Annotated in this window: 53 protein-coding genes, 2 tRNA genes and 2 pseudogenes (2 of these 57 running past the window's edge); 18 read left to right on the top strand and 39 right to left on the bottom strand. The window is 32.2% G+C overall.

Annotated features, from left to right (window positions below; all coding sequences use genetic code 11):
* The 3 genes and pseudogenes from AACL09_RS04200 to AACL09_RS04190 form a co-directional block, all read right to left on the bottom strand.
* Positions 1-68 carry the beginning of a hypothetical protein gene (locus AACL09_RS04200; RefSeq protein WP_339047210.1) on the bottom strand. It extends 76 nt beyond the left edge of the window, so only the first 68 of its 144 coding nucleotides appear in the window; the start codon lies at positions 66-68; its stop codon lies off the left edge, out of view.
* A gap of 471 nt (positions 69-539) precedes the next feature.
* Positions 540-674, bottom strand: a pseudogene (locus AACL09_RS06435) (transposase family protein); the annotation flags it as partial.
* A gap of 311 nt (positions 675-985) precedes the next feature.
* Positions 986-2,707, bottom strand: coding sequence for a hypothetical protein (locus AACL09_RS04190; protein ID WP_339047208.1), 1,722 nt, complete (start codon positions 2,705-2,707; stop codon positions 986-988).
* A 171-nt stretch (positions 2,708-2,878) separates the two neighbouring features.
* On the opposite strand from AACL09_RS04190, the gene polA reads away from it, so the two are divergent.
* Positions 2,879-5,398 (top strand): DNA polymerase I, encoded by a 2,520-nt coding sequence (polA, locus tag AACL09_RS04185; protein WP_339049017.1) that lies wholly within the window; start codon positions 2,879-2,881, stop codon positions 5,396-5,398.
* Between the two features lie 62 nt (positions 5,399-5,460).
* On the opposite strand, the gene AACL09_RS04180 is transcribed toward polA, so the two are convergent.
* The 3 genes from AACL09_RS04180 to AACL09_RS04170 form a co-directional block, all read right to left on the bottom strand.
* Entirely contained in the window at positions 5,461-6,474 is a 1,014-nt protein-coding gene (locus AACL09_RS04180; RefSeq protein ID WP_339047206.1) for a hypothetical protein, read from the bottom strand.
* 175 nt (positions 6,475-6,649) lie between these two features.
* Positions 6,650-7,381 (bottom strand): hypothetical protein, encoded by a 732-nt coding sequence (locus tag AACL09_RS04175; protein WP_339047204.1) that lies wholly within the window; start codon positions 7,379-7,381, stop codon positions 6,650-6,652.
* Between the two features lie 58 nt (positions 7,382-7,439).
* On the bottom strand, positions 7,440-7,940 hold the full coding sequence (locus tag AACL09_RS04170) for a hypothetical protein (RefSeq protein ID WP_339047202.1): 501 nt from the start codon (positions 7,938-7,940) through the stop codon (positions 7,440-7,442).
* 244 nt (positions 7,941-8,184) lie between these two features.
* Here AACL09_RS04170 and tldD point away from each other — a divergent pair, with 244 nt between their 5' ends.
* On the top strand, positions 8,185-9,615 hold the full coding sequence (gene tldD, locus AACL09_RS04165) for a metalloprotease TldD (protein ID WP_339047200.1): 1,431 nt from the start codon (positions 8,185-8,187) through the stop codon (positions 9,613-9,615).
* Positions 9,616-9,621: 6 nt separating this feature from the next.
* Here tldD and AACL09_RS04160 read toward each other — a convergent pair.
* A tRNA-Asn gene (locus AACL09_RS04160) sits at positions 9,622-9,693 on the bottom strand.
* A 152-nt stretch (positions 9,694-9,845) separates the two neighbouring features.
* Here AACL09_RS04160 and rpsU point away from each other — a divergent pair.
* The 3 genes from rpsU to sucD are packed head-to-tail and all read left to right on the top strand — an operon-like array spanning position 9,846 to position 12,129.
* Positions 9,846-10,037 (top strand): 30S ribosomal protein S21, encoded by a 192-nt coding sequence (rpsU, locus tag AACL09_RS04155; protein ID WP_339047198.1) that lies wholly within the window; start codon positions 9,846-9,848, stop codon positions 10,035-10,037.
* Positions 10,038-10,085: 48 nt separating this feature from the next.
* Positions 10,086-11,249: an ADP-forming succinate--CoA ligase subunit beta gene (gene sucC, locus AACL09_RS04150; RefSeq protein ID WP_339047193.1), complete on the top strand. Its 1,164-nt coding sequence runs from the start codon at positions 10,086-10,088 to the stop codon at positions 11,247-11,249.
* A gap of 4 nt (positions 11,250-11,253) precedes the next feature.
* Entirely contained in the window at positions 11,254-12,129 is an 876-nt protein-coding gene (gene sucD / locus AACL09_RS04145) for a succinate--CoA ligase subunit alpha (protein ID WP_339047191.1), read from the top strand.
* Between the two features lie 175 nt (positions 12,130-12,304).
* On the opposite strand, the gene AACL09_RS04140 is transcribed toward sucD, so the two are convergent.
* From AACL09_RS04140 to AACL09_RS04125, 4 genes are all read right to left on the bottom strand, one after another.
* Positions 12,305-13,237: an ankyrin repeat domain-containing protein gene (locus AACL09_RS04140; RefSeq protein WP_339047189.1), complete on the bottom strand. Its 933-nt coding sequence runs from the start codon at positions 13,235-13,237 to the stop codon at positions 12,305-12,307.
* A gap of 94 nt (positions 13,238-13,331) precedes the next feature.
* On the bottom strand, positions 13,332-13,796 hold the full coding sequence (gene ruvX, locus AACL09_RS04135) for a Holliday junction resolvase RuvX (RefSeq protein WP_339047187.1): 465 nt from the start codon (positions 13,794-13,796) through the stop codon (positions 13,332-13,334).
* Positions 13,797-15,587, bottom strand: a complete 1,791-nt coding sequence (locus AACL09_RS04130) for a ribonucleoside-diphosphate reductase subunit alpha (protein ID WP_339047185.1) — start codon at positions 15,585-15,587, stop codon at positions 13,797-13,799.
* A gap of 91 nt (positions 15,588-15,678) precedes the next feature.
* The gene (locus AACL09_RS04125; protein WP_339047183.1) at positions 15,679-16,728 is read right to left on the bottom strand and encodes a methyltransferase domain-containing protein; all 1,050 of its coding nucleotides are present in this window, start codon (positions 16,726-16,728) and stop codon (positions 15,679-15,681) included.
* Positions 16,729-17,012: 284 nt separating this feature from the next.
* On the opposite strand from AACL09_RS04125, the gene AACL09_RS04120 reads away from it, so the two are divergent.
* Positions 17,013-18,020: an ATPase, T2SS/T4P/T4SS family gene (locus AACL09_RS04120; RefSeq protein WP_339047181.1), complete on the top strand. Its 1,008-nt coding sequence runs from the start codon at positions 17,013-17,015 to the stop codon at positions 18,018-18,020.
* Between the two features lie 94 nt (positions 18,021-18,114).
* On the opposite strand, the gene AACL09_RS04115 is transcribed toward AACL09_RS04120, so the two are convergent.
* From AACL09_RS04115 to AACL09_RS04100, 4 genes are all read right to left on the bottom strand, one after another.
* Positions 18,115-18,717, bottom strand: coding sequence for a hypothetical protein (locus AACL09_RS04115; RefSeq protein WP_339047179.1), 603 nt, complete (start codon positions 18,715-18,717; stop codon positions 18,115-18,117).
* Complete coding sequence (locus AACL09_RS04110; RefSeq protein WP_339047177.1) at positions 18,714-20,141, bottom strand: hypothetical protein; 1,428 nt, start codon at positions 20,139-20,141, stop codon at positions 18,714-18,716. Before AACL09_RS04110 ends, AACL09_RS04115 begins: the two co-directional genes overlap by 4 nt.
* A 154-nt stretch (positions 20,142-20,295) precedes the next feature.
* The gene (locus AACL09_RS04105) at positions 20,296-21,789 is read right to left on the bottom strand and encodes a hypothetical protein (protein ID WP_339047175.1); all 1,494 of its coding nucleotides are present in this window, start codon (positions 21,787-21,789) and stop codon (positions 20,296-20,298) included.
* 75 nt (positions 21,790-21,864) lie between these two features.
* Positions 21,865-22,752 (bottom strand): hypothetical protein, encoded by an 888-nt coding sequence (locus AACL09_RS04100; RefSeq protein ID WP_339047173.1) that lies wholly within the window; start codon positions 22,750-22,752, stop codon positions 21,865-21,867.
* A gap of 240 nt (positions 22,753-22,992) precedes the next feature.
* Here AACL09_RS04100 and atpG point away from each other — a divergent pair, with 240 nt between their 5' ends.
* Genes atpG through AACL09_RS04085 form a run of 3 tightly spaced genes read left to right on the top strand, consistent with a single transcriptional unit; the run spans position 22,993 to position 25,746 of the window.
* A complete protein-coding gene (atpG, locus tag AACL09_RS04095; protein WP_339047171.1) occupies positions 22,993-23,841 on the top strand; it encodes an ATP synthase F1 subunit gamma in 849 nt (282 codons plus the stop codon).
* The gene (gene folE, locus AACL09_RS04090) at positions 23,841-24,410 is read left to right on the top strand and encodes a GTP cyclohydrolase I (protein WP_339047169.1); all 570 of its coding nucleotides are present in this window, start codon (positions 23,841-23,843) and stop codon (positions 24,408-24,410) included. The genes atpG and folE overlap by 1 nt, the downstream gene beginning before the upstream one ends.
* A gap of 1 nt (position 24,411) precedes the next feature.
* Complete coding sequence (locus tag AACL09_RS04085) at positions 24,412-25,746, top strand: TldD/PmbA family protein (RefSeq protein ID WP_339047167.1); 1,335 nt, start codon at positions 24,412-24,414, stop codon at positions 25,744-25,746.
* A 1,953-nt stretch (positions 25,747-27,699) separates the two neighbouring features.
* On the opposite strand, the pseudogene AACL09_RS04080 reads toward AACL09_RS04085, so the two are convergent.
* From AACL09_RS04080 to AACL09_RS04030, 11 genes and pseudogenes are all read right to left on the bottom strand, one after another.
* Positions 27,700-27,833 (bottom strand): annotated as a pseudogene (locus tag AACL09_RS04080) (helix-turn-helix domain-containing protein); the annotation flags it as partial.
* 126 nt (positions 27,834-27,959) lie between these two features.
* Positions 27,960-28,718: a cytochrome c1 gene (locus tag AACL09_RS04075; RefSeq protein ID WP_339047165.1), complete on the bottom strand. Its 759-nt coding sequence runs from the start codon at positions 28,716-28,718 to the stop codon at positions 27,960-27,962.
* On the bottom strand, positions 28,718-29,941 hold the full coding sequence (locus AACL09_RS04070; protein WP_339047163.1) for a cytochrome b/b6: 1,224 nt from the start codon (positions 29,939-29,941) through the stop codon (positions 28,718-28,720). The genes AACL09_RS04075 and AACL09_RS04070 overlap by 1 nt, the downstream gene beginning before the upstream one ends.
* The gene (petA, locus tag AACL09_RS04065; RefSeq protein WP_339047161.1) at positions 29,934-30,503 is read right to left on the bottom strand and encodes a ubiquinol-cytochrome c reductase iron-sulfur subunit; all 570 of its coding nucleotides are present in this window, start codon (positions 30,501-30,503) and stop codon (positions 29,934-29,936) included. The genes AACL09_RS04070 and petA overlap by 8 nt, the downstream gene beginning before the upstream one ends.
* A gap of 141 nt (positions 30,504-30,644) precedes the next feature.
* Positions 30,645-31,622: a quinone oxidoreductase gene (locus AACL09_RS04060; protein WP_339049015.1), complete on the bottom strand. Its 978-nt coding sequence runs from the start codon at positions 31,620-31,622 to the stop codon at positions 30,645-30,647.
* Between the two features lie 45 nt (positions 31,623-31,667).
* Positions 31,668-33,290: a ribonuclease J gene (locus tag AACL09_RS04055; RefSeq protein WP_339047159.1), complete on the bottom strand. Its 1,623-nt coding sequence runs from the start codon at positions 33,288-33,290 to the stop codon at positions 31,668-31,670.
* 168 nt (positions 33,291-33,458) lie between these two features.
* Positions 33,459-33,911, bottom strand: coding sequence for a nucleoside deaminase (locus AACL09_RS04050; protein ID WP_339047157.1), 453 nt, complete (start codon positions 33,909-33,911; stop codon positions 33,459-33,461).
* A 32-nt stretch (positions 33,912-33,943) separates the two neighbouring features.
* Positions 33,944-35,482: a lysine--tRNA ligase gene (locus tag AACL09_RS04045; protein WP_339047155.1), complete on the bottom strand. Its 1,539-nt coding sequence runs from the start codon at positions 35,480-35,482 to the stop codon at positions 33,944-33,946.
* Between the two features lie 556 nt (positions 35,483-36,038).
* Complete coding sequence (locus AACL09_RS04040) at positions 36,039-36,677, bottom strand: hypothetical protein (protein WP_339047153.1); 639 nt, start codon at positions 36,675-36,677, stop codon at positions 36,039-36,041.
* Between the two features lie 144 nt (positions 36,678-36,821).
* Positions 36,822-36,895, bottom strand: a tRNA-Arg gene (locus AACL09_RS04035).
* 328 nt (positions 36,896-37,223) lie between these two features.
* A complete protein-coding gene (locus AACL09_RS04030) occupies positions 37,224-37,367 on the bottom strand; it encodes a hypothetical protein (protein ID WP_339047151.1) in 144 nt (47 codons plus the stop codon).
* 172 nt (positions 37,368-37,539) lie between these two features.
* On the opposite strand from AACL09_RS04030, the gene AACL09_RS04025 reads away from it, so the two are divergent.
* Together AACL09_RS04025 and AACL09_RS04020 are read left to right on the top strand one after the other, a co-directional pair.
* Positions 37,540-38,364, top strand: a complete 825-nt coding sequence (locus AACL09_RS04025; protein WP_339049013.1) for a pyruvate, water dikinase regulatory protein — start codon at positions 37,540-37,542, stop codon at positions 38,362-38,364.
* A 116-nt stretch (positions 38,365-38,480) separates the two neighbouring features.
* On the top strand, positions 38,481-39,260 hold the full coding sequence (locus tag AACL09_RS04020; RefSeq protein ID WP_339047149.1) for an ankyrin repeat domain-containing protein: 780 nt from the start codon (positions 38,481-38,483) through the stop codon (positions 39,258-39,260).
* Between the two features lie 121 nt (positions 39,261-39,381).
* On the opposite strand, the gene AACL09_RS04015 is transcribed toward AACL09_RS04020, so the two are convergent.
* A complete protein-coding gene (locus AACL09_RS04015; protein WP_339047147.1) occupies positions 39,382-39,516 on the bottom strand; it encodes a hypothetical protein in 135 nt (44 codons plus the stop codon).
* A 100-nt stretch (positions 39,517-39,616) separates the two neighbouring features.
* A complete protein-coding gene (locus tag AACL09_RS04010; protein WP_339047145.1) occupies positions 39,617-40,684 on the bottom strand; it encodes a 5-(carboxyamino)imidazole ribonucleotide synthase in 1,068 nt (355 codons plus the stop codon).
* A gap of 76 nt (positions 40,685-40,760) precedes the next feature.
* Here AACL09_RS04010 and apaG point away from each other — a divergent pair, with 76 nt between their 5' ends.
* Positions 40,761-41,171 (top strand): Co2+/Mg2+ efflux protein ApaG, encoded by a 411-nt coding sequence (gene apaG / locus AACL09_RS04005; RefSeq protein WP_339047143.1) that lies wholly within the window; start codon positions 40,761-40,763, stop codon positions 41,169-41,171.
* Between the two features lie 25 nt (positions 41,172-41,196).
* Here the strand turns inward: apaG and AACL09_RS04000 are convergent, their stop codons facing one another.
* Complete coding sequence (locus AACL09_RS04000) at positions 41,197-41,532, bottom strand: dihydroneopterin aldolase (RefSeq protein ID WP_339047141.1); 336 nt, start codon at positions 41,530-41,532, stop codon at positions 41,197-41,199.
* A gap of 41 nt (positions 41,533-41,573) precedes the next feature.
* Between AACL09_RS04000 and AACL09_RS03995 the strand changes: the two genes are divergently transcribed.
* On the top strand, positions 41,574-42,161 hold the full coding sequence (locus AACL09_RS03995) for an RDD family protein (RefSeq protein ID WP_339047139.1): 588 nt from the start codon (positions 41,574-41,576) through the stop codon (positions 42,159-42,161).
* A gap of 19 nt (positions 42,162-42,180) precedes the next feature.
* On the opposite strand, the gene AACL09_RS03990 is transcribed toward AACL09_RS03995, so the two are convergent.
* From AACL09_RS03990 to AACL09_RS03975, 4 genes are all read right to left on the bottom strand, one after another.
* Complete coding sequence (locus AACL09_RS03990; RefSeq protein WP_339047137.1) at positions 42,181-42,426, bottom strand: hypothetical protein; 246 nt, start codon at positions 42,424-42,426, stop codon at positions 42,181-42,183.
* A 341-nt stretch (positions 42,427-42,767) separates the two neighbouring features.
* Entirely contained in the window at positions 42,768-43,406 is a 639-nt protein-coding gene (locus AACL09_RS03985; RefSeq protein WP_339047135.1) for a hypothetical protein, read from the bottom strand.
* 147 nt (positions 43,407-43,553) lie between these two features.
* Positions 43,554-44,441 (bottom strand): 16S rRNA (cytosine(1402)-N(4))-methyltransferase RsmH, encoded by an 888-nt coding sequence (rsmH, locus tag AACL09_RS03980; protein ID WP_339047133.1) that lies wholly within the window; start codon positions 44,439-44,441, stop codon positions 43,554-43,556.
* Positions 44,442-44,485: 44 nt separating this feature from the next.
* Positions 44,486-45,043, bottom strand: coding sequence for a nicotinate-nucleotide adenylyltransferase (locus AACL09_RS03975; protein WP_339047131.1), 558 nt, complete (start codon positions 45,041-45,043; stop codon positions 44,486-44,488).
* Between the two features lie 122 nt (positions 45,044-45,165).
* Here AACL09_RS03975 and AACL09_RS03970 point away from each other — a divergent pair, with 122 nt between their 5' ends.
* The gene (locus AACL09_RS03970) at positions 45,166-45,702 is read left to right on the top strand and encodes a hypothetical protein (RefSeq protein WP_339047129.1); all 537 of its coding nucleotides are present in this window, start codon (positions 45,166-45,168) and stop codon (positions 45,700-45,702) included.
* Positions 45,703-45,785: 83 nt separating this feature from the next.
* Here the strand turns inward: AACL09_RS03970 and AACL09_RS03965 are convergent, their stop codons facing one another.
* From AACL09_RS03965 to AACL09_RS03945, 5 genes are all read right to left on the bottom strand, one after another.
* Positions 45,786-48,344 (bottom strand): AsmA family protein, encoded by a 2,559-nt coding sequence (locus AACL09_RS03965; RefSeq protein WP_339047128.1) that lies wholly within the window; start codon positions 48,342-48,344, stop codon positions 45,786-45,788.
* Positions 48,345-48,457: 113 nt separating this feature from the next.
* Complete coding sequence (locus tag AACL09_RS03960; protein ID WP_339047126.1) at positions 48,458-49,792, bottom strand: dihydroorotase; 1,335 nt, start codon at positions 49,790-49,792, stop codon at positions 48,458-48,460.
* Positions 49,793-49,874: 82 nt separating this feature from the next.
* Positions 49,875-51,017, bottom strand: coding sequence for an ankyrin repeat domain-containing protein (locus AACL09_RS03955; RefSeq protein ID WP_339047124.1), 1,143 nt, complete (start codon positions 51,015-51,017; stop codon positions 49,875-49,877).
* Positions 51,018-51,127: 110 nt separating this feature from the next.
* Complete coding sequence (locus AACL09_RS03950; protein WP_339047122.1) at positions 51,128-51,523, bottom strand: hypothetical protein; 396 nt, start codon at positions 51,521-51,523, stop codon at positions 51,128-51,130.
* A 362-nt stretch (positions 51,524-51,885) separates the two neighbouring features.
* Positions 51,886-52,161 (bottom strand): hypothetical protein, encoded by a 276-nt coding sequence (locus AACL09_RS03945; protein ID WP_339047120.1) that lies wholly within the window; start codon positions 52,159-52,161, stop codon positions 51,886-51,888.
* Positions 52,162-52,289: 128 nt separating this feature from the next.
* On the opposite strand from AACL09_RS03945, the gene ubiA reads away from it, so the two are divergent.
* From ubiA to AACL09_RS03925, 4 genes are all read left to right on the top strand, one after another.
* Positions 52,290-53,171, top strand: a complete 882-nt coding sequence (gene ubiA / locus AACL09_RS03940) for a 4-hydroxybenzoate octaprenyltransferase (protein ID WP_339047118.1) — start codon at positions 52,290-52,292, stop codon at positions 53,169-53,171.
* A 42-nt stretch (positions 53,172-53,213) separates the two neighbouring features.
* A complete protein-coding gene (gene dapB / locus AACL09_RS03935) occupies positions 53,214-54,005 on the top strand; it encodes a 4-hydroxy-tetrahydrodipicolinate reductase (protein ID WP_339047116.1) in 792 nt (263 codons plus the stop codon).
* A gap of 1 nt (position 54,006) precedes the next feature.
* Positions 54,007-54,762, top strand: coding sequence for a phosphate ABC transporter ATP-binding protein PstB (gene pstB / locus AACL09_RS03930; RefSeq protein ID WP_339047114.1), 756 nt, complete (start codon positions 54,007-54,009; stop codon positions 54,760-54,762).
* A 131-nt stretch (positions 54,763-54,893) separates the two neighbouring features.
* A complete protein-coding gene (locus AACL09_RS03925; RefSeq protein ID WP_339047112.1) occupies positions 54,894-55,814 on the top strand; it encodes a hypothetical protein in 921 nt (306 codons plus the stop codon).
* A gap of 1,304 nt (positions 55,815-57,118) precedes the next feature.
* On the opposite strand, the gene AACL09_RS03915 is transcribed toward AACL09_RS03925, so the two are convergent.
* On the bottom strand, positions 57,119-57,671 hold the 3' end of the coding sequence (locus AACL09_RS03915; protein WP_339047110.1) for an ankyrin repeat domain-containing protein. 800 nt of this gene lie beyond the right edge of the window; the window shows 553 of its 1,353 coding nt (coding positions 801-1,353); its start codon lies off the right edge, out of view — the gene reads right to left on this strand; it ends in the stop codon at positions 57,119-57,121.

Below are 57,671 nucleotides of genomic sequence, written 5' to 3'. Positions count from 1 at the left end.
ATATCATTTTTTAACAATTCTTTTCGATTCGGTAACGCAAAATCTGGGTGCTCTATTATTCTACCCACTTTACTCTAGATCCCCTGAGAAACGGTATATTAGTAACGAGGCATGAGTTAGGCCAAAGCAAAAAAACCATGCTTCAAGTTCCAGAAATAATATTAAACTTCATTTTTCTGAAAATTACGGTAAACATAATTTTAAATATCTTTGAATCTTATTTTCCACTCTCATCCTAAACGACGCAAGCTATGATCCTTTTGCTCCGGGGTTTTTTACGGTATTTTTTATACTTTCTGCAATTTTTGCCAACCCTAGAATCAGCATATTTTATGCTATCTACTGGCAGAACTGTTTTCGTATCTTAAACACGATGAGATTTTGAAACCTTGTCCGTTTTCTTCATTTCGGTTTTTATGTTTTCTTTTTTCCAATTCCTTCTCTTTTTGCTATCTTTTGGCTGCTGTGTCTGTCACATCTACCAAAATATTTTTTCTGGTTTTGTGATCTTGATTTTTTTCGCTAACCCATTTTTTTTAGCAAATATTTGAATTGTGTAAATTAAACAAATAGCCCAAAAATGGATGCATTATATACGTTCGGTAGTATATTAACACACATAAAATTTTGTCTTCTAGCGTTTTAATGTGATTCCGTCGCCTGTTTTTTAACTTTTTCCCACTAACTATTTCGACTATTTTTTCGCATTCTGCTATCAGCAAATTGACGGAATATATATTTGCCACTTTTTCATAACTTCTGCCAAAACTGCTATTTTATATCTTTCTCTCTCTTTTCATACCTGTTTCCTCACTTTCTCAGGGGGTCTACAGTTTGTTGAACGTTCTCTTACTTTATTTTTGGGAGGTTTCTGCTATTGCTATATAAATTTATATATCTATAAAATTTTTTTACCAGCTTCAGTAATTTCAGAAGCTGGTCTTTTCTTCTTTTTTAGTTTGATTTTAGAAACTCTTGCAAATCCTTATTTACTTAAAGAAGAAGCAGGTCGGCTTACTGACACTTCGGATAATCTAGTGCTACAACTTTTTTGATAAGCACTTCCAAATTCTCTCTTAAATGCATATTCAAGATTAGATTTTTCTTTAGGTTTGTCTTCTGAGCTCTTAGCTAAATTACTATAAAGTTTGTGTAATCCTTTAAGTATTTCCTTATCTTCACCCTTGTATTGCTGAGAATCTAAAAGACTTTTTGCAGCGTCTCTTTTGCGACTAAAAATCTCTCTTTTTTCTGCAAATGTTAACTCAACTCTTGATTCAGGCAGGTAATTTTTTGTGGTATCATCTGGTCTTATTGCCCATATATTAGTTTGAGAGGCCCATCTTTCTTTGCGTAATTCTGTTATTGCTTCTTTCAAGTCAGGATGTAACTTTTTATTGTGACTAAAGTGAGTTTGCACTTTTCCTAACTGATGTAATAGAAGGTCATAACGTTCTTTCAAATTTACTTCCGATTTTGCTGTAGAAATTGCTTCCTCAATTTTTGTAATGTCACCTTTTAAAATCTTATCTTGTAGTTCCTGCTGTTCCCTCTGTTGATGAGCCAGTATTTTTTTTGTTTCTTTAAATAGTTGCTTATTTACTCCATATAATGTCCGCTTTAAATCACGCTTTAATTCTTTGAGCAGAGGAATATCTTTTTCTGTAACCTTCAATACTTTATCATTATTATTTTTGTCTACATTAATTAGTGAATCCACCGTCTTTATTTTTAAATTTAACCTCTCTGCGCTTATTTTTAGCATATCAAGAGTTCCATATTTAACTCTTTCTTCTACTGTCTTCCGAGCACTTAAGTTGACTTGTGAAATAAATTCGTCAATTTTAGATGATAACTGATCTTTACGATTTATTTCTTTCTTTTTTTCTTGCAAAGGCGTTAGATCTCTTAGACTTGTATACTTACCATTCGATCTATCCGCTTTTAAGCTTTCTTTCGTATCAGATAAAATCTTTTTTGCTGAGTGCACTTCTTCCCCCACTGATTTTTCTGAATTCAATATATTATTTGAATCTTCACTAATAGCAGAAGTTAACTTATCATCTGTTTGAGCATTGACGTTGGAAACATTAGATTTAAAAGTTGGCACAGTTGGGGATGCAACTTTTTTTGCCAATTTTACTGATCTATCTTGAATGCTTGGTTTTTTTATTGAAGCAAAACTGCCTTCATTGGTTGGAATTTTTTCAATACTAGTTGATTCAGTATCAGAAAAAGTTGTAAAAGAAGACAGGGCACGTGGGTTATGATTGGTATCATTGGAAGAAAGAGATGATAACATATCATCAACATCGCTTTCATAAGCAAAGCCATGTGATTCTTTGTTTTCAAAAGATCCAAATAGTTCTTCTGTTGATATATTTTTAGCTGCACTTCCCGTAGAGAATAATGATTCATTACTGCTATACGGATTTGATGTTTCTGGTAACGAAGATATACCGCTATCAACGCTTTCACTTCTTTGGCTTTTTAGAGATGTTGCATCATCCTTAAAACTATCAGAACTAAAAGTAGAGATATCACTACTAATACTTGTTCTTCTACTGTCTGACAAAGAACTTTTTCCCCTAAAAGGTTGTATAGGTACAGATTTACCATTATCTGTATACTCTGTATAGATAATTGGTGAGCTAATCTGATCTATTCCCTTCTGACTCTGTTTGTTGTTTTGATCCTTTGTATGCATAATCTCTTCTCAATTTAAAATAATTAATAATATTAATTTTGATGATAATATGTTAATAATTGGTTAAATATTAGGTTAATTTATTATATATAGATATTGTAATACTAACTAAATACTAATCACTTGTCTTTTTCTCTTAGTAATAGATACTAGGAGCTTATAATGTAGATTATAGTGGAAAAAACTTTAACAATAATAGATGGATATGGTTTTCTCTTTCGTGCATATTATGTACTGCCAGGCCTAAGCACTACATCAGGTTTGCCTATTGGTGGGGTGTATGGCTTTATCAATATGCTACTTAAATACTTAACAGGATATTTAGTTATAGCTTTTGATACTGGCGAGAAGAATTTTCGTCATGAAATATACCATGGATATAAAGCCAATAGACAAAAGCCGCCTGAAGATTTAATACCACAATTTGCAATACTGAGAGAGGCAGTGTCAGCTTTTAACTTAAATTGCGAAGAAGTGATAGGGTATGAGGCTGATGACGTTATAGCCACACTGGCAAAAACATATAGTAAATATGATGATTTAAAAATAACAGTGGTTACAGCTGATAAAGATTTGTTTCAGCTCATAGATGAAAAAGTTTCAGTATTTGATCCTATGAAAAATAAATATATAAAAGAAGAAGATGTAATTGCGAAATTTGGGGTAGGCCCAGATAAGCTTTTGGACCTACTTGCACTGACAGGAGATGCATCCGATAACATACCTGGAGTTTTGGGAATAGGTGTCAAAACTGCAGCAAAATTGCTAACTGAGTTTGGTTCGCTAGAGAATACCTTGGAGAATGCCCATCAAATTAAGCAAAACAAGTGCCGAGAGGCTATACTGGCTTATAAGGAGTGGGCGCTGCTTTCAAAGCAGTTGGTTTCCCTAGCTACAACAGTAGAAATTGAAGGTGATTTAGAAAAATATAGAATAAAAGCTCCAGATATCCAAAAATTAACAGACTTTCTCAAAAAATATGAATTTAAGTCCTTAATTCCAAGAGTACAAAAATTATTTTCATATGAGACGCAAGCTCACAATGAAAAAAACATAGTTGAATATAGTAATGAAAATTTACTTGTATTTTTAGATAGATGTAAATCTGAAGGGAAAATGGCTCTTTATCTTCATGAGGAAAGTAAAACTTTAAGTATTGCTTATAGTGAAAATGATCTTTTTTGTGTGGAGCAAGATAATATAGAGCCATCTCTTAAGCTGCTCAGCCCTATTCTTATTTCTAAGGGAGTACTTAAAATAGTATATAATACAAAAGATTTAAGAAAATTTTTGCCTGAAATTGATGCAGTAGATGATGTAATGATCATGTCCTATAGCATAGATACAGGCAAGCATGACCATAAACTTGAAACTATAATTAAGTATAATTTGGATGTAGAGATAGCTGAGCCTTCAGCACAAACTTTGATTTTGCTACATAATAAACTAAAACAAAAGTTATTCTCTCAAAGATTGTTTACCATTTATGAGCGCTGTGAAAGGCCGCTTGAAAAAGTATTAGCTGATATAGAAAAACAGGGAATACTAATAAATGAAGGAGTGTTAAAAGAGTTATCAGAAGATTTTTCTCAAAAGATAACTTTATTAGAAAAGGAAATATATGAGCTAGTTGGGGAAGAGTTTAATATTGGGTCGCCAAAACAGCTGAGCCATATTTTGTTTGATAGGCTCAACCTTGATAAAGGCAAAAAAGCAAAATCGGGAATATACAGCACAAATGTTGAGGTACTTGAAGAACTTGCAGCAGATGGTCAGAAAATTGCAAATAAGGTCCTTAGCTGGCGTCACTTCAGTAAGCTGAAAAACACTTATACAGATGCTTTAATAAGCCAGGTCAACAGTAGCACCAAGAGAATCCATACTAACTATTCCATGGTTGCAACTGCAACTGGTAGACTAAGCTCAAATAATCCTAATCTTCAAAACATACCAATAAGAAGTGAAGAGGGAAACGCAATCAGAAAAGCTTTTATTGCACCTGAAGGTTACAAAATTATAGCTGCTGATTATTCACAAATTGAGCTTAGGCTTATAGCACACATTGCCAACGTTTTAGCATTTAAAAACGCTTTTACTGAAGGTAAAGATATCCATGCAATTACTGCAAAGCAGATATTTGGTGTAGAGGAAAGAAATCTCAGTGAATCTTTAAGGCGGAAAGCAAAGTCTATAAATTTTGGTATTATCTATGGTATCAGCCCGTTTGGGTTAGCAAAGCAACTGGGAATAACTAAAAATGAAGCTGCAGAATTTATTGATCACTACTTTTCTTGCTACCCAGAAATTAAAATATATATGGAAAAAATGAAGTTATATGCAAAGTCCCATGGTTATGTTAAAACTCTTTTTGGTAGGTATTGCTTTATTCAAAATGTAAATAGTAAACTGCGGCAATTTGCCGAAAGGGCAGCAATTAATTTTCCTCTGCAAGGTACTGCAGCTGATATCATAAAAAAAGCTATGGTTCGTTTATTTGATAGACTTAAAATTGGCAAGATAATACTTCAAGTTCATGATGAATTAATTGTTGAAGCAGCGGAAGCACATGTATTTGACGTTGCAAAATTAATGCAAGAAGTGATGGAGAACATAATAAGTGTGCCACTTAAAATAGAAGTAAAAGTCGGCAATAGCTGGGGCAGTATGGAAAAAATTACAAACTTAATCTAGATTTATTGATAAATAGAACGCACACTATTTTGTCTTGTTTGTTACGCAATCAAAATATGCAATTATGTAATAGAATTGATCAATTTTCCCATATTTTGCATCAATGCAACATTGTCCAAACTTTGACTGGATTTACTAAAAGTAGTATATACACAATAGCAAATCAAAGCAGTAATAGCAACTGTAACAACTACTGTTAAGGCATAGTAGAAGATTTTTTTATTAGCTGTTTTATGCCTTATCCTTTTTGTATTAACAAAAAGCTCTTCACTTCTTTCTTTTAAATCTTCTGTTTTTTCTAGTAGTACTTCTAATGATTGCCCTCTTGTTATAACTTTTTCAACGTTACTACGCATTATGCTTATTGTTTCATTAACTTCCTGCTGCATTTGTTGTATTTTGTAAGTATTTTTCGGCACTTGTTCAACTTTATGGATTTTATTTATATGTTGCTTAATCTCTTCAAAAATTATCTTTCTAATCCATAAATCACTTTTTAATTGATAATTTTCATTTTTTATCTCTGTCTTTGCTATTTTTTCTAGTATCTTTTTATTTTCACCGATTAGCTTATCTGATTTTTCATCTGTGATTCTAGTTTTTTTTAACTTTCCTTGATTTAAAATTACGTTGAGACTTTGTTTAATACAATCACTAACTGAATTTTGTTGATCATCATCAAGTAGATGTTGATATTTGCAGCACAACATACCATAGATATTCAACGTTTCTAAACTTTTATTTATGTATTTCTTTTTAGGTTGTGTAGCTATCTTTTTAAGTAATGTATTTCTAAGTTTATCATTATCTTTAAATTCAGTAGTTTGAATCCAGCATGATTGTTCTGTATATGTATCGTAATTAGATTTCACACTTGAATGATTTTTCTCTAGTTGAGCGTGTTTTATTTCAATATGAAAATTTTTCCACCATATGTATTTTATCAATTTATAATTAAGTTCATCACTTTGCTTTATAAGTTGATAATATTTCAGTCTATCAGGCTCTATTTTTGAACAAAGTCGCTTAATTTTACTAGGTATGACAGATTTACATTTTTGTATAAGATCTATCACTATTTCCCCCTCTTTACTATTAAACTTAATTTTATAATAAAATTCTTAATTTTTTAGCAAAAAGAGAAAATCTTCTATGCAGCAAAAATGCTAATTTAAAACCCTACTTTTGAATACATGTATTTCTTTGTCTTCTATAAGCAAATCTTACTGCAAGAGATTAAAAAAATAAAAATCAGGTAATTGAAGTGAACAATTCCTTACAATTTTTATGCATGCCCTTTTCTATATCAATACTTTCTACAGCAGAATTGGGTTTTTTATATAAGTGTCCATGACAACTAGAAACTTTTCTAGCAAGGCCATACAAAAAGGCAACTCCACCAAGAATACCAAAAATACCAAAAGTAGGATTAAAAGCCAAAGCAGCAAAAGTACCACAAGCCATAGTAATAGCACCACCACCTATACTCATATCTGTAATACATTTGGATTTTGAATTATTGTTTTTAAGTAACTGCTCGTGATTATTTATGGATGTAGTTACTAATTTTGTAGCTTTTTTAGCACTATCAGTCTTGTTTTTTAAATCAGCTGCAGTATTTAATAAATCATCACATTCTTCTTTACATTTTTTTAATTCTTCTGATGTATTACGAGTATTTTTTAGGTGAATTTCATCTAACTTTTTACCATCTTCATAACAAGTTTTCTCTACAAGAACATAACCCTCTTTTACCTTAAGCTCTCTGCTAGATTCACCTGCAGAATTATTTTTATGTGTTTTAGTCTTTTGACTTTTGTTTGGTTTCTTAATAGCACTATTGGTTTTAGGTTCATTAACAGGCTTACCTATGGAATCACTGTCTCCTTCACTTATTCCACTATCTTCAGTATTTTTATCCCGTTGTAATTCAATAGTAGTGCTTTCAATGTTATCATGTTTTTGTGTATTATTATATAGCATAGTTCCCCCATAAACTAATTTAACTGGAAAATATTATACTAAAAAGTTATAAAAAATATTAAATAGCAGAATTTACTAAAGCTGCGACATTTTGTTTTACAACAGCGTTGTCTAAAATACAGCTGGGGCAAGTGAGATGAAAAAAGGTTACATAACAAACTAAAGCAACAAGCACAACTGCTGAAATAGCAAAAACTGTATTTGTCCATTGCCGTTCTTTATAATCATTAGAGAGTTTTTTCACCCCCCTATGATTATTTATATTCTCCATCTTTATCTCATTTATCCCATTGGAACATTCTTTTAATTCTTTCTTTATTTTTTTAAAGTTTTGACGTAATTCATTAATATCTTTACTGTGATGCTTATCTCTAATTACACATTCTAACTTTCCAAGAATTCTGAAATAATTTTTATTTTTCTCTTTACTGTGAGATTGATTACACTGCCTCCTAGAGCTAGCATATATACTAGCTTCTTCTTTTTCAAGCAATCCTTTATTATCTTTGATATATTTCTCTATTTGTTTTATTTGTGACTCAATACCCTCCCCTGGCATAACTTTCCCCCCTTTTTTATTCGTTATACTTTAAGATTTAAAATTTAATTTTTAATAAAAAAGAGAAGAAAATTTATCACTTCAATTTTGAGAGGAGTAAAGCCTTATAGGTTGGTAAATAAAAAAGTGCCTGAATTGAATTTTCATAATCACGAAGAGTACCAGAAATTAGCGCATCTACCAGTTCTGCCATAGTTGCTATTTTGAGATTACAGAATATAATATATGTTTTTTATACGTAATGATGTTAAATCATACAAATCCTGATAAGATTTTTTTTACACAAAATAACGTTGATATTAACAACATCTATAAAATAGTAAATGACGCATTATGTTTTAGTGACGGTGGAGAACTTTTTTTAGAATCTCATCAGTCAGAACTATTTCATTTCAATGACAGAGTGCTCAAAAATGCAGATTTTAATGTGCGTAAGGGTTTTGGGTTACGTTCATTTTCGGGTGATGTAACATCCTTTGTTTGTTCTTCAAATATTAGCGAAGAAGAAATTAGCCGTGCTGCAAGTTTAATAAAAACAGTAAATTCTAATAATAAGAGCACTATAATTAATCTAGAGAGAAGAAAAAACAGTTTATATCCTAATGTCAACCCGCTAAGTGAAGTAGATTTTAACGCTAAAGTACAGCTACTTCAAGAGGTAGATCTATATGTGCGTTCCCAAAATAAGTACGTGAAGCAGGTAAAAATTACTCTTGCTGGTGAGTGGCAAGTAGTGCAAATAATTAAAAAGGATAATCTCAGATTAAGTGATATAAGGCCATTGGTGCAGTTTAGTATCTCAGTAGTACTTGAGAAAAATGGTAGAACTGAACAAGGAACTATGGGCTATGGTGGTAGAGATGCTTATGATGAATTTATATCTGAGCCTAATTGGAAAAAAGTTGCAGATGAGGCGATAAGGCAAGCACAAAATAATTTGGAAGCAATGCCAACTCCTGCTGGAGAAATGGTGGTAGTTTTAGGTTCAGGATGGCCAGGAATACTGCTACATGAAGCCATAGGTCATGGGCTAGAAGGAGATTTTAATCGTAAAGGGGTGTCAGCATACTCAAGTCTTCTAGGAGAGCAAGTAGCTGCAAAAGGCATCACTGTAATTGATGATGGTACGATAAATAACCGTCGTGGTTCTTTAAACATAGATGATGAAGGTGTTCCTTCAGGTTATAACGTACTTATCGAGGATGGTGTTTTAGTAAAATACATGCAAGATACCCTAAACGCTAATCTTATGTCTGTTTGTACAACAGGAAATGGCAGAAGAGAGAGTTATGAGAAAATTCCTATGCCGCGCATGACAAATACTTATATGCTTGCAGGAAATTGTGATCCAAGTGAGATAATATCTAGTGTTAAGCGTGGTTTATACGCTGTAAACTTCAGTGGTGGTCAGGTTGATATTACTTCTGGTAAATTTGTATTCTCAGCTTCAGAGGCATATTTAATAGAAAATGGCAAAATCACACACCCAGTAAAAGGGGCCACTTTAATTGGTAATGGACCAGATATACTAAAAAAAGTATCAATGATTGGTAATGATTCAAAACTTGATCCAGGAGTTGGAACTTGTTCTAAAAATGGACAAAATATCCCCGTTGGAGTTGGGCAACCGACATTAAAAATTGACTCAATAGCCGTAGGAGGTACTGAGATATAGCTTAAGCTCCCCGGGCCGGATTCGAACCAGCGACCAATTGGTTAACAGCCAACTGCTCTACCGCTGAGCTACCGAGGATCTTATTTTTTAGCTCTATCACATCTAGCATTATTTGTAAAGAAAAACATAGTGCTTTGCATAAAATGGTTTGACATAAAAAGGATTATGGGTTAATACACATTGTGGTTTAATTGTAAGCAGATACTGCAATAGAGAGGAGGTTTTTTACTTTGGTACAAGAAAAAGTTCAACATGGTAATTTAGATCAAGCTTTAAGGATTATAAAAAGAAAGCTACAACGAGAAGGTATGCTTAAAAAAATGAAAATTCGTTATCATGAAAAAAGCTCAGAAAAGCGAAAGAGGAAAAAAGCTGAATCTGAAAGAAGAATAAGTAAAATGAGAGCAAGGAAAAATGAGTAATAAAATTTTATCAATTTCAAGTTTAGAAATATATTCATAAAGGCATCTATGAACATTCATGAATATCAAGCAAAAGAAATTTTTAGGAAATTTTGTATTCCTGTGCCAAATGGTTGCGTAGCTTTATCATCTAATGAGGTTCTATCTGCTACTAAAAAATTAAAACCAGGGGCATTAGTTGTGAAAGCGCAAATACACGCTGGTGGTAGAGGTAAAGCTGGTGGTGTTAAATTAGCAAAATCTGAAGATGAAGTCTTAAAATTTGCAAAAGATATGCTAGGCTCTACTTTAATCACTCATCAAACAGGGCTTGAGGGCCAAAAGGTTCGCAAAGTTTATATAGAAGAAGCGTTTGATATAGAAAAGGAATATTATTTAAGTTTAGTAATTGACTCTAAGTCAAGCAGGCCAGCGCTTATTTTTTCATCAGAAGGCGGAGTAGATATTGAGGAAGTAGCAAAAAATCATCCATCTAAGATAACTACAATTCACATAGATCCAGCATCTGGTTTTGAAAGTTTTTACGGTAGAAAACTTGGTTTCGATTTAGGGTTAGAGCCCAAAAAGGTAAATAAGATCATCAGCATTGCAAAAAATGTATACAATGCTTTTATAAATACAGATGCAAGTCAAATAGAAATTAATCCACTTATTGAAACAAAATCTGGTGATTTTATAGCGCTTGATGCTAAGATCAATTTAGATGATAATGCTTTATATCGTCATTCAGATCTCAAGGAGCTTCGTGATTATGATGAAGAAGTACCAGAGGAAATTGAAGCTTCTAAATACGGCTTAAGTTATATAAAAATGGATGGTAATATAGGATGCATGGTAAACGGTGCTGGTTTAGCTATGGCAACAATGGATATTATTAAATATTATGGGGCAGAACCTGCTAACTTTTTAGATGTTGGCGGTGGTGCAAGTAGAGAAACTGTAACTGAAGCATTTAAAATTATTTTATCTGACAAAAAAGTTAAAGGGATACTAGTAAATATTTTTGGTGGAATAATGCGCTGTGATATTATCGCTAGTGGCATAGTAGAAGCAGCAAAAGAAATGAGCATCAATGTTCCTTTAGTTGTTAGGTTATCTGGAACTAACTTTGAAAAAGGAAAGGAAATTTTACAAGATTCAGGTCTTAATATAGTAGCAGCAGATGAGCTCGATGAAGCCGCACAAAAAATAGTTAATATAGTAAAAATATAATATTATGTCTGTTTTAGTAAATAAGAATACAAAAGTAATATGTCAGGGTTTTACTGGTGAGCAAGGAACGTTTCATTCAGAGCAGGCCATTGCTTATGGTACTTGCATGGTTGGAGGTATCACTCCTGGAAAAGGCGGTCAAATTCACCTTAATTTGCCTGTGTTTAATACAGTAAAGCAAGCAAAATCAGAAGTAGGTGCAAGTGCATCAGTTATTTACGTTCCTGCTCCTTATGCAGCAGATGCAATACTTGAAGCAATTGATGCAGAGATTGAGCTAATTGTCTGTATTACAGAGGGTATACCAGTGCTTGATATGGTAAAAGTAAAACGAGCACTTATTGGTTCTAAGAGTCGTCTAGTTGGTCCTAACTGCCCTGGAGTTATAACGCCAGATGAGTGTAAAATCGGGATAATGCCAGGACATATTCATAAACGTGGTAATATAGGAGTTATGTCTCGTTCTGGAACTTTAACTTATGAAGCTGTAGCTCAAACCACTGCTGTTGGACTTGGGCAGTCAACTTGTATAGGAATTGGTGGTGATCCTGTACATGGCATGACGTTTGTTGATTGCTGTGAGCTGTTTCTTCAAGATGAAGATACCCATGGCATTATTATAATAGGAGAAATAGGCGGCACTGAAGAAGAAGTAGTAGCACATTTTATAAAATCATCTAAGGTTAAAAAACCAATAGTTGGTTTTGTTGCTGGCAAAACAGCTCCTCCGGGAAGACGTATGGGGCATGCTGGAGCGATTATCTCGTCAAGTGATAGTAGTGCTGAAGCAAAGGTAGAAGTGATGCGCAGCAGTGGTATTGTCATTGCCGAAACTCCTGCAGTTATTGGTAAAACAATGCTTACTGCAATGAATTCATAACATTGATAAAAACTGCTCTTTCTATCTATTAAAGCATCTTTTCATTTGCCCTATATTGTCAACATTAACTTCCATAATATGGTCATTACTAACAATATCTGTATCCAATTCTCGTAAATCCATATCCGATTCTTCACTTGCAATAGGAATTGTAGAAGATTGTGATTCTATATCATCATCTAAAACTTCTTGATAAGTTTATATCTCTTTTATTACTTTTAAGAAAAACTTCAAGAGCTGGGTTAAAAATAATCCAACTAGTTAAATCATCTTCAGAGCATTTGACATTTTTAAAGCATTGTTTACCATTCGGCAATTTATAAACAGATAAATCAAGATTTGTTGCATCCATGGGAATAGAAGCAATAAAATCTAATAATTCCTGCTCACATTTAGCTTCTTTAGCATATGCAAAAACGTTACGTTCATCTTCATCCTGAATTGTAAGGTTTAGCTTATTATCATGCTTTTCGTTTTCTTCATTAAAAATCTCTTTGAGCATTTGAAAATGTTCCTCATTTCTTTCATCTTTTTCTCTAAAAACAGTCTGCACTACTTGAAAAAATTCATGTAAAAGCTGTTTAGCATTTTCGATATCTCCGCCGCTGTAAGCTAAATTAGCAGTTGCCATTTCATCAAGAACAAGCATTATTGGTGTTTTTCCATCTTTATCTTGGTGATTAATAATATGTTGTATTTCTTTATAATATAAATACTTCAAGCAATTCGTATGACCATTTGCTATTGCCAACATTAATGCATTATAACCTGATGTATCATTCTCAGTAGCATAAGAGAAATCATGTTTTTCTGGATGAGCTATTATTTTTTCCGGAATATCATTACAAAAAAATTTCAAAATATCACGATGTCCTAACTTAGCTGCATGCATTACTACAGTCATACCATTATTATCTTGAGCATTAAAAGCTGTAATATCGATTTTTTGACATAACAGCTTTACCATTTTTAAATTACCGTCTATTACCGCATGCATCAGCGCAGTTTTGCCTTCTATATCTTTTTTCTTTTGCTCATTTGTGCTTTGTAAAAAAAATTTTTGTACTTGTGTAAAATTTCTCTTTTTTACATTATCTAATAATCTCATTTATTAACCTTTTAACTAATAATTAGTATATTATGGTTAAAATTTTAGCATTATTCAAGAAAAATTAATATTCTTAATATTTATATTAAAATAATCATAATTTATTAATTGCATCCAGCGTTCGTTGCAATATTATTGAGGCTGAAACTTTGTCATTAAGCTTTTTGGATTTTTGGTATGATAGACCAGCAGCAATTAATGCTTCGGTTGCCTCCATAGTTGAAAGGCTTTCATCTTGTAGGTACACAATCATGTTACGCTTTTTTACTATTTTGTTAGCGAAGTTCAGTAATATTTTGTGCCACAGATTATCTCCCTCTTTTAGTTCTATAGGCAAGCCAATTACCATAGAACCTGCATCACCTTCCTCAAAAAGCCTGTTTAAAAAACCAATGTCCTTTCTTATATTTTGCCTATAATAGACGCTATGAGGTGTAGCAATCAGATTTGTTCTATCACTAAATGCTATGCCTATTTTCTTTCTTCCTAAATCTAAAGACATCATACACTTATCTTTAGGAATAAGTTTGACAAACTCCTTCAGCTGAGTACAGAGCATCTATTGACATGATAAACATTCATTGTAGTCAAAACCTACTAGTTGTTTTTTACTGCTGGTTGCCTTTGCTGACAGAGCATCATGTGAAACCTTGTCTGCACGTTGCATTGATTGAGAACGACAGTAATATAAGCTCTTCAATCCTTTTTTCCAAGCAAGCATATGTATTTGGTGCAAATAACGTTTATGAATATTAGCTGGAAGGAAGAGATTAACAGATTGAGATTGGCATATATATGGCGTTCTATCGCCCGCATGTTCTACAACCCAACGTTGATCAAGTTCATAAGCCGTCTTAAACACTGATTTTTCTTCTGCACTGAGAAAATCTAACTCTCTGACTGAACCTTCATTAGTTGATACCAAAGACCATATCGTTTCATTATCCTGGCCTTTTTGGGCTAGCAACCTTTGTAAGAACTTATTTCTTACAGTAAATGAACCCGTTAAAGTCTTCTGCGTAAACACATTGGCCGCATATGGTTCTATCCCTGGAGAAGCATTACCAGCTATAATTGATATCGAAGCAGTTGGAGCAATAGCAAGCTTGTGTGTGAATCTTTCCATAAGGTTTGCTGCTTTAGCATCTGGACATGGACCTTTCTCCAGCGCTAGCTTATGAGATATAGCATCCACTTGTTTTTTTAAATGAGAAAATATCTGCTTATTTAACTGCTTTGCTACCAGCGATTCAAACGGTACCATTCTACTTTGCAAAAGCGAATGAAAACCCATCACACCCATACCAATACTGCGTTCCTGTATAGCAGAATATCTAGCTCTTTCCATCTCGTTTGGAGCTTTACTGATAAAGTCTTCCATCACATTATCAAGAAAACGCATTACATCTTCAATAAATAATTGATTATCTTTCCACTCTTCAAAATACTCAAGGTTGAGTGATGACAAACAACAAACCGCTGTGCGAGATTTGCCTAAGTAATCCTTCCCTGTTGCCAAAGTAATTTCACTGCACAGGTTTGACATCTTTATGTCAAGGTTTAGCCTTCTATAAGATTCTGATTTACTTCTATTAACTGCATCAATAAAAATTATGTATGGCTCTCCAGTTTCAATTCTTGCTGTTAAAATCCTAATCCATAAATCACGTGCTTTGATAGTTGCAACTATTTGGTTATTATGAGGAGTAATCAATTCCCAATCTCCATCATTTGCAACAGCTTGCATAAACTTGTCAGTAACTATAACGCCATGATTTGTATTTAACGCTTTACGATTTGGATCTCCTCCTGTAGGTTTACGTAAATCTAAGAATTCTTCTATCTCAGGATGAGATACAGGTAAATACACTGCTGCACTTCCTCTGCGCAAAGAACCCTGACTAATTGCAAGCGTTAAAGCATTTTGTACAACAATAAATGGAACAATACCTGATGTTTTACCACTATCTTTTACTTTCTCTCCAATTGAGCGCAAATTCCCCCAATAACTACCTATTCCTCCACCACGAGCAGCAAGCCAGACGTTTTCATTCCATAAATCCACTATTCCCTTTAGACTATCCTCGGTTTCATTTAAAAAGCAAGAAATGGGAAGTCCTCTATCTGTTCCACCATTGCTTAAAATTGGCGTTGAAGGCATAAACCAAAGATTACTAATATAATCATAAAGCCTTTGTGTATGAGATAAGTTATCTGCATAATAAGTAGATACACGAGCAAATAAATCTTGGTAGCTTTCATTTTTAACCAAATATCTATCTGATAATACTGCCTTGCCGAAATCAGTTAAGTTGCTATTTTTATCATGATCGACAGTAATTGAAAACATTAAAACTCCTCTACTTTTTAGTAACTTTAAATAAATCTTATGAATGATATAGTATTACAATTCTTTTTAATGTTAACAAGCTATTAATCCCTTAGTCCCTTAATTGTACCACAAACAATATACCATCAACTTGACTACCATACATTTTACAATAACTCATATAGCTTATTTTCATATTAACACTTGAAACTATAGATTCTACATATTCTTTTGAATGACGAAAAAAATCTCCTTCATTTACAAATTCAAATCCCACATCATTTTTTCTTCTAACTGAACATATAATGATACCATTCTCGTTTAACAAATTGCCTGCTAGCTCTAAAATGGGTGCAAAATTTCCTACATAGTTTAATACCTCAATCAGAAGTATCACATCATACCTTAAATCTTGATCTTTTTTAAGAAATGCTTTTATCTCTATGTTGATCAGCTCATTATAGACTAGAGTGCCATTAACAAAACAACCACGTGCAATGTTAAGCATTCTATTTGATATATCAACCCCAACAATATAATTACCAACACCGTACATCTTTAAAAATTGCCCGCATACACCAGTACCACAACCAAGATCTAAAATATTTAATTGTAATAGCCTATCACTCATAAATTTTTTAACCATCATATACACAAATTCATAGCCCTTATACTGTTTTGTAACTAGCCAATGTTCTACAAAATACTCACCAGTATAGTCAAAATATTGTTGAACAATACTATCTGGTACATAATCTATGGAGCTAGGACTCCTTATCTTTTTTATATAATATAATGCTTCTTCATGGTTTGCATCTATTTTTAAGATATTAAGAAAATTGTCATAAGCTTTATTTATATTACCTGCAGCAAAATTACACCTACCTATGTTATACTGCAGTGCTGGTAAGTTACGAAAAAAAATGTTGGCTAGTGAGAAGCGGAATTTTGCTTCGGATACATTACCCTTATAAAAATGGTATAAGCCTAATTCAATATTGGTATTTAATAAATCCTTTATCCTATTGTAAGATATCTTTAACTCCTTACAAAAAATATTATATTGCTTAATGAAAATACTTTTCATGCTTAAAATTGTGTTATGTATCGCGCTCATAAACTCTATTAAAGTCTCTTTAATAAGAGAAATATTATTTCTCATAAAATAACCCTTTCTTTATCTATTTATAATTTAAGATATAATTCTACATACTCTCACATTCAGATTTTAAATATAGAACAGCGTTTTTATTCATATTATATCCAATCCACACTATATCAGTACAATATATCTATATTCACAATCAAGTTAATAATATAAGTGATATAATTTTATTTATAGATAAAATGTTGTTTTTTAATAAAAACTAAAGTATTACTTTATCCAATAAAGTGCTTTTTACAATTTTTTAGCTTTTACGTTAGAAGTAAATAATCTTATACTTTATGATAGATTTAAATAAGTTACTTTCCACTATCTTACTAAATAAGAACGTATCTGACATCTATCTCTTTGAAAACAGTCCCCCTACCATCAGGGAATTCAATGAAATAATTTTTTTGCAAATGCCAAATTTATCTACTCTAGAGATTAAAGACATAATCGCTACTCTTCTTGAAAAAGATCCAGGCAAAAAGGGAAGCAATGAAATAGACCAAGAGACAAAAAATTTCACGTTTGACTTTGATGCAAACAATAGATTACGTGTACATATTTACGATAATGCTAACCAAAGTAGTGTAATTATACATATATTAAAACTTAACACAACACTACTGAATGTGCCTAAAAATTTCTATCAAATAATCGAAAAAGCAGTTGGTCTTGTGTTAATTGCTGGTCCCATAAATAGTGGAAAAACTACAACTATATTACATATATTGAATCAAATTCAAAATAAGCACATTCTAATATTTGATAAAAAGTGTGAACTTAGAGTAAAGTCTGATAAGTCTCTTATAAATTATTGTAACGCAATCTCAGAAATTAGAAAGAGATCTCCTGACATAATATTTTTTCACGACATCGATGATGATGAAGGACTAGTAAAAACTGCTATAAACTGCTTACAAGATGGTTTTTTAGTTATAGCTTCTTTAAGTGCTTCATCTCTTAAAAATGCTATAGCTAAAATGGTAATTCATGAGGATAATGCTCTAAGTGTGTTATCAGAACATATAATAGCTGTAATGTTTCAAATACTAATTAAAAAAAAGGATTGTTCAGATAGTTTGGCCATTTATGACTTTTTTCCATTAAATACCGTAATGAAAAACTACATTATAAACGCTGACATAAAACAGCTACCAAATCTAAATATTAATAATATAATTAATGATTTAGTAAAAAAAGAAATTTTGGATTACACAGCAGCAGATAAAACATTGATAAAACTTGGTTACTGCGGGCTTGACAGTAATGTGCATAACCTAAAACGAGACAATGAATTCTAATTTTATTATATTTCGACTACTATAAAATACGTTAACATAATAGTTTCTTTTCTACATTAAATAAAGAATTCAAATATCAAATTCTTTAGTTAGTTTAAGCCTTATACAATAAACTGTACCAATCAAAAGTAATCTGCCCTGTGATCGTCAAAATAAGATCGCCATTTGTAGCACGTTCTATGATCTCAGGTGTAATTTCTTTTTCTTTCACTAAAGAAAAAGATTTAACTTTAATATAACCTGGCAATGTACTTAACTCGTTCATAAATAGAAAAACATTTTTATCGCTTACTGAGCCAAAGTGCAAATTAATCTCGCTCTTTATGATTTTAATGTACTTATCATTATAAAAAGTTTTAGCTTCTTGTGGTATAGAAATTAATATTTCTGGATTTAATATTTTGTAACTCTTATGCAATTCATTGATTAAATTATTAAGGTTAGCAATATATTTGCCATTATGCATATTTGTAGAAGGAATTCTTTTCCATAAATCTAAATTAGAGACTAATATTGCTTCTCTTTTTTGTATATCTATTATTTGTGAGCTGATAATTTTGTTTTTCCTTGCTATATTTTCGTTTAAAAGCTTCAATTTCCTATTGTAAGTATTACCTAAAAATAACATTGCAACAAAAACTGCAAAAACAAGTAAATAGGAAAATAATTTGATCGTTACTTTTGTTTTTAGACTCATTTTTTTACTAATTTGCTTATATTAACATCTATTATTACATCTTTTTCCCCTAGCGCTATTACAGATGGAAGCTCAGAAAAATCTACTTTATAGTTATAAAATGTAGTATTAAAATTATGCTTTAAATCTTCATACTCATAAAAAATATTACTATCTGATTTTAGGTCATATCTTAGTTTTATATTTACTTCATCCGTCTCATTATCAACTTTCCAATGAAAGGATTTTAGTTCCAAATTATCAGATTTCATTTTGTTTATATATTCAATCTCTGATAGTGGAGAATAATTTAAGCTGGATAACTCATTATGTGCATCAATTATCTCAGAGATTTCATAAATTCTTTCTATACTATAATCACTATTTAGATTCTGAAATTGAGCCTTTAATATCTTCTCGTCTTGTATTAGGTTATTTTTTTCTTGATAATTTGAATAGAGGTTAAAAATAAAAAGAACATTAATTGTTAAAAGTAGTAACAGTGTTAATGATGAAAGATGTGGGAAATACAAATCAAATAACATAAGCTTTGAGTGCTTTTTTGTTTCCCTTGTATGCAAAACAACCTTAGGTTTATTTTCTAAGATAGAAAGTAGTAATACAGTATCACAAAATCTATCATTTGGGTTTATCACATGGGCTAATTTTAAAATTTTAGATAGTTCGTACGGAGTCAAGATACCAACGTTATGTTCAGCAAATTTAATTGCCATCAGGCCAAGCTTGATATCTTGCGGCACTACTATATGTAAATCTATCGAATCATTCTTATGAAAACCAAATCTTCCTAAGTATTGAATGGTATTTTGTACTTCTTGATATACACTACCAGCAATGACGTTTGGCAAAGTACTATCAGTAGATGATATGATGCGCGTGAATATCATCTTATTATCTTTTGTTACTAATTGCCTGAATCCTCCTGTTTTAGTATATGCAACGATAATATTCCAATTATTACCATCCGATTCAATCTCTTTTTGTGCTGAAATTGCATTGAGTATACTAGCCATCTCAATTGGAAGTAGCAGTATTCCTTTAAAGTTACCACCGGCATCTATAATTAATTTAAGCCAACTATTTATGACATTGCTTAGTCTTACGCTTACAAACATATACTGCCAGTTCTTCTCTGACTCACTAGGTTTTGAAAGTAAAAAAGCAGTTTTTAAATCACTATTAGTAGGAATATGCTTTAGTTTTGCTTTAACTATGGAATAGATGCTAAGCTTATCCACAGCTGGGATGCTTTGTACAGTATAATCTTGATCTACGTGATTGAGCACGAGATATATATGTGTTTTCTTATCAGATGCAATGTAAAATTTAAGATCTGTAAATTCACTTGCGTCTTGTACAAAACATCTATTTATTAATATATTATTCTTTATATGTAATAATATAGTCCCTTCTTCCCCTAGCAAAATAACGAGTTTGTTTTTATGTTTGAAGTTTTTAAAGAACATGATTAGCATATTTTAAGATATGCTTTACCAGTAAAAAGCTAAAATAGGGTAAAATAACATCAATGAAATAGACTTTTTGTTTAGATTGTCACAAAAAGTCTATCTCATAAAATTAACTAGCAACAATAACAGCCTTGCTATTGTAATATTCAACTATTGCTTGATCGATTGTTAAACTTGCAGCTTTACCTTCGCTATGTTTACCAGATGATAAAGTCTTCTTACTGTTATAACAACGTTCAGCTTCTCCTATAAACTCTTTGTTCAAAGATGCTATCTCTCTAGGACACTTTTTGAGTTCCAAACCTTCTACACATTCCTTTCTGTAATAATGAACAAAAGAACACATAAACAATGTAAGTATTACACCTGCTGCTGCTGTAAATCCTATTAATTCCATGTTGTTTGTATTAAAAGTTGAAATAGAATCAGCTAGATTCTTAAATCCAATTTGAAAATACTTAGTCAGCAAGTAAGTAGAGGCAAGAGTAACAAAAGCTGCCATCTCAGCACAGATCAGTGGTCTATTTAAAGTCAGTGCCAGCTTTTTAAAAGCTAATGTTTTGTATTTTCTACCATCTAGTAAAGTATAATGTGTATTGTTACTGAGATCTAATTCTATAGACCTAATGCATTTTTCATTATTAATATTTTTGATTTCCTTAAAGACTTGATTATCGTCTTTGGTTCTAGTTATTTTTATTCTCGTATCTTGAAGATTTGAGATAAAAGCCATCATACTCGCTGCAAAGAGCACAGATGCGATAATGATAGGTATGGATAATAATGGATCCTTTGTTAAGTTTTGAATGCTAGCATAATATTTTGGCATTAAGATTGAATACGATGCCATAAAAGTTATAAAAGCAACAGATGGTATTATAAATGCTCTTTGTTGCACAGGATATGCTACTTTTGTTTTAAATTTTGACCATGAGTTTGCAATTGTTTTTGGAGGATTTACACTTGCAAGCATTTCTTTTAAAGTTCGGCTCGCGTTTCCCCATGGCGCATTCCCGTTTGATGTATATGAAGGCGGACTGGAATCTTTAGAGCTTGATGTTGAAGCTCCATCTGAATTTTGTAAATGTGCTCTTAGTGGTTTTTTTAGTGGATTTACGTTTCTTTTTCTCACCCCTTCATCCCCTGGTATATTGATGGCTTTCAACATATCATCACGTGAAAATACTGTATCCCCATCAGGGCTATCAATTAATTGCGGAGTATGTTGTTCACCTATTTCTGCATAAATAGGTTCTTTTTCTGCTAAACTTGATGGCCTTGAGTGATGTTTTTCCCCATGTGACTTACTTTTATGTCTCTTCTCTTTTGTTGAATGTGGGCTACCTTTATGCTCCCTGTCTGTTGAACTAGATGATCTTGAGTGATGTCCTTCTGCATGCTTAGTTCTTCTGTGCTTCTTTTTCTCATCTTCTGCTGAACCTGATGATTCCGAGCTACGTTTCCTTTCATCGGTTTCACGTTTTTTATTTATTGTTGCGTACTGATTCTCTTGTTTAGCTGCTAGATTTTTTTGTGCTGCTTGTTCATCTATATTTTGATCTAAACTCGATCTTGGTGATGGCGTTGGTCCTGTACCCGGCATAATTATCCCCCTAAAATAATGCTTAAGTTAGGATATATATGCTAATCTTATTAAAATTTCGTGAATTTAATTTTTTTAATCCTCTGAGAGTTGGCTCCTGTTTACTTTTGTTTGCGTATACCTAACGCAGCTTTGGTCGTTATGAGTTGCTTGTGCAGCATGTAATGCTAACTTAAGTTTAGATAACAATTCTGAGCTGTTGCTTTCATCTTTTATATCTACATAGCCAATTGATAATTGAGCTATATTACTGATTTTAGAATAAAGTCGCAAGATAACATTTTCTGAATATAACGGACTGCATCCAATTAAAATAAATATAATAGTGTCATCACCTAAATATCCTATAATATCCTCACTACGACAGTTTTCATACAAATTATCTACAATTGCTTTGAGCATATTTTTAGTTAACATTTCATCACTAGCTTGAAAACCAACTATCCCTGCTACAATATCAGTTTTGTATTTTTTAATAAAGTTCAATATTACTTCAAGCTCAAGCATAGTAGAAGGTTCATCCATAACTTCAAGATCAGGGTGCATATTGTATTTTTTGCCATTTAGATACTGGTCTCTAAACATATGCAATTTGTGTGATAGGCTAAGGTCACTTATCAATAATTCATAATTTATTCTCTTAATAGTTGAATTTCCAGTACGAAAAGCTCTAACTCTCACTTTTTTATCACTTTTCATAAGAGAAAGATTGTTAATCTTTGCTAAAAGATCAGATAAATCATTGCCATTATCATCATATTCCAAATTATTTTCTATTAGATTCCTTGAATTGTCGTCAAAAATACTTGTTAATGGTTTATACAATAAATCATTCTCTTTACAGTCCAGCAAATTTTCTGCAGCTTTATTTAATCCAACTATTTCTATGGCTTTTGCTTCATTATCTTGAGAAACAACAATTACCACATCATTTTTTCTTCTTGCAGTTGCAAATTCATGCATATAATTAATGTTAAATTACACTTATAGATTTTAACTTAACTAAGTTAAAATACGGTTACTAAGCATGATAGATTTGTTAATATTTTACATATATAAAATATGATTTATTTTTCGATTATACAATTTAAAGTTGTTTTTAATAAAAAAGTACGCAATACTTCCAATATTTGCCTTAAGTGTTGTTTTCTCTTCCGAAAAAGAATATATTAAACTTAAGTTACCTGTTTTAAAACATCGAATATGTCAAACCTAAAAGAACTCTCTCATAGGATTAAAAACATAAAATCAATACAAAAAACAACAAAGGTAATGCAATTAATATCAGCTGCTAAGCTAAAACGCAGTCAACAGCAGCTGTTTAATTCAAGATTACATCTCTCTCAAATATCTAAAACATTGCTTACACTCCATTTAGATCTTACTGGAGATGAATACAAAGTTACACAAAAAAACTCCTACTTATTAATTATAATATCTTCTGATAGGGGATTATGTGGTAATTTTAATTCTTCAATCGTAAAGCTAGCTAAAGCTCGAATAAATGAATTATATAAAAATGAGGAAGAAATAGACATTGTCGTATTTGGCAAAAAAGCGTACGATGTAATAAAAAATCAGATTAAGAACATTAAGAAAGTTTTCAGCTGTAGCAAAATCACTTTCTTTCATTTGGAAGAAATAGTGAGTCAAATACCTGGCTTTTATTCTTATGATAAAATAGAAGTTTTATATAATAAATTTCATAATACCTTTACACAAGAACCTTTAAGTCAGATTATACTTCCATTGAGTAATAATTCATTATTTATAGGCAGTAATACAAATGATAGTTCATGCTATGAATATGAAGGAAACAAAGGGTTTTTACTAAATTTTTTAACAAAAAATTATATAATAAGTAGCCTGTATACCGCATTACTTGAAAGCATTACTAGTGAACATAGTGCTAGAATGATTGCAATGGAATCAGCAAATCGTAACACAAAGGAGATGTTAAACAGATTGGTATTAACGTATAATCGCTTCCGTCAAGCAGCAATTACAACTGATTTAATTGAAGTTATAGGGGGTGTAGAAGCATTAAATTAATGAAAACACCATCAGATCAAGAAGCGCAAGAAGCGTTAAAACTTTTAATAAAATGGATTGGTGACGATCCACATAGGACAGAGTTAACTTCAACTCCTCAAAAGGTATTAAATGCTTATCGAAGGCTCTTTTGTGGGTATCAGTTATCAGCAGAAGAGGTCTTACGTAATGGTATTTTAAATTGTAGTGGTTGTAAGGGCATGGTAACCTTACAAAATATCAATTTCCTATCTTACTGTGAGCACCAGATGCTGCCTATAGAAGGGATAGTTAATATAGCATATATGCCAGACGAGTATATAATAGGAATTAGCAAGCTTATAAGGTTAATAGATGTTTTTGCAAAGAGGCTGCAAGTGCAGGAGAGGCTTACTAAGCAAATAGCTGACTCTATTAATACATACCTAAAACCAAAAGGAGTGGCGGTTTTTATTGAAGCAAAACATTTATGTTTAGGTCATAATAGCGATAAAACTACAATGCAGACTAGTTCTATGCTAGGAGCATTTGAAATTGATCCAAACTTAAGGCAAGAATTTTTTTTACAGATAAAAAATAAGGAGAGGTAATTTGAGTATATTAAACGTAGCATCAGATATCATAAAACTGATAAAAGGGTATGGTCTAGAGGCAGAGGCTGTAGTGCATGAAATAGAGAAAACATCAATTTCTATACGCCACTTAAAACTAGAAGAAGTATCTAAATCTAAAAATTGTATAATAGGGGTCAGGGCAATAGCTAATAAGTATAAATCAGCATGTATCTCCTTCAACAATTTCAGCAGTTTAAATAAAATAGTTGAAAGAGTAGTAACTATGGCAAAAAATGCTCAAGAAGATAAATATCTTACTCTTGCTCTGCCAAATCAATTTGCAAATTCTGCTGCTAACTTAAATATCTTAGATAAAACCCTTATTACCATAGAAAATTTAAAGGAAATTGCTCAAAGTGCAGAATCTTCTGCTCTTTCTTATCATAAGAACATTACTAACTCCGAAGGAGCACAATCTTCTTATTCTATAATTAACATTACCTTAATGACTTCTAATGGCTTTCTTGAGTCATTCGGTAAGTCAGTTTTTTCTAATCAAGTAGCTGTTATTGCTGGACAAGAAAGTGATATGAAAGTTGGTTATGATTATTCTATGTCATGTAATTTTGACAATTTATTCTCTCCAGAAATGTTAGGTAAAGAAGCAGCAAAAAGGGCGTTAGATCAGCTTAAGTCACGCAAAGTTAAAACTTGTAAAGTTCCGGTAATTTTTGAAAGAAGAGCTGCATCAGAATTACTTAAAAATTTCGCTATGGCAATAAATGGTAATAATGTAGCAAACAACACCTCTTTTCTAAGAGATAGTATGGATAAACAAATATTTAGCAGTGAAGTGGATATAATAGATGATCCATTTATGGTAGGAGGGGTAGCATCAAGACCATTTGATGGGGAAGGAATAGCTGGAGAAAAAAATATATTAGTAAAAAATGGAGTTTTAAAAAGCTGGATGTTAGATTTATACTCAGCCAAAAAACTAGGATTATATACAACTGGCAATGCTGTAAGAAATGTCAATGCTACTTTAAGCCCAGGAGCAAGTAATCTTTATATTAACAACGGTAATATATCTCCTAAAGAGCTAATACAAGGTGTAAAAGAAGGGTTGTATGTTACTGATCTTTTTGGTTTTGGTGTTAATTTGATTAATGGAAACTACAGTCAAGGTGCATGTGGTTTTTGGATAAGCGGTGGTAAAATAGCATATCCAGTAAGTGAAGTAACTGTTGCTGGCAGTTTACTTGATATGTTCAGCAATCTATCTGTAGCAGATGACCTAACTTTTTGTGGAGCTATGAATTCACCAACAGTCAAAGTAAGTGAAATGACTGTTGCTGGCACTAGTATTTAGATTTTTTTCAGCTAATTGAAAGAATTAACAAGTGTTGTAACAGATTACAAATCTGCAAATTCAACTCAGTTTTTGATTCGTAAGTTTTTAGCCTAAATCTTTATTTTCAGCATTTATAAATTTCATTATGTAAAAAATAATTTTCATGAAAGATTTAATTAATTTATAAATTGACAAACATAGTATTTTATATTAACATATTAATCTTAATATTAAGATTGTAGAAAAATTTATATCACTTGATGAACAATTAGCTTATGAAGCAGAGGAAGGCAATATAGAGGAATTTACTGAAAGGAGCAGCAGATGTTAATGCTGAAAATTGGATTGGTAGTAGCCGCCTAATCGGATCTGAATACTTAAAATAGCCAGTTTCCCAATTATTTTGCCATGATTTCACTACCATGGGAATTCCCACTTTTCTTCAAATCATTCATTTTGCTGGATACATATTTTACTTATCTCATATATTTCTGCGTTGGTTGTTTATGGCTGTAGGAAAATACACAATTTGAGATCGTTCAATACTCCTAACCAGAACCTTCACTTTCTGCCAAATAAAAACCTCTTTTTTTGATCTATGCCGAATTTGCTTACTTTGAAAAACCATACAAATTATTGGGTAAATATGACCGACTGCGCCACTCATTGGTAATTGTAATATTGCTGCTGCTTATGGTCGTTTCGATATTTATAACTTTGCAAACATTTCAAGTTCAGGGTGTAAATTAATTTGTCTTTTTTTTGTGGCTCAAGTCTCTATCTTCAAATGAGTCTGTATCTGTATTTTGAACTTTTCTACTTCTTCATTCTCATTTATTTTCTTTCTAAACTTGCTTCTATTGATCAGACTTTGCCATTCTCGGATGGACGATAATATGTTAACTCTTTATGTAGTTAGGTGCTCGCCTTCAGCTTTAGTATTTCAGTATTAGATCTACTTTAGTTTATTTATAAACACAGCTCTCACAGTACGTTTGATTTAAATTGTACTAAATACAGATATTTACAGGTGAAATAGCTGTAGAGAGATTGTCAGAGAAATATGTGTTACAAATTACGTAGATATTGTCAGTGGTACCTTACATATTCTATGCCGCCCACTATCCAACAGTATATCAAAAAGCTATTCCAAGAATTTGAACAGTTAAAAAAAGATATTGGATCTATGGGCTATTTGCTGTTACTGTTGGTAATGTAAATTCTACAGACGTACAGAAATATATTGAAGAGCATGAAGCTCATAATAAGCATAATATGTACCAGACACCACTTAATCTGACAGTGACGAATTAACTGACAGAAGAATTTAAATATACTATCAGAATCCTGATTTAATGTTTGTCTGGAAAGCAATATATCAAGAAAAGTTTGCATTGGCGTTTTATCATAGCAATATTTGTCTGATTGTTTCGTTGTAAGAACGCAACCAACATCAATTTGCAGATCTTCTAAAGAACTATATTTCTAAAGATGATTTGCATAGTTTTGTGAAGCATTGGTCTGTGGAGAGTGGGTTTTGGTTCTAGAATGATCGATATGCCTAAATAAAGCTGATAATTTCACGCAATATTCTGTACCTCTATCAGTCAAAATGCGCAATATCAAAGAATGCTATCATTTAGCAAGAGGTAATTGCTGTCTTATCGACTTAGCAAACGAGAATAAGTATCGATTGCTGGTAGATTCGCCCATTATATTACCCACGTAATAAGTATCCTGAGAACCCAGATAACCTGAGTATCAATTTCACTATCTTTGTTCTTTCACTTTTTCTAAAGCTGTTAGAATTATTCCATCTTTTTGCTTCTAGTGCTTTAAGTCTTTTCTTAAAAGTCTCAACTATCCACCTTCAGATATTATTTTTTTCTCAGCTCATTTTTTATATGCTGGAAATTCTGTTGCTATACAGATCTTTCTATGTCTTCCGAAACTCTGTTTGCAAACTTTCTTACTTATCTCATCTCCATTTTCGTATAACTCCTTGAAGCGATAAAATTTGAGTATCCCATCACTTTGCACGCTTGTGATACATTTCCTAGTTGTTTTGCTAAAATCCTAGTTTTAGTATTTTTTTTGTATTGTATTCATTTCTCTTATTTTTTGTTCTAAGTGTCAGTTCAAGTTTTATTTAATACAGTTTAACCATCTCTTAACTTGATATTTTCTTTCCTAATAGATTAAAAATTCAGTTGAGTTTTTGACACAGTTTGTTAAACACTCCCGGATAAGCGAAACCAAACTCTTCTATTAGCAAGTAGGAAAAATACTGTTAAAACTACAAGAAAACCTGTTACTTTCAACCCCAGCCTATGTCTTACCTCCATTTCAGGTTCTGCTGCCCATTGCAGGAAATTCACAACATCGTAAGCCATATTTTCTACAGTTGATTGCCTACCTTCTTCATATTCAACAAGACCATCAGATAAAGGAGGAGCCATACTAAGCTTACCTATAGGAAAATATGGATTAGAATACAGACCATTCTCATCTGCTTGACTATTCTCATACCCTGTTAGTAATGAATAGACATAATTTGCACCGTCATGCCTAGCTTTGATAATTAAAGATAAATCAGGTGGAAATGCACCGTCGTTAGAGGCCATAGCAGCCTGTTTGTTCGCAAATGGTGGTACAAAGTAGTCGGAAAGAGTACCAGATCTTTCAAACATTTCACCGATATCATTAGGACCATCTGTTATCTGGTATGAGCTTGCTATGGATTTGACTAATTCTTCTGAAAAACCAATTTCCTTTAAATTACGAAATGCTATTTTATTCATAGAATGACATGCAGCACATACTTCTTTATATACTTTATAACCACGCTGCACTGCTTCCCCATCAAATGAACCTACGACCCCTTCAAATTTCCACTTTATTTTTTTTGGACTAGTAGGATGAAAATCATCAGCATGTAATTGTAAGGATATAAAAGAAAATATTATAAATAACAAGATTCGAGTTAACATCACTTTGTCTCAGATATAGTGTCACTTAAAGAACTAGGCAGCTGCATTGGCTTTTCATATTTACTCAGTAGCGGCAAAACGATAAAGAAGTAGGAAAAGTAGTAAAGCGTAGAAACTCTGCTTAAAGTAACATAAGGCTCTTCAACTCCTTGCCCACCAAGCCAACCAAGAAAGAAGAAATTTGCTGCAAAAATCCAAAAGAATATTTTAAATATAGGGCGATACGCACCACTTTTAGTTTTAGCTTTATCAAGCACTGGTAATAAGAACCAGGTCATAATTGAGCCAAACATTGTAATTACTCCCATGAGCTTGTTAGGTATTGATCGCAAAATAGCATAAAAAGGTAAAAAATACCACTCAGGAACTATATGCGTAGGCGTTACCATAGGATCAGCTTCTATATAATTATCTGGATGTCCTAGATAATTAGGTGCATAAAAAACAAATAAAAATAGTAAAATAAAAAACAAACCAAAAGTTATGCAATCTTTTGCAATATAGTATGGATATATGGGTATTGTATCTTTGCTTGATTTTACTTCAATCCCACTTGGATTACCAGAACCAAATCTATGCAGTGCAACAATATGAAGAAATGTTAAGGCAACAATAATGAAAGGTAATAGATAGTGAAGGGCGAAAAAGCGATTCAGGGTCGGGTTGTCAACAGAAAAACCACCCCATAACCATTTTACTATGTTTTCTCCAATTATAGGTATTGCAGAAAATAAATTAGTAATAACTGTTGCGCCCCAAAAACTCATCTGTCCCCAAGGAAGAACATACCCCATAAAAGCAGTAGCCATCATTGCAAAAAATATAAATATTCCAATAAACCACACCATCTCACGTGGTTTTTTATATGAACCGTAATATAAACCACGCATTATATGAACATATATTACCATAAAAAAAAGCGATGCACCAACTGCATGAGTATAGCGTATAAGCCAACCATAATTTACATCACGCATTATACGCTCAACACTGCTAAAAGCATAATCAACATGAGGGGTATAATGCATAGCTAAAAAAATACCGGTGATAATTTGTAAAATTAATGCTATGCCAGCGAGTGAACCAAAATTCCAAGCATAGTTTAAATTTTTAGGTACTTGATAAGATGCAGCATGTTTTAGAAATGAGAATATTGGTAACCTATACTCTATCCAACCTAAAATGCCACTACCTTCTTTCTTTATGTTTTTAGTTTTACGCATAAGATTTCTTGCCAATTACAACGATATCATCACTAGGAAAAAAATAATCAGGAACAATTAAGTTAAGTGGTGCAGGACCACGAATGACACGTCCTGAAGTATCATAATATGAACCGTGACAGGGACAAAACCAACCATTACCATCTTTGGTCATATGATCAATTGGCACACAACCAAGATGAGTACAAACTCCAAGCATTATTAGCCACTCATCCTTACCAGGAAGAACGCGTTGCTCATCAGGTTGCGGATCACGCAGAGCTTTTATATCAACAGCACGTGCTGTTTCAATTTCTTGCTTTGTACGCCTACGAATAAAAACAGGCTTTCCTCTCCATTTCACTTTTATCCCCTGCCCTTCTTTGATACCTGATAAATTAACTTCTATAGTCGACATAGCTAAAACTTCAGCAGACGGATTCATTGACTTGACTAGTGGCCAAACCGCACTAGCAATACCAAGACCAGCCATAGTTCCTGCAGTTAAAATGATAAAATCTCTTCTCTTACTTTGCTTAAGCTCTTTATTATATACTTCTTTATCGCATATAGAATCAGTCATTTTACCATTTCCTACAAAGACTAGCTTCAAAATATGCTGAAAATTATAGAGAATATTTAACTATATAACAAATAAAAACTATACGATAATTTATTTTTAAAGTTATTTGTAATTCTAATTATTTTAGAATTATTAGTGAGACTATACAATAACAATATTTAACCCACTTAGCTTCCTATTTTCCATATCTTCATGGGCTTTTTTAATTTCATCGAATCTATATCTTCTATTAATATGTACCTTAATATAACCTCTTTTTATCATTGCAAAAATTTCCATTACAGTTAGTCCCACCTCAAATATATTGCTTTTATAATGATGCATTGAAGCGCCTGTAACAAATAAAGAACGAGAACTCAGCATTGACAAATTTATGTTAGGAGCAGCACCAGATATTTGACCGTAAGAAACATATACTCCGAATATAGACAAAGATTCAAAAGATATTTTACTTGTAACTAAACCCAGTGGATCATAAACAGCATTTACTCCCTTTCCATTTGTGATCTCCATGATTTGCTCAACAAAATTTCCATCATTATAATTTATTGCATATTGACAGCTGTTATGCACTGCAATCTCCTTTTTATCATCAGAACTAACAGTACCTATAACCTTGCATTTCATATGGTTTGCCCATTGACATAATATCTGCCCTATCCCACCGTTTGCACCATGTACCAACAAAAAAGCTCCAGGCAATGCTCTATATGCTCGATATAAAAGATAGTGTGCTGCCATCCCTTTAAAAAGCACAGCTGCTGCAACTTCATCAGATATATCATCGGGAATTTTAATTAAATATTTTTGATCAATAATACGTTTTTCACAATAAGCACCAAAGGGAACAACGCAATAAACAACTCTATCCCCTACCCTAAAATGATTATTACCAGTTGTACTAACTTTCTCAACAATACCTGTAGCTTCCCTTCCCAATATTACTGGGAACTTTGCCAACTTACGAATTCCTCTTCTACATTCTAGGTCATAACGGTTCAACCCTATTACCTTATGGCGAATAAGCACCTCACCTTCTTTTGGATTACCAATACTTTTATTAACCTGCTTTAGTACCTCTGGATCACCTGTTTTTTCTATCAGTAGCGCTTTTACTATATCTCTTTCCATACAAAATATTTCATATTATACATAAAAGCTATCTTATACTTGCTCTATCTGAATTTCAATCAAAGGCTTTTTTAATAACTGCCTTTTAAGTAGGTTACAAATAGAATCCCTAATTTTATGACGTATTTTCTTTAAATCCTTTAAAAATACTGCAGTTTCGACTTCTTTTGACATCTTTCTTAAAATGCCTTGATCTTTCTGATGATCAAGTACACCAGGAGCAAATACTACGGGATCTTTGAGTAACTTATTCTTTTTACTTAGAATTACTGTAACTACTACCAGTCCAGCACTTTGCATCTTTCTACGCATTTTCATTACATCACTATCTGGATGACGCAAAAATTTTCCATCAATACCAAAATAACCAAATTGAACTGAATCAATTTTTTTAGCACCAACTAAATCAATAACGTCCCCTGGTCTGACCATGATTGATTTACTCACACCGCATTCTTGCGCTAGCTTTCCATGCTCATACATATGAATATACTCACCATGTACAGGAATAGAAATTTTAGGTTTTGTAAGTTCATACATGATCTTTAATTCTTCTCTTACCGGATGCCCAGAAACATGCACGTGTTTGGTATCTTCAGTTATGACCTCAACTTCCATATTCACAAAAGAGTTAAACATATTATGTATTCGTTGTTCATTACCTGGTATCATTCTTGACGAAAAAATAATAGTATCGCCTTTTTGCATTTGAAACGTTGGATGAGTTCTCTGTGCAAGTTTAGAGCTAGCAGCAAGCGGCTCACCCTGACAACCCGTACAAAGCAGTAACATCTTATCTCTTGAAAAACGACTTGCTTCTTCTGCACCTAAAAATTCATAATCAGCTAAGTATCCACTCTCTTGCGAGACTTCCACTATTCTCCATAGTGATTTTCCCAATAATGCTACTTTCCTGCCCAATTTTTCTGCAACTTTACAAATGGTTTCAATGCGTGCTACGTTTGAGGCAAATAATGATACAGCAACCAGCTGCTCGCATTTCTGTATTATGTTATATATGTGATCTTCAACTCCACTCTCAGATTGTGACTCAGTTTTTGTAAAAGCATTAGTTGAATCACATACAACAGCGAGTAAACCTTGGTTCCCCAGCTCTTTCAGACGTTCCATATTAGAAGTTGATCCAATAACTGGACCTGGATCAAATTTCCAATCTCCTGTATGTAATATCTTGCCTGCATCAGTACCTATAGCTATTGCATTTGCCTCTGGAATTGAATGAGTCACATTAATAAATTCAATATCAAATGGACCAAGTGTAAAACTTTCATTTTGTTCAATTATGTTTATTGGTATTGCATCTTCTAATTTGAACTCCTTCAACTTTGATCTTAAAAATGTAGCAGTAAAATTAGTTGCAAATACTGGGCATCGCAAATCTTTCCATAGATACTGGATTGCACCAAGATGATCTTCATGTGCATGAGTCAATATTATGCCAAGCAGATCATCTTTTTTCTTTGCAATAAAGCTTATATCAGCAATTGTTAAATCAACTCCTGGCATACTGCTATCGGCAAAGCCAACGCCAAGATCTATCATAATCCACTTACCTTGGTAATGGTATAGGCTAACATTCATGCCTATTTTACCAACTCCTCCTAGCGGAATAAATAAAAAATCATCATTATCCATTAATTTCCATACATCACAAAAATAAAAAACAACTCTTAGACTAACAAAATTTTACCTTAATATCAAATGAAAGCTTAATCGGCACATTTTTGAAGCTAAAATTCGCATATTATTAAAATAATCGTAACCTATTATAAATACGTTAAACAGTAAATTTAACGCTTAAAATTAGTTTTTAAGTTCACAACATCTTCCATAAACAATATCTTTTTCTCTTAATTTTGTAAAAAAATGTTTAAGTAGCAAGGAACTCTCACTCTCCAGTATACCACCATATACTTCAGGAACATAGCTGCAAAACTTAAAAATTCTTGCCCCATTTTCAATACTCTCTCCTTTTTTATTATAAGCACCAAAATAGAGTCTTCTAATTCGAGAAAAAGAAATAGCCTGAGCACACATCGGGCATGGCTCTAGTGTTACATACATATCGCAGTCAAACAATTTACCTATAGATGAAGTTGCTTCATTTATTGCTAAAATTTCTGCATGCGCAATGGGGTTAGATAAAGCAATGGTCTTGTTATGTGCAGAAGATACCGCTTTTTCATTCTTTACTATTACTACTCCAACAGGAATTTCATCTTTTGTCTTTTGAGCTTGCCTCAACGCCATTTTCATATAGTAGTAATCAAACATAAAACTGAAAATAGCTACTGAGATCTACTTTTTGCTTCCTCTATAAGAGAAATGGTATTATTTATTCCATATAATATAATAAACGAACCCATTCTTGGACCTGTTTCTTGACCAAATAACACTTTATATAATAGTTTAAACCAATCACGTAGGTTCTCAAATTTATATTTTTTACCAAGGTTAAATATTTGGGTTTGCACTTCTTCTGCTGTGGTTTTATCAGGCAAAGATTTTAGCGTATAAATTAGATCCGTTAACATTTCCTTTTCAGAGTCATTTGGAATTTTGTATATTTTATTTGGCTTTACAAAATCATGATAATATTGTGTGGCAAAACTTATCATCTTATCTAAAGTCTTATTGTTTTCTGGCGTAGCACCTGATATATAACGAGAAATAAATCCCCATAAAATATATTTATTTTCTGCATTACAGGCAGCAGCTAGGTTGAGCAGCAATGTAAAGTTTATATTTTCAATGTTAATTTTTGGAATCTTGCCTTTATGTATATGCCAAACTGGATTGTCTTTATCATTATTTTCATGATAGCGTTTTACAAACTCTAAGTACTCATCCATAAATTTAGGAATTATCTCAAAATATAAACGCTTTGCTTTCTTAGGACTTTGAAAAATATAAAATGCTAAACTTTCAGGTGAAGCATAACGCAGCCATTCTTCAATTGATACACCATTACCTTTTGATTTTGAAATTTTCTTGCCTTCCTTATCAAGAAATAATTCATAACAAAAAAGTAAAGGTGGCTTTTCATTGAGTATACTGCATATTTGGCTTGAAAGCACTGCAGATGGTGTTAAGTCTTTGCCGTGAGCTTCGTAATCAATTTTAAATGCAGCCCACCTCATTCCCCAATCAGGCTTCCATTGCAATTTACATCTTCCGCCTGTTACTTGAGTTTCAACCACCTCTCCCAAATCATTTTTATAAGTTATAGTGCCTTTACTTAAATTTCTCTCTATCACTGGTACCTGTAGCACCTTACCAGTCTTGCCACATATTGGCAGAAACGGGCTGTAAGTTTTTTGCCTCTCTTCACCTAGTGAAGGCAGCATTATTTCCATAATTTTATCATAATTTTTTAGCAGAAGCAGTAGCTTCTCATCGTATATGCCAGATTTATAACACTCAGTTGCGCTTTTAAACTCATACTCAAATTCAAATAGATCGAGGAATTTACACAACTTAGCATTCATATAATGGCCGTAACTTTCACAGATACCAAAAGGATCAGCAATAGATGTCAGCGGTCTATCTAAGTTCTCACTGAGCATCTTTTGATTTGGCACGTTATCTGGTACTTTACGTAAACCATCCATGTCATCGGAAACAACTATTAGTCTTACTTTAATATTTGGTGCTAATTCTTTTATCGCATTTGTCACCACTGTTGTACGAAACACTTCGCCAAAAGTTCCTATATGTGGCAAACCAGAAGGACCATAACCTGCTTCGAGTATAATCTCTTTTTTGTTACCAGAATGTTCTAAAATTTTTTTTGCTTCTTGAAAGGGCCAAGATAAATTACTGTTCACTGCCTTGATCTCAATTGTTAAACGTGAATTGTATTACTAACACCTTACATTTCAATAACTTCCCTAAAATTATAGTTGATATTTTATGCCTATTTTAATATAAAAACTACTATTATTTTATAATCAGTACTATGGAAAAAAGTAAGCTCTTTCAAAAAATTACCGTAGCTATAACGGTTTTATCCTGTGTTACAACCTCTTATTTATTGGTGAAACAACATTATGATCATAATTTCTTAATTAAGAATGCTTGCTTGATCTTTATTTTGTCTTTTGTTAATTTATTTAATATGTTAATTTATTTTAATACTAAATATTACATAACAAAAGATTTTTTATTTAAAACTAAGTGTAAGCATAAAGAGGATATAATCCCGAGAAGGTGTAAAAAAATATTTACAGAAAAAGAAGAATTAGCAGATAAAAGAATTCGATATAGTGTTACCCTACTTCATATTGGTTTGTTAGCAATGGGATTTTGGGCTATGGCTCAATACCACTTTAACATACATGGTGATACACTATCATATTATCATAAAAAACAATTAAAGGTAAATTACATGCTTCTAATTATAGCACTGTTGTTAACAACAATAACATCTTCACTTTTTTCATTATATAATACTATAGTAATGTTAAAAAAAAGCAAGTACTTCAAATCACATGAACGTTGTTTTTCAAGTGTATATACACTTTCATCACCATTAACTTCAACTGATGATACAGTGTTAAAACTATTATCTACTCCAAGGTCATCATTGGAATCATGCTCTAATACATTTATGCACATACCATTATTACGATCACCAACACCATCATTTCTTATATCTTCAATTCCTTCATCACCTATCTTATCAACGTCAAAGAAGCCAGTATTATCTTTTATTAATGACATTCCAGTTGAAGAGATAATACCAAAACTACTAGATGACCCAAAATCATCATCTGGTATAGGTTCCTCAATACGATCTTTGCAAATATCAAAGTCTAAAGTATCATTTTCAAGTGAGAATGTTAGTATAATATCAGAATCATCATCACTATTTTTTCTTAGAAAAGGAGAATCATGGCCAAGTTTATATAATAAAGAAGAACCGCTCGAACTTAAACCTATATTTCCAGCTTCAGCTAACGATATAATGCAACAAACACCATCTACTCCAAGAGAATGGACACCACCATCATCTCCTAGCACATTTTCATCTTCATCTATATTTACACCTTATTTAACTTCATCATCAGGTAGCAATGATCTAAGATTTTTAGGATTATCTCCATCATTATCACCAGGTTCATGTATGTATTCGTCCACTAAATTTTAATTTAAGTAAAGAAGAAATGCGCCCAGAGGGATTTGAACCCACGACCTTTACCTCCGGAGGGTAACGCTCTATCCAACTGAGCTATAAGCGCATGTTTCTATTGTACAGAATTAGTTCTCAAATTAAATTTAAATTAAACTTATAACATGCATTTTATATTAGTTATTATATCTATGTTAGTTCAAGTAACATATTAGAAAATATTAATCTATATATTGTTCTGTAATAGGTTTTGATTAAGTAAATTCGGTAAAAGGCTCATTTACATAATATTTTCTAATCCATGAATATTACATTAAAAAAGCATTTCAATGTGATTAAAGATATCCTATATTTAAATAGGTATAATTAGCTGTTAATATGTGTATTACAAAATTTCTAGATCACCCCATGAATGCAAGCTCTAAAACAAATGCAATCTATATAATAGCTTCTTTAATTCTTTTTTGTATTTCAACAAGTATAGTACTTCTAATAGAAAAATATGATTTCTTTGAATCTAAGAGCGTACAAATAGCTGCAATAACACAATTTGCAATATTGTCTATTATATCTACTTCCATGTGTTGCTTTAATGGGTTTTTTCTTATGAATAAAGTTTTCTCAGCCCATTCCGTATATGTATCTGACCTTACTACAGCTGAGTTACAATTAAGGAATGTTGTAGAAGATAGAAATACGGAATTTGTTTTCTAAATATTTTGTGTTATTTTTTACAATATTAAGCTCGTTAACATCTTGAAAAAAATACTTAACCTACATTTAGTATCTGATTCAACAGGAGAAACTGTTGCATCAGTTGCAAGAGCTGCAGTTCAACATTTTAACTCAATTGATGCCAGGGAAAACGTGTGGTCTTTGATACAAGATAAGCAACAGATTGATAAAATTTTAGAATTGATAAAAAAAGATGAGCATAATTTTGTCATCTGCACTATCACTAATGATGAGCTAAGAAATTATTTGAAAGAGAGTTGTCGTACCCTCAAAGTTCCTTATGTGGCAATACTGTCTCATATCATAAGAGAAATTTCATCTTATTTGAATGTTAAGAAAGATTCATTTCTAAATTTGCATAATAGCTTAAGTGATGATTATTATGAACGAATGGATGCAATTAATTACACTATCAATCATGATGATGGACAAAATATTTATGATATTGATGAAGCTGATATAGTCTTAGTCGGAGTATCACGTACATCAAAATCACCAACTGGCATATACCTAGCTTATCGTGGTTATAGAGTAGCAAATTTACCTTTTGTTGATGGGGTACCTTTTTATGTAGATCTGAAGAAAATTAAAAACACATTAGTTATTGGGTTAACTATAGATATAGATAGACTGATACAAATACGTAAAAATAGGCTGATTTCAATAAAAGATATAAATAATAAACAATACATAGGCACCGAGCAAGTTGAAAAAGAAATACTAGAAGCAGAAGCTTTTTTTTCTAAAAATAAATGGCCAATCATTGATGTAACACAACGATCAATAGAGGAAACAGCTGCAATTATAATGCAATATTTTCATAAATATGCAAAAAATAGTTGACTAAAAGTTAAAGCTTGGTTTGTCAATTAAATTGATTACTTCTACTAATGGAAGTAAATTTATGCTATATACAGCATAATATAAAACATCACTATCTTAAACTATGGGGGAAGGTTATGGGCTTAGAAGAGCAACTCTTTGATACAGTGTTGCAAAGTAGCATAGGAGAAAGTGTACGGCTTATATCTTTAGGTGCCAATATCAATGCAAAAAGTAAAAATGGAAACACACCTATTCATATGGCTGTACTATGTCGTGATGCACTAATGGTAAAAACATTAGCTAAACTTAAAACAGATGTAAACATAAAGAATAGTCTAGGATTCACACCGTTATTTATAGCAACGTTTAGTAATAATTTAGAGATAGTTAAGATTTTATTGTGTTTAGGTGCAAGACGTAATATCAGTGATAGTAGCGGTAATTTACCCATTCATATAGCAGCTCGAACTGGGTATCAAGACATAGTTAAGGTTTTACTTAGTGAAGATACAGTCAATGAGTATAATCATGATGGACTTACGCCTTTTCACTTAGCAGTATTGAATAATCATATAGATATAGTAGAAACGCTAATAATATACTGCCATACTGATATCAATATACAAGATCGTAAAAATGGGAATACTGCTTTAATTTTTGCAGTTCAAAAGGATAATTTACAGATAGTAAAATTTTTACTAAAAAGTGGAGCTGATTTTAGCAAGAGAAATAAAGAGGGAAAAACATTCAATGAATTTGCAATTTCAAGTGAAATGAAGTCTAAAGTATCAAAATATGGAAAACTTTTAAGCAAGCTTAATTCAGATCCTAATCAGTCAATTTCTCCTATGCCCTTAGTACGCAAGCGTAAAAAATATTTAAGTGAAAGCTCATCTGAAAATGATGATTTTTAATGTTTAAACGCAGAAAGTGTGTAGATCAGCCAGATATAAATATACTACCCTTAATGCGAAAGCGCAGAAGACTTTCAGATATATCAAATATCAGCTCATCTCAATCTGAGTTATCAGAATATCAATTTGAAACATCTTCAAATGGATCTAGTGTAAATTCACATAGATCTAGTCTTCCTGAATCTCTGATATATAGACTTAAAAGATGTTTCAATGAATTAGATTCACCTGAATCTAACCTCTCTGAGCCATGCACATCACAGAATGTTAAAAGAGTGAAGTTCGAGTAGCCCCTTTTTAAGCAGTACTACTGTTTCTTCTAAAGGAAAGTCTCAAAATAAATCCAATTTTAAAATTTATGTATTTATGATATTTACATGTCCCATTTTACGTCCTTCTTTTGCCTGCCCTTTACCATATATAGTAAGACTGGAATTTGGGTTGCTTAAGTAGTGAAAGCAGTTATTGATATCAGTACCGAGTATATTCTTTGTTGTACAAGGAAAGTGCAGTTTGACTTCTTGTAGTGGAAACCCACAAATTGCCCTTATTAATTGTTCAAATTGACTAACATTGCAAGCATCCAAACTCCAATGCCCAGAGTTGTGAGGCCTTGGAGCAATTTCATTAACAAGTAAACTGCCGTCTTTAGTTATGAAAAATTCTACTGCTAAAATTCCTATCAGTTCAAGCTCAGATGCAATTTTTTCTGCGATTTCTTGCGCTTGTTTAGTTAAATAAGAATCAATTTTTGCAGGTACTACTGACTTATCAAGTATTCCATTTACATGAAAATTTTCTGCTATTGGAAAAAATGACGTATTTTTATCTTTGTCCCTTGCAATAATAAGAGAGATTTCTTTTTTTATATCAACCAATTCTTCTAATATATATTCTTTTTCCCAATCCAATGAGTTATGAAGGTTTTGTATGTCAAAATCAGATTGGATCACATGTTGCCCCTTACCATCGTAGCCCATCTCTGTTGTTTTTAGTATAAAAGGAAAATTTGAATTTTTCTCCTGCAACTCTGTATAATTAGAAATAGACCAATATTTAGGTACCTGTATTTCTAGCTCTTTCATAAAACCCTTTTCTCTCAGTCTATTCTGAGCAATATATAGCGACTTTTTACCTGGATAAACACTTGTATGTTGGAGCAGAATGTCAATAGTGCTGTACGGTATATTCTCAAACTCTAAAGTTACTAGATCAACACTTTGAGCAAATGAAATTAGGGCGTCTTCATCAGTAAAATCGGCAATTGTTAAATTGCTAGTTGTATGGCTTGCAGGACTATCTTTATCATTAGTAAAAACGTGTGTTTTCATACCAAATTTTGCTGCAGCACCAGCTATCATTTTACCTAATTGCCCTCCACCCATTATGCCAATAACAAACTGCATAGCTCGATCTAAGTGCATCTGATTTACCCATAACAATTGAAGTCTTATATAAAATGTAATAACATTATTATGTAGAATCTATAAAAATATTACCATGTCCTTAGAGTTGCAATACTCATGTATTACTAATGAAATTAGAGTTACAGTACAACCACCATTCTATGTTGATGAAAGATCTACACCACATAAAGATCGTTATGCTTGGTTTTATTGTATAAAGATCAAAAATAATGGATGTTTAACAGTCCAGCTCTTAAAACGTTATTGGAAGCTTATAGATTACACTGGCAAGGTTGATGAAATCAGTGAAGTTGGAATAATGGGAGAGCAGCCTATTTTAAAATCAGGTGAAGTTTTTGAATATATAAGTGGAACATATTTAAATGCACCTTCTGGAATAATGCAAGGGAAGTACGAGTTTATATCCGATAACTCTGACCTTTTTGAAGTAAAGATACCTTTATTTTCTTTAGATAGCCCCTATATGAACAAAAGACCACATTAATAAAATTAAAAAGTAATTTATAAAACTATTTTTCTATAATTACTGAAACTTCCCCTACTCCATCAAGTGCCGATGGTTTGAGAATTTGCAGGTAGCAGTGCAATATTTTATCGTTTAGCATAATGTAATTTAGTAATTTTTTTGCCATCTCTTCAAGAAAATTACATTCGCAACCTTGAGCAAAAGATTTTATATCTTGGCTAAATTCGTAATAATCAACCACTGGTGCGTTTATATTTGCTGCATCTACATTTATTGATATAATGACGGTAATTAGCAATTTTTGAGTGATAACTTTCTCCCAGTTATAACACCCAATCTTTGCATATACAGGTAAATTCTTTATTCGTATTTTTTGCAAAATAATATATATAAATAGAATTTAAAACTTAGTTTTTGCATATGTTCAAGTTCTTTTTTAACCAGTTTCTGTTATTTGCACCCAAAGAAAAAAAAGATGACAGAGGAATATGTTACGTTGTTGGGCTCAGACGCTACACCACTGTATTCCTTGATTTATTAATACTGCTCTTGCTTTTATATGCAACTAGTTATGGTTTTAATTACTTATTTGTTGGTAGAAACGATAAAGAGGTGCTTAAAGTAATGAAAAAATACTCAATGCAAGTACCCTTAACTCAAGAAGAGGTAATAATTAAAGATAAACAAATAAAATTAGTTTTGGTAAATCAGCTGGTTCAACTTTCTGTACTTTTCATATATATCATATTAATGTGGGTTAAATTTGCTGCAACTCCTGCAAAGTTGCTATTTGGGTTTAGAATTGTAGATGAGGTGACACTGCAGAAAATTACCTTTGGGCAAGCAGTTAAAAGACTTTTTGCCTCTGCACTCTCAGCTACTCCTTTGTTTCTTGGTTTCATATGGGCAAATTTTGATAAACGTGGCCGGGCGTGGCATGATAGAATTGCTGGCACTGTTGTCGTTACCAGCAAAAGTCTACGTGATTATTATAGGTCTAAAACATAATTAAAATATCATCTATATGTTATATTTTAAGCCCACATTGTTTAAGAGATTCAGTTCTTTCTGCTACCGTAAGGATTTTTTCATCAGAATGACTCGAATTCTTATCCCTTCTTGCTTGAGAAGCTTTAGCTTGGTTTTGCAATAATGCACTTTCTTGATCACTAAGATCAATAGTATTATTACTTCCCTGGTCTAATAAACCTTTTCTTGGAAGAGGGATGGGTTTTACTGGTTCAATGTCTTTAATGTTATTATTTTGCAACATTAAATTGACTTCTACACTAGATTTAGTGCATTTTGCACTTGCTGCTTGCAATTCATCATCACTACCAAAACTTTCATCCCCTCCTGCTTCACTTAAGCATAATGATAAATTACTATTGTACTGACAAGGGGCACTATTCCTTCTTTTTGGTAATGGGTTGGCAACCGTATAAGTTCGGCTTTGGTCCCAAGGAGTATCATAAACAGTTCTAGTAGAACCATGATGTTCAGCTGCAGCAATAGCCTTATTGAGTTGATCATTAGATAAGTTGTTAAGTTGAGAGAGGTCTACATTTTCAGGATCAAAGTCCTGGCAACCAGGTTTATTCTGAGGTGTTTTTATTATCTTTTTTTTTTACTATTATCACCTTCAGTTTCTGCTGCACTTAAGGCTGATGATATTGATGAATTACTATCTCGGTGAGCTGCATTATCTTTAGAGTAAAAATGCATAAGGCCAGAAATAGCAAAAACAACAAATGAACTTGCTAGAAAACAAAGTAAAAGACCACCGCTTCCCCCTATCCAAGCACCATTACTGCTAAAACCAAAAGTTTCTCTAACTAAAGATAAAAAAGGGCTATCTTGCCCATTAATAGCACTGGTTATAAGCGTGCAAGCTAAAGAAGTAACACTAATTGCAAGTGCTGCAGCAAATACCTTACCACTGATTGATGCTATCTTACGATCACTAATTTTAACTGCTTCTTTTAAGCTATCGCTTCTTTTATTAGAATATTTAAACACTCCGTAAGATATAACTAGCATTAGCGAAGTAGCAACGAAAGCAGCTGAAAACAGCATAAGCATGCTTAAATTTCTGTTAAATTTAAAACCATAAATGGCGCTGTCAATAATACAATAGCTAAGTGTGGCAAGTGTAGCAATAGTAGATGCAGCGAAAAATTTTGAACTGTATGACAAAAATCCTTTTTTTCTTATTGGCCAATGTTCAATTGCTATTTGTTCTGAGGAAAACATATTCAATCCATAAAATAATAATGACTTTTACATTATCACTAAATAGTTAATACTATGATAATCCTAAAAATAGAATTTAATAGATTTAATTCGCGTTTAAATCGAAAAACACTACTTGTGCTTAATATGAATTTGAGCTCATAAAAACTATAATTTAATAATAGCCCTAAGCTTTGCTGAACGTGCACGTGGGTTTGTTTGAGTTTCTTCTCTGCTTGGTCTAATTACTTTTTTATTGATAAAGGTGAACTCACTTGGAGTTGGAACAGGAGAATTTTTACCGCATAATTGGTTGAAATAGTTTTTAACTATGCGATCTTCTAGTGAATGAAAAGAAACAACTATGAGTCTACCTCCTGTATTTAAAATTTCCGATGCAGCTTTAAGTCCCTTTTCTAGTTCACCCAGTTCATCATTCACCCATATCCTAATAGCTTGAAATGTTCTCGTTGCTGCATCAATTTTTCCTCTTGGAATAACAGAGCGGATGATATTTGCCAGTTCCAAAGTACTTTTTATTGTTTTCTTTTGGCGCGCATTTACTATTGCTTTTGCAATTCTACGGGAACAACGCTCTCCACTATATTTATATATCGTATCTGCAATTTCCTTTTCCCTAAGTGTATTTACAAATGTTTCGGCATTGATATAGTCTGAAGACTGATTCATCCTCATATCAAGAGGGCCGTCATGCATAAATGAAAAACCTCTTTCTCCATCCGCAAGCTGCATTGAGGATACACCTATATCAAAAATAACCCCATCAACGTAATTAATGTTACTTTGCACAAGTAGTTCTTTCATTTTACTAAACTTACTCGTAAAAAGCTGCAGCTTTTGTGGATATGCAGAATCTAACTCATCAAAAAAAATATGTACGCTCTTGTCTCTATCAATTGCATATACTTTACTGTCTGCTAGCTGTAATATCTTCCTACTGTATCCACCTGCACCAAACGTTGCATCAACATAAATCTCATTATCCTTTGGTGCCAAGATTGACATCACTTCTTGTAGTAAAACTGGCTTATGCATATAGGTTTTCTTTATCTTACTAAAAAGGTTTTATTCGTTTACGTTTAATATGTCAAAAGCCTTATCATTGATGAAGACATGGGATTAACTTTCATCCTGATAATACTCCAACTAGGAGTGCAGCTCAGCAGTAGTTTTGGCTGCCTAACGTAAAAAGATGAAAAACAACTAACAAATGGATATTTAATTTCTTTATATAATTTACCACGCTCAAAAATTGCAATTGGCACTGCTCTACAGAATTCTTTCCATCTATACCATTTATGTAAGGAAATTAAGTTATCTGAACCCATAATCCATATGAAATTTATATGTGGAAACTTTTGTTTTAATAGCACTACTGTGTTATAACTGTAACTCTTTTTTACCGTTTTTTCTATGTCAATGATACGGATTTTACTGCTAAATTTGGATATATTTTTGGCAAAATTTACTCTACTTGTCATACTATTGCTTTGTTCTTTCAATGGATTTTGTTTGGCAACTACCCACCATATGCAATCTAAACCAATTGTCTTTATTGCTTTAGTTGAAATATAAAGATGACCAAAGTGGGGAGGATCAAACGTTCCGCCAAGCAATCCAATATTTAATTTTTTCATGACTTTAAATATAAGGCAATAAGTTAGTATTATAAACTGATACCTATGTTATCTAAGCTATAAATTATTGATTTTTTTAAAATTTAATGTTACACTTAAATTAAGGTATTTTTTAGTAGATTATGATCAAAAAAGTCTCTGATTATTTTAACAATCCAAATGATAGCAGATGGAAAAGATTTAAAAGATGGGCTTCAGAATCAATGGAGAAATTACCAGGTTTTGTTCAAGATGTAACAGGAATAGACCTTAATGATCCACTTAAGTCATTAAAAGAAAAATTTGGTAGTAACAAGGAAAAAAGTAAAATACCTGAAAGCGATAGCAAAACCGTAGGTAATTTTGTTCCTTCTGCAAATATGTTGATCGGTGCGCTAGCTATCCTTACTCTTGCATCAGGGTTTACGTTTGTTAGTGTTGCTGTACTTATTCCAATAGTATCAGCTATAATAATTGGGACAAAGGTTAACAATCTCATCTCAAGTGATGAGGGAAAAGAAGGCACAATACATAACCCAATTAAACGTGGAAGCAAAGATTATACTCAGCTTGGAACTAAAACTATTACTTGTAATGATAACATAACTACTAGTCATGTTGGAAGAGTTGAAAATGAACGTAATGAAAAGGGAGCTACTTGCATAAGAGGAAGGGGATAAAATAATCTGATTTTTTATACATATTCCTTACAAATTCTCATTTTTTAATCAGTTTTTATCGTTTATTTTCCTTAAATTTACTTTTAATTCAAAGACTCAGTTTTTATTATAGAGTATAAATCATCAATATTAAAATTAACCTTTGGCTGCCATATCGGTCCAGTTAAGTTTAAATCTATATATACCGGATTGCTTTTTTCTGATGGTATGAAGAAAAGTCTCAGGAAGGAGATAGTTGTAAATTGAAGCAGAGATATATTTGAAGAAACTGATCCACTTGCGTTATTTATTATAAACTGCAAACTTGTTGAGCAGATACCGTTTTGAATCTGTGCATTACCATCTATTGTGGTGAAGAAGGTATTACCACTATATAAAGACATTTGTGTTAGTGAAGCTATATCTGATTTGCTTTTGCTCTTCAGTAAATTAACAATGAAAGAATCTAAATCCACACCAACAAAACTAATTCCTCTTGCTGCAATACTTACTTTACCAACTGCTCTACTAACCCATTCGTATAGACTTTTACCTTCAGTTTTTATGCTGCCGCTCATGCTAATATTACCTGTAAGATTGTCAATATCTAAAAGTTTTGCCATATGGCTTATATCTAAATTAGCTATTGAAAATGATGAAACTAAAGAGGGCTGAGATCCAGTACCAATGTTGGCTTGAAAAATCACATATCCACCTGCTATTCCATATTCAAATTGCTTCACACTAATTAAACCATCTTTTAAAACAGTATTTAATTTAAGATCTTTTAAAATGTTAGATTTGGTTTTAAATTTTTTAACATTAATATTTATATTACCATTGAATTCATTTAGTTTTAAAAAATTAAAGTCATGACGTGACCACATAATTTTCATTGTTTCATTTCTTGTTTGTAAAGCTTTTGTTTTTGTAACCAAGTCAGGCAATTCGAAAAGAGCACTATTAAACTCTTTGCCATTTAAGTTTACTTCTAATGTTGGTTTTATTGTTTTAAAGTCTGTTGTTACTTTTGCATTACCGCTTATGTCAATATTATCTCCAACTAAATTAATATCATCTATAGATAATTTATCTTTAATGGTATTAACTAAAAAATTAATTTTTTTTATTTGATTATTCTTGATTACAAAATTATTAACACTGGTTTTGAATTTAATGTTAAATTTGCTATCTCTTAACCACTGCATAGGTAACTTATCTTTTTCTATTTCAGTAGACAAGTTGAGGCTATATTTATTAAGGTTAATATCATTTACATCTATTTTACCATCAATAATATTTATCTTTTTATTGTATTTTACACTTACTTCTCCGTGTAGATTTCCTTCATCTGTTAACATTTTAGCATCCGAGATCATAAATATTCGTGGTGCAACATATACATGACTACTAAACTTAAATGTGCTATTTTTAAGATCATCTTTTATTGAAATAGGAAGTAACCATTCAGATAATGAGTCTATGTCTTGTCCCTGCGCTGAAAGTATTCCTTTGAAGCTAGACACTATCTTGTTATTGCTTATTTCACCAGTAACACCCATACTGTTATTATTACCTGGCAAAGCAAGAGCAAGATTAATACCTGCCTTACCATTATGTACACTCGTTTTAAATTCAACGTCACTTAAAATTTTACCATTGTATTTTACTTCTTGAGCTTTAATTATGGAATTAGCATTTATATAATCTGGAATTATTAATCTAAAATTTTCCAATATGCTATTCAACCTATCGTGATTAACTTCTCGTCGATTAAAAAATAGATAATCCATATCTATTTTCTCAAGATTTATTCCCACGTTATATGTATTGTTTTGATTATAAACAATCTCTCCATTCCCTTTTATAGCTTCAGAATTAAATCCCAAGTTATGGACCTTCAGTTCACCATTGTTTACGTGTATATCCAATGTTAGTTCAAAAGCTCGATCTGCTATCTGTTTAGTAGCTTCAGTGCCACTTATAACACCAAGTAGATTATTTGCTTTTGCTGTCAGTTTGCCTTTGAAGGAGTTTTGATCTTGCTTCCCTACCAATGCTATATTTAGGAAATTTGAACTTACCTTTGCGTCTACTTGATATGTGTTGTGCTTGATAAGATCCATACTTGCATTTAAATTGCAATTATTTTGTCTTAAAGTAAACGTAGATGTTATTTTTTTGTTAGCTTTTGTATCTTTAAAAGTAGCTATTTTTATATGTATTTTATCTTTTTTTCCTATATCGATATCACTATTTATAATTGATACACTTTTAATGTTACTTTCTGTTTTGGTCATTCTATATAGGTTTTGCATATCAGTGGCTAAACCATGTATAATTACTTTTTTTGGACTTGGTGCAAATTTGACTAGAGATAAAAAGGATGGTCTAAACTCTAGTTTCCCTATGGTAGTAGATTTAGATGATAGATAATTTTCATCTTCATGCTTAATATATAAATCATGAATAACCATTTTTGCTGGCATGAATGAAACTTCAATATTACCATTTATATTTACTTGAGTTCCATATACTTCCTTTAGCTTTTGTTCTATATAGCCTTTATATCTACTATTCCAATTAATAAAACTAGGTACAGCGTACAATAAGGATAAAAGAAGTAGGCCACCAGCTACTGTAACATAACGCAATATCTTCACGAAACACCTATCTTAAATTTTTAATATTAACCTAAAGTAACTAAAATTTAGTTTCCAGTACAATGCAAAAATAGATATATATAGTATCAAATTTCACTTTTATAATAAAATATCTACTTCAGTATATACACAGTTTTACCAGATACTACAGTACGAACTGCACGCCCCTTTACCTTTCTTTTATCAAAAGGAGAATTTTTTGATTTACTTGCAAATTTACCGATATCAATTTCCCACCTATATTCTAAATCAACCAAAGTTAAATCAGCCATAAAGTTCTTTCTTATTCGTCCACGTGGAATATGTATAATATCTGCAGGCTTATAGGTTAATTTTCCTAATACATCCAGTAAATCAAGATTGTGATTATAGTGCAATTCAAGTGCTAATGGTAGAAGAGTTTCAAGCCCTACAATGCCAAAAGCTGAATCACTAAGTGATAAGTCCTTAGAACCAACATCGTGTGGTGCGTGATCGGTTGCTATGCAGTCGATTATACTAGATCTCAGTCCTTCTATCATAGCTAAACGATCTTCCTCTGACCTTAGTGGTGGATTCATTTTTGCCATTGAGCTATGCTCTCTAACGTCATTTTCAGTCAGAGTAAAATGATGAGGGGCAACCTCACAAGTTATATTTATTCCTCTTTTTTTTGCATCAGCAATTGCTCTTAATGAGTCTTGAGATGAGACATGTAGAACATGATAATGGACATCAGCAATATCTTGCATAAGTAAAATGTCACGACTAACCATCACCGCTTCAGAGATGCCTGGAATACCTACAACCCCCAGTTCCTCAGAGACTGCCCCTTCGTTTATACAGCCACCTGCAGATAAATTCAGATCCTCTGCATGCTGAGCAATAGGAACATTTAGCATAGAGGAATACTTAAGAGCCTGCCTCATTATATGAGCATTCATAACAGGCAACCCATCATCAGTAAAACCAACAGCTCCAGCTTCCTTAAGCAATGCCATTTCAGTTAACTTATTTCCAGATTTTGTAATTGCTGCGTAAAATTCAATATTAACATGAGAAGTTTCAAGTGCTCTATATTTTAAGTATCTAGCAAGTATTATACTATCGATAGGTGGAATAGTATTTGGTTGACAAACTACAGTGGTTACACCACCTGCGGCAGCGGATCTACTGCCAGTATATATAGTTTCTTTATGCTCCTGCCCTGGTTCACGAAAATGCACATGAATGTCAACAATCCCCGGCATAAGCACAAGGCCACCACAATCTATCACCTCATCGATACCACTTGGTACACCACCTACAAATAAAGATTCACCAAAATCAGCAATAACTTTACCTTCGGTTAGAAGTGAGCCATAAATATCAAGTTTAGATTCAGGGTCAATTATACGAGCATTTGTATATGCAACTTTATAGCCTTCCTTTTGACCATTCCCTAACAAAAACCAAGACTGCCCTGACATAAAACCAAATGTATAAATTATATGAAATAATAGCTTTACTACAAGCTAGTTGTTTTTTATACTAACTCTCATTAATTATCGTTTAATTTAACTGAAGCGCCAAAGTATGATCTTGACCAAGCGAAGGTGCATTCATAACAGTTGATGGGCCATCAGTGGAAAACATCTTCTTGTAAGCATAAGTGCATATGTAACCTATAAACATTAACAACCCATTTCCATTAATACTTGATAAACTACTTACCTGACCAAAGGTACCATTTTCTACACTACCCCCTGAAAGCAAAAGGTTTGTGGTATTTTCTCGATCTTGGTGGAGATGTTGTGGTACCACTGTAGTAGCGGTAATCAACGAAGGTATTGTGCTATTTCTCATATCGACAATTCCATTGCTTGTATTAGAAATTGTCATACCCTCTATTACACTACTTATTGTAGTTCTATTGTGAGCTACTTCTTCATTAAAGTATTCTTTAAAAGCAATATCTAAGGAAACTACTTCTTCTAACAATTTAGTAATGTTTTTGTAATTTTTATCATAAGAGTATTTTCTACGAGCAACATTTAATGGAGTATCTCCATGATTATTTACAGCATTAACATCTGCATTATTTCTCAGTAATACTTTAGTAACTTCAACATTATTATAAAAAACAGCAAAATGGAGTGGTTTTCTTCCTTGTGTAGTTGTAGCTTCTAAATCTGCTCCTCTATCTAACAATACCTCAGCAATTTCAGCTGTACCATTGGCAGCAGCATAATGGAGTGGCCTTATTCCTCTTATAGCTTCGGCTTCTAAATTTGCTCCTCCATCTAACAATATTGTAACAATTTCAGCTGTACCATTGGCAGCAGCACAATGGAGTGGTCTTATTCCTTTTATAGCTTCGGCTTCTAAATTTGCTCCTCTACTTAACAATATTTTAATAATTTTAACTCTATTATAAAGAACAGCAAGATTAAGAGGGGTACTTCCCGCTCCAGTTTTAATTTCTAAATCTGCTCCTAAATCTAATAGTAAGTGAACGATATTAGGTTTATTATAAAAAATAGCATAATGTAATAAAGACCAATTGTTATACTCATCATTTTGAATGTTAACATCTGTACAATCTGTATCATAATAGTCATAGTCATCACTACAAGCCTTATCCCTTACATAGAGCTTAACACCTTCTTCATCACCAAGCTTAATGGCATCAAGTAGTCTCTGATTGATTGGCATGATTCCCCCTCTCATACTAGTAAGTATATCCTATAGATAGCTTTCTGCTTGTCAATAAAACATTCAGTATAAGCAGTGAACCTAAATGCATTGCTTATATACATTTGATTTTAAAGAGGAGTGGTTGCAACTCTTTGACTACTTCTTGCTATATCAACTGTAACATTAGATAATTCAGTTGCAGTAGAATTGTCTTCTACTTGTTCTAGCAATGATTCGGTCATTGTGTTTCTGTTATTTTTCCAACCATATGTATTACAACCTCTACAATAATCATAGAACTTCTTTCCTAAAAAAGTCAGAGTTTTTAGGGCAAAAATACTACTAAGTATACTACCTATTATTACTCCTATATTAGGAATATTACTGCTTTTATCGGTAATTTTTGGATAAAAAGAACCATTAATCAATTTTGAATCTTGGTAAAGCATAGTAGTGCTTTTAATTGATAGTGTGCTGTTTCTTAACTCTATAGCTGCTTTTACCATTGGATTACTGCTTGCCATTTTAGTAAAGTCTTTTATTATCCCAAATTTGGGATTGCTTTCAAGTATATAATAGCTGATGGTAAGTTTGAGGTGATATTAGAGGAAAAGCAGCCATTCGGTATATATATCATATGGCATGAAATATCAGTGTTGATAGAGAACCAAAGATGTAGTACAAGAGGTATGTAGAAATCAGGGGGAAAATTACATCAAATCATGTCCATATATATGTTTCTATATTTAGCAAATTAGTGCAAAGAGAAGAAGTTCAACAACAAAATTTTCCGGAATTGAAGAATGGATTTATGGGCAGTTGGCTATTTTGTAAGGGAAATGTAACTGATCAGATGATAAAATCACTCTAAACGAGAATTGGTAAATTAGCATTCTATGCTTTTTCTCATTCTTTGGATTTCTAATCCATAGTGGTTGAATAAAAATCTGATACTTTTATTTATTACAAATCTGACACTTTCAATATTATTTTTTGCAATGGAACAAAATAAATGATAGTCAAAACATTTTTGCTTTATCTTCTCTTCTTCTGTAGTAGCACATAAACTATTATAATCTAGACATTTTTGATCACCATTTTTGCATGGTTGATACTCTTGAATTTTTTGATCATTTAATTTCATAAATATTTCTCTAAACATGCTATTATTAAGATAATAATTAAGAACACAACAATTAAGAATTGTAAGTTCTCTAAAATAGCTTGTGCAAAAGAGTTTTTGTATTATTTTAGTTAAATTACTTAGAATACAGTGTTTACAAACTGCATATGGCATTTTTAGATAAAAGCATTCTTCAGTCTTATTTCAAACTGATGCGTTTGGATAGTTGTTTATCAGTGCTATGGTGTTATTTGTTTCCTGGTCTTAGCGGGATAGCTTTAGCAACAAATAACGTTCAACAGATAATTTATTATACTATTTTATTTCTAATTGGTGCATTTTTAATGCGGCCTGTTGGCTGCACAATAAGTGATATATTTGATAGGAAAATAGATGCTGAGGTTGAAAGGACGCAGGACCGTCCTCTAGCAAAAGGGATCTTAAGCGTAAAACAAGCTTTAATTTTACTTATGCTACTTACACCACTTGCTTTTGTTGTTTTACTTCTTACCAACAAAACAACAATAATTTTAGGCATAATTTGTATGCCTATGGTGATTGTTTATCCTCTACTTAAACGCTATTTTTGGTGGCCACAGTTTTTTTTGGGGCTTACAATAAATTTTGGAGCATTAATGGGCTGGTCTGCAATTAGAGATAACTTAAGTTTGCAATCTGTACTTTTATACATAGGTTGTGTATTTTGGACTTTAGGCTATGATACCATATACGCTCATCAAGATAAGGAAGATGACGTAAAAATTGGAATCAAATCAACTGCTATATATTTTGGTGATAAAACTAAATTATGGCTTAAAAGATTTTATTTAATGTCTTTAACAATGTGGGCTAGTATGGCACTAATATCACGACTGAATATATTTTTTTATATTACGCTATTAGCTGTTAGTCTAGTTTTTTATTACCAATATAAAAAATCAAATTTTGATAATCCAATTAATTGTTCACATATGTTCAAAATCAACTCTTATATTGGATTACTGTTGTACGTAGGTATTTTTTTAGGAAATATTTTTAGTAGAGCATGAATATAAAGCCTTTATTATAAGCCATTCTATAGGAAAATTGATATGAAAACAAAAATAGGTATAGTTGGTTGTCTAGGAAGAATGGGTAGGTCTATTGTTAGTGAACTTAGAAACTACGAAAATGTAGAGGTAAGTGGTGGTATTGCTAGGTCAGGAAATGGAAAAATTGGCTTAGATATTGGCTTAGCTTTAAACATCGGACTTGAAATAGGAATTGAGGTAACTGATTCTATTTTTGATCTGTTTGAAAAATCTGATGTCGTAATAGATTTTACAAATAGAGAATGTTTGCTTCAATGTCTTGAGATTGCATCTGATTTAGGGAAACCACTTATTAGTGGCACAACTGGTATTGATGATATTGATCTTGAGAAATACTCAAAAAGAGCTCCTGTCTTATGGTCAGCGAATATGAGTATAGGGATTAGTTTATTATGCAAATTAGTGCAGGATGCAGCTAAAAGTTTAGGTCAAGATTATGATATTGAGGTTTGGGAAATGCATCATAGTCTCAAAAAAGACTCACCTTCTGGTACAGCTATAGCTTTGGGGAAAGCAGCAGCTGAAGGTTTAGGTATTGATTTTAAAATAAATCACTATTTCAACAGTAATTCAAACCTTAGAGAAAAAGGTAGTATAGGTTTTGCTGTATCTCGTGGAGGAGGAATTGTTGGAGATCATAAAATTATGTTTACTAATGAGGGTGAGCAAATAGAGCTTAGCCATAGAGGAATAAATAGGAATATATATGCTAAGGGTGCAATTAAAGCAGCGCTATGGTTAGCTCAAAAACCTGCAGGCCTTTATTCTATGAAAAACGTCTTAGAAATATAAGATGACGCAAATTTTTTCATCAGTTAAAAACTTAAGTTTGTGGTATGGCTCAAAGCAAATTTTGTCTGACTTAAATTTAAATATTTATAAAAAAGAAATCACAACTTTTATAGGAGCATCTGGTTGTGGGAAATCTACATTTTTGCGTTGCTTTAATCGCATGAATGACTATATTTCTGGGTGCAAGATTACAGGAGAAATTAGAATTGATGGAATAAATATTTATAGCTCTGATATGGATGTAGTTCTGCTCAGATCTAAGGTAGGCATGGTATTTCAAAAACCTAACCCCTTCCCCAAATCAATATATGATAACGTTGCTTATGGACCAAGACTTCATAATATGGCAAGAACAAAAAAAAAACTAGACGAAATAGTAGAAGAAAGTTTAACTAGAGTGGGCCTGTGGGGAGATCTAAAAGAAAGGCTAAAAGATAGCGCTCTAGATCTATCTGGTGGCCAACAGCAACGCTTGTGTATAGCACGTGCTATTTCCGTAAAACCAACCATGCTTTTAATGGATGAGCCATGTTCAGCGTTGGATCCAATGGCAACAAATACCATTGAAAATTTAATACTTGAACTTAAATCTAAATTTACTATCGTGATGGTTACTCATTCGATGAAACAAGCAAAAAAACTCTCTAACAATGTTGTATTTTTCCATATGGGAAAGATTATTGAAACTGGTAAAACAGAAGAAATCTTTGAAAATCCTAAATCTCTTCAAGTAAAAGAATATATATTAGATCACTAGATTAGTAATATCTATAGAAAACTTTGTTAAGAGTCAATTTGAGAAAATAATATACCATTGTTACTTATTTTTTAATATTTTACGGATAAAATTACATTCAATAATTATAAAAAATAATAAAGGGGGCAGTGATGATAAAGAATATATCGATCAGCAGTAACCTTATAATAATAAAAACTGATGATGAAAAAGAGGTAGAAAATTTTATAAGATTTTTTACTACTTTAGATAAGAACAAAGCAGCAAAAACATTATTTGCAGATGAAACTAGTATAGAATATACAAAGGAAGGTATTTTAGATGTTATTCAGCTAACTAAAAATAAAGGTTTTAATTACATTGAATTTGAAACTGTAATAGATCATCTATGTAAACATGGTATCGTTATAAACAGTGAAATAATAGAATATGCTTTTACAGAAGCTACAGATAAGCTAGAGCATCAAAATATTATATTTTGCTTTTACCAAAAGCATCCGCAACTGAATATTAGAATCAATAAAGGAATGATATCAATTAGACCTATGGCTAGAGAACATTTAAATCTAAATTCTACAGCATGTGAAAAACTAATAGAGCTTCTACAAAAAGAAAACAGCTTACACGGTTGTACTGTAAAAGATAATATTATTCACATATTAAGTTACACAGAAGTTCAAAATGCAGTAGATTCCATAGCTCAAATATTACTTAAGTGCCACTTAATTGAAAGAAAAAATAAAGAAGAAATAGTAGAGCAGCTCATACAAATTGCATTTAAAGATTTTACTATGAGTGAGTTAAAAGTTATTAGAGGTATTGCGTCATATCCTAATGATCACTCATTGAATAAATATAAAGATACCACTAAAAGAATAGAAAGTATATTTCTTGATTTAGTTGATAATAGTTTTAATACAGATTCTATGGATAAGTTAGAAAGCGCTTTAAAGCAAGAAGGTGAATTTTCTGCTGTACCTAAAATTATCATGAAGAGTATATACAAGTTGGATAAGAACTTTCATGGCAAGTTAAATACTCTTCTAAAAATGCCCATTAATGGAAAAACTTAAAGGAGGTATAAAAATGAATAGGACTAAGATTTGAAAAAATAGTAAATAACTTCAATATTTTACGTGTACTAAATAAAACTTGATCTGACACTTAGGCCATGTGAACAAAATTTCATTTAAGCCAAATGAGAGCACCAACGAAGTTTAAAAGTCCCATATAAACCTCAGCTGTCCTGTCGAATCTGAAAAAAATCCTTCTGAAATTTTTGATTTTTCCAAATCAATCAGATGTCGCTCTTTGTAAATATGCTTATCGTATGCACTTTTCTATTCCTCTTTGGCGGTTTTACATCCTTAAAAGCATTGCTGTCATAACCCTTATCAGCCTACTACGATGGAACGTTTTTAATGAGTACTTCAGCCTGTGTAATTTCGTTCCTTTGACCTGGTGTGAGAACAAATTTTAGCGAAAACAGTAGCATGAATCTTGATTAAAAAGCCACCCTTGCTTCGCCCTAAAGCTTCTTGAGCTTTTTTTGTATCCAGCCGAGCAGGCGTGAGCACGGATAATTGTACCATCGATTATTTCCAAATCTGGGTCTTGTTGTGTATATTGGAGCAACTTCCCCCAAATTTCTTTTTCGCACCATCTTTTGAATTTTTTGTGTATGCTCCTGTAATTGCCGTATATTTTTGGTGCCACTGGCAACCACTTCGATCCGTGTACCAAACCGCTTCCACAAACATTCTTCTCACTAAAAAGCAACTAAGATTTTATTCAAGTAAGAAATACACTCAAAACGCAGTTAATTGTAGGAAAACAGAGCAAATCATTTGCAAATGGCAGAATTTTCGAATATTCAAGGAATCAAAAGTACATATATTACCAAACATTAAAGTTTTAGCGGATAGTGGATACAGAGGGATAAGAAAAATTCATGAGAGCTGCCACATAGAAAAATAAAAAATGAACAAAAGAAAGAAAATCGGGAACCCATGAGCAAAAGAGTGGTAATAGAGAATGTGATTGGATTAGATTCAAAAATTATCGCAGATGAAAACGTTTTGCTCTGAGATTCAATTTGATTGCTGCTATTTATAATTTTCTATATGAGTTTCGAAAGAGGTCTATTGTAAGAAATGCTATACCTGGTTGTTATAGAATCTGCATCATCAACTGTTAAACTAGATTTTGCCCACCTTATGAAATCTGCCATTTTAAATTCCTTATCTATATCACTAATACTGGACATGAATCTCTTGTATCTCTACTTTTTCTTACCTTTCTAGTTGCCTATCTTTTAAGTCATATAGCATCTTAAAAAAGACAACTTGATTTTGTCATTTTTCCATTGCTTTAATTTTTAATGAAGGCTATTACAAAGGAATATATGATTAAATTTTTTCCTCTTGCTATCCACAGCATATGATCCAGATGGGCTAAATGAGTCTATACTTGATCTTGTAGATTCAGAAGTAGTAGATATAGGTGGACTTATATTTCTACGTCGAGATGCTTCAGAAATACTAGATCCAGATGAACTTATGTTTTCGTATTGAGATATTTCAGAAATAATGGATCTAGGTGAATCTATATTTAATGCTCCTTGGAATTTGTTTGTAAAAGATCCGGAAAAGCTGGACTTTGGTGAACCTAAAATTGCTGATGTGCTGTGCTTAGATGTTTCAGAAACGTCAGAATTAGATGAGCCTACATCTAATATTGATTCAGATGCTCTAGAGATACTAGATCTAAAAGGGCTTACAACGTTGGGTATAGGAGATAACATTCTCGATTGAGATGCTTTAGAAGTATTAGGTCCAGGTAAATTATGGTTAAGCTGTTTATTATACATAGAGCTTAAATCAGAAAGAATAGACCTAATAGACTCATCAGGTCTATTTTCTAATATTTGG

Source organism: Candidatus Mesenet endosymbiont of Phosphuga atrata, assembly GCF_964020175.1.
Taxonomy (GTDB): Bacteria; Pseudomonadota; Alphaproteobacteria; order Rickettsiales; family Anaplasmataceae; genus Mesenet.
This window is presented reverse-complemented; position numbering and strand designations above follow the sequence as displayed.

Bases quoted from the DNA above. Each gene is read 5' to 3' on its own strand.
- AACL09_RS04190 (WP_339047208.1), bottom strand. From the start codon at position 2,707: ATGCATACAAAGGATCAAAACAACAAACAGAGTCAGAAGGGAATAGAT.
- AACL09_RS04175 (WP_339047204.1), bottom strand. From the start codon at position 7,381: ATGCTATATAATAATACACAAAAACATGATAACATTGAAAGCACTACT.
- AACL09_RS04170 (WP_339047202.1), bottom strand. From the start codon at position 7,940: ATGCCAGGGGAGGGTATTGAGTCACAAATAAAACAAATAGAGAAATAT.
- tldD (WP_339047200.1), top strand. From the start codon at position 8,185: ATGTTAAATCATACAAATCCTGATAAGATTTTTTTTACACAAAATAAC.
- sucC (WP_339047193.1), top strand. From the start codon at position 10,086: ATGAACATTCATGAATATCAAGCAAAAGAAATTTTTAGGAAATTTTGT.
- sucD (WP_339047191.1), top strand. From the start codon at position 11,254: ATGTCTGTTTTAGTAAATAAGAATACAAAAGTAATATGTCAGGGTTTT.
- AACL09_RS04140 (WP_339047189.1), bottom strand. From the start codon at position 13,237: ATGAGATTATTAGATAATGTAAAAAAGAGAAATTTTACACAAGTACAA.
- ruvX (WP_339047187.1), bottom strand. From the start codon at position 13,796: ATGCTCTGTACTCAGCTGAAGGAGTTTGTCAAACTTATTCCTAAAGAT.
- AACL09_RS04130 (WP_339047185.1), bottom strand. From the start codon at position 15,587: ATGTTTTCAATTACTGTCGATCATGATAAAAATAGCAACTTAACTGAT.
- AACL09_RS04125 (WP_339047183.1), bottom strand. From the start codon at position 16,728: ATGAGAAATAATATTTCTCTTATTAAAGAGACTTTAATAGAGTTTATG.
- AACL09_RS04120 (WP_339047181.1), top strand. From the start codon at position 17,013: ATGATAGATTTAAATAAGTTACTTTCCACTATCTTACTAAATAAGAAC.
- AACL09_RS04115 (WP_339047179.1), bottom strand. From the start codon at position 18,717: ATGAGTCTAAAAACAAAAGTAACGATCAAATTATTTTCCTATTTACTT.
- AACL09_RS04105 (WP_339047175.1), bottom strand. From the start codon at position 21,789: ATGCCGGGTACAGGACCAACGCCATCACCAAGATCGAGTTTAGATCAA.
- AACL09_RS04100 (WP_339047173.1), bottom strand. From the start codon at position 22,752: ATGCATGAATTTGCAACTGCAAGAAGAAAAAATGATGTGGTAATTGTT.
- atpG (WP_339047171.1), top strand. From the start codon at position 22,993: ATGTCAAACCTAAAAGAACTCTCTCATAGGATTAAAAACATAAAATCA.
- folE (WP_339047169.1), top strand. From the start codon at position 23,841: ATGAAAACACCATCAGATCAAGAAGCGCAAGAAGCGTTAAAACTTTTA.
- AACL09_RS04075 (WP_339047165.1), bottom strand. From the start codon at position 28,718: ATGTTAACTCGAATCTTGTTATTTATAATATTTTCTTTTATATCCTTA.
- AACL09_RS04070 (WP_339047163.1), bottom strand. From the start codon at position 29,941: ATGCGTAAAACTAAAAACATAAAGAAAGAAGGTAGTGGCATTTTAGGT.
- petA (WP_339047161.1), bottom strand. From the start codon at position 30,503: ATGACTGATTCTATATGCGATAAAGAAGTATATAATAAAGAGCTTAAG.
- AACL09_RS04055 (WP_339047159.1), bottom strand. From the start codon at position 33,290: ATGGATAATGATGATTTTTTATTTATTCCGCTAGGAGGAGTTGGTAAA.
- AACL09_RS04050 (WP_339047157.1), bottom strand. From the start codon at position 33,911: ATGAAAATGGCGTTGAGGCAAGCTCAAAAGACAAAAGATGAAATTCCT.
- AACL09_RS04030 (WP_339047151.1), bottom strand. From the start codon at position 37,367: ATGGAAGTAGATATAATAGACAATATTGCAAATTGTGTTATTGCAGCT.
- AACL09_RS04020 (WP_339047149.1), top strand. From the start codon at position 38,481: ATGGGCTTAGAAGAGCAACTCTTTGATACAGTGTTGCAAAGTAGCATA.
- AACL09_RS04010 (WP_339047145.1), bottom strand. From the start codon at position 40,684: ATGCACTTAGATCGAGCTATGCAGTTTGTTATTGGCATAATGGGTGGA.
- apaG (WP_339047143.1), top strand. From the start codon at position 40,761: ATGTCCTTAGAGTTGCAATACTCATGTATTACTAATGAAATTAGAGTT.
- AACL09_RS03995 (WP_339047139.1), top strand. From the start codon at position 41,574: ATGTTCAAGTTCTTTTTTAACCAGTTTCTGTTATTTGCACCCAAAGAA.
- AACL09_RS03990 (WP_339047137.1), bottom strand. From the start codon at position 42,426: ATGTTGCAAAATAATAACATTAAAGACATTGAACCAGTAAAACCCATC.
- AACL09_RS03985 (WP_339047135.1), bottom strand. From the start codon at position 43,406: ATGTTTTCCTCAGAACAAATAGCAATTGAACATTGGCCAATAAGAAAA.
- rsmH (WP_339047133.1), bottom strand. From the start codon at position 44,441: ATGCATAAGCCAGTTTTACTACAAGAAGTGATGTCAATCTTGGCACCA.
- AACL09_RS03975 (WP_339047131.1), bottom strand. From the start codon at position 45,043: ATGAAAAAATTAAATATTGGATTGCTTGGCGGAACGTTTGATCCTCCC.
- AACL09_RS03970 (WP_339047129.1), top strand. From the start codon at position 45,166: ATGATCAAAAAAGTCTCTGATTATTTTAACAATCCAAATGATAGCAGA.
- AACL09_RS03960 (WP_339047126.1), bottom strand. From the start codon at position 49,792: ATGTCAGGGCAGTCTTGGTTTTTGTTAGGGAATGGTCAAAAGGAAGGC.
- AACL09_RS03955 (WP_339047124.1), bottom strand. From the start codon at position 51,017: ATGCCAATCAATCAGAGACTACTTGATGCCATTAAGCTTGGTGATGAA.
- AACL09_RS03950 (WP_339047122.1), bottom strand. From the start codon at position 51,523: ATGGCAAGCAGTAATCCAATGGTAAAAGCAGCTATAGAGTTAAGAAAC.
- AACL09_RS03945 (WP_339047120.1), bottom strand. From the start codon at position 52,161: ATGTTTAGAGAAATATTTATGAAATTAAATGATCAAAAAATTCAAGAG.
- ubiA (WP_339047118.1), top strand. From the start codon at position 52,290: ATGGCATTTTTAGATAAAAGCATTCTTCAGTCTTATTTCAAACTGATG.
- dapB (WP_339047116.1), top strand. From the start codon at position 53,214: ATGAAAACAAAAATAGGTATAGTTGGTTGTCTAGGAAGAATGGGTAGG.
- pstB (WP_339047114.1), top strand. From the start codon at position 54,007: ATGACGCAAATTTTTTCATCAGTTAAAAACTTAAGTTTGTGGTATGGC.
- AACL09_RS03925 (WP_339047112.1), top strand. From the start codon at position 54,894: ATGATAAAGAATATATCGATCAGCAGTAACCTTATAATAATAAAAACT.